The sequence below is a fragment of the Pseudonocardia sp. HH130630-07 genome, from assembly GCF_001698125.1.
Classification (GTDB): domain Bacteria; phylum Actinomycetota; class Actinomycetes; order Mycobacteriales; family Pseudonocardiaceae; genus Pseudonocardia.
Genome location: NZ_CP013854.1, coordinates 3,698,529 through 3,752,921, shown reverse-complemented (window position 1 = coordinate 3,752,921; position 54,393 = coordinate 3,698,529). Strand labels below are relative to the sequence as shown.

58 protein-coding genes and 3 pseudogenes (2 of these 61 running past the window's edge) are annotated in these 54,393 nt (G+C 74.6%); 19 read left to right on the top strand and 42 right to left on the bottom strand.

The window, feature by feature from the left end:
- Both AFB00_RS17850 and AFB00_RS17845 read left to right on the top strand, forming a co-directional pair.
- A protein-coding gene (locus AFB00_RS17850) for an isochorismatase family protein (protein ID WP_068798186.1) crosses the window boundary here: on the top strand, positions 1–175 show its final stretch. The gene continues 470 nt to the left of window position 1, outside the view; 175 of the gene's 645 nt are visible here — the last part of the coding sequence; its start codon lies off the left edge, out of view; the stop codon is at positions 173–175.
- Entirely contained in the window at positions 172–1,035 is an 864-nt protein-coding gene (locus AFB00_RS17845; RefSeq protein WP_068798185.1) for an alpha/beta fold hydrolase, read from the top strand. The genes AFB00_RS17850 and AFB00_RS17845 overlap by 4 nt, the downstream gene beginning before the upstream one ends.
- A gap of 22 nt (positions 1,036–1,057) precedes the next feature.
- Here the strand turns inward: AFB00_RS17845 and AFB00_RS17840 are convergent, their stop codons facing one another.
- Genes AFB00_RS17840 through AFB00_RS17825 form a run of 4 tightly spaced genes read right to left on the bottom strand, consistent with a single transcriptional unit; the run spans position 1,058 to position 5,387 of the window.
- Positions 1,058–2,131 carry an ABC transporter ATP-binding protein gene (locus AFB00_RS17840; RefSeq protein WP_068798184.1) on the bottom strand — a complete coding sequence of 358 codons (1,074 nt, stop codon included), beginning with the start codon at positions 2,129–2,131 and terminating at the stop codon, positions 1,058–1,060.
- Positions 2,132–2,158: 27 nt separating this feature from the next.
- Positions 2,159–3,064, bottom strand: coding sequence for a sugar phosphate isomerase/epimerase family protein (locus AFB00_RS17835; RefSeq protein ID WP_068798183.1), 906 nt, complete (start codon positions 3,062–3,064; stop codon positions 2,159–2,161).
- Positions 3,061–4,218 carry a dihydrodipicolinate synthase family protein gene (locus AFB00_RS17830; protein WP_156819846.1) on the bottom strand — a complete coding sequence of 386 codons (1,158 nt, stop codon included), beginning with the start codon at positions 4,216–4,218 and terminating at the stop codon, positions 3,061–3,063. The genes AFB00_RS17835 and AFB00_RS17830 overlap by 4 nt, the downstream gene beginning before the upstream one ends.
- 17 nt (positions 4,219–4,235) lie before the next feature.
- On the bottom strand, positions 4,236–5,387 hold the full coding sequence (locus AFB00_RS17825; RefSeq protein ID WP_068798181.1) for a Gfo/Idh/MocA family protein: 1,152 nt from the start codon (positions 5,385–5,387) through the stop codon (positions 4,236–4,238).
- Between the two features lie 243 nt (positions 5,388–5,630).
- Here AFB00_RS17825 and AFB00_RS17820 point away from each other — a divergent pair, with 243 nt between their 5' ends.
- Positions 5,631–6,092, top strand: coding sequence for a hypothetical protein (locus AFB00_RS17820; protein ID WP_156819613.1), 462 nt, complete (start codon positions 5,631–5,633; stop codon positions 6,090–6,092).
- 13 nt (positions 6,093–6,105) lie between these two features.
- Here AFB00_RS17820 and AFB00_RS17815 read toward each other — a convergent pair whose 3' ends face one another.
- The 5 genes from AFB00_RS17815 to AFB00_RS17795 form a co-directional block, all read right to left on the bottom strand.
- Positions 6,106–6,855 (bottom strand): maleate cis-trans isomerase family protein, encoded by a 750-nt coding sequence (locus AFB00_RS17815; RefSeq protein WP_068798179.1) that lies wholly within the window; start codon positions 6,853–6,855, stop codon positions 6,106–6,108.
- Positions 6,852–7,898: a leucyl aminopeptidase gene (locus tag AFB00_RS17810; protein ID WP_068798178.1), complete on the bottom strand. Its 1,047-nt coding sequence runs from the start codon at positions 7,896–7,898 to the stop codon at positions 6,852–6,854. Before AFB00_RS17810 ends, AFB00_RS17815 begins: the two co-directional genes overlap by 4 nt.
- An 87-nt stretch (positions 7,899–7,985) precedes the next feature.
- A complete protein-coding gene (aroQ, locus tag AFB00_RS17805) occupies positions 7,986–8,576 on the bottom strand; it encodes a gamma subclass chorismate mutase AroQ (RefSeq protein WP_083275611.1) in 591 nt (196 codons plus the stop codon).
- A gap of 432 nt (positions 8,577–9,008) precedes the next feature.
- A complete protein-coding gene (locus tag AFB00_RS34125; protein WP_197520011.1) occupies positions 9,009–9,149 on the bottom strand; it encodes a hypothetical protein in 141 nt (46 codons plus the stop codon).
- A gap of 93 nt (positions 9,150–9,242) precedes the next feature.
- The gene (locus AFB00_RS17795; RefSeq protein ID WP_083275610.1) at positions 9,243–10,430 is read right to left on the bottom strand and encodes an ROK family transcriptional regulator; all 1,188 of its coding nucleotides are present in this window, start codon (positions 10,428–10,430) and stop codon (positions 9,243–9,245) included.
- Between the two features lie 54 nt (positions 10,431–10,484).
- Here AFB00_RS17795 and AFB00_RS17790 point away from each other — a divergent pair, with 54 nt between their 5' ends.
- Both AFB00_RS17790 and AFB00_RS17785 read left to right on the top strand, forming a co-directional pair.
- A complete protein-coding gene (locus AFB00_RS17790; protein WP_068798176.1) occupies positions 10,485–11,708 on the top strand; it encodes an MFS transporter in 1,224 nt (407 codons plus the stop codon).
- Between the two features lie 108 nt (positions 11,709–11,816).
- Complete coding sequence (locus AFB00_RS17785; protein WP_068798175.1) at positions 11,817–13,352, top strand: AMP-binding protein; 1,536 nt, start codon at positions 11,817–11,819, stop codon at positions 13,350–13,352.
- Here AFB00_RS17785 and AFB00_RS17780 read toward each other — a convergent pair.
- Genes AFB00_RS17780 through AFB00_RS17760 form a run of 5 tightly spaced genes read right to left on the bottom strand, consistent with a single transcriptional unit; the run spans position 13,342 to position 18,017 of the window.
- Positions 13,342–13,755, bottom strand: a complete 414-nt coding sequence (locus AFB00_RS17780) for a hypothetical protein (protein WP_156819612.1) — start codon at positions 13,753–13,755, stop codon at positions 13,342–13,344. The two genes, AFB00_RS17785 and AFB00_RS17780, sit on opposite strands and share 11 nt — an antisense overlap.
- The gene (locus AFB00_RS17775) at positions 13,748–15,262 is read right to left on the bottom strand and encodes a multicopper oxidase family protein (protein WP_068798173.1); all 1,515 of its coding nucleotides are present in this window, start codon (positions 15,260–15,262) and stop codon (positions 13,748–13,750) included. Before AFB00_RS17775 ends, AFB00_RS17780 begins: the two co-directional genes overlap by 8 nt.
- Before the next feature lie 60 nt (positions 15,263–15,322).
- Positions 15,323–16,018: a response regulator gene (locus AFB00_RS17770; protein WP_156819611.1), complete on the bottom strand. Its 696-nt coding sequence runs from the start codon at positions 16,016–16,018 to the stop codon at positions 15,323–15,325.
- Positions 16,015–17,148: a sensor histidine kinase gene (locus AFB00_RS17765; RefSeq protein WP_068798172.1), complete on the bottom strand. Its 1,134-nt coding sequence runs from the start codon at positions 17,146–17,148 to the stop codon at positions 16,015–16,017. Before AFB00_RS17765 ends, AFB00_RS17770 begins: the two co-directional genes overlap by 4 nt.
- Positions 17,149–17,183: 35 nt before the next feature.
- Positions 17,184–18,017, bottom strand: coding sequence for a TrmH family RNA methyltransferase (locus AFB00_RS17760; protein WP_068798171.1), 834 nt, complete (start codon positions 18,015–18,017; stop codon positions 17,184–17,186).
- Positions 18,018–18,118: 101 nt separating this feature from the next.
- On the opposite strand from AFB00_RS17760, the gene AFB00_RS17755 reads away from it, so the two are divergent.
- On the top strand, positions 18,119–18,934 hold the full coding sequence (locus AFB00_RS17755) for a crotonase/enoyl-CoA hydratase family protein (RefSeq protein ID WP_068798170.1): 816 nt from the start codon (positions 18,119–18,121) through the stop codon (positions 18,932–18,934).
- Positions 18,935–18,976: 42 nt separating this feature from the next.
- Here AFB00_RS17755 and AFB00_RS17750 read toward each other — a convergent pair whose 3' ends face one another.
- Positions 18,977–19,447, bottom strand: a complete 471-nt coding sequence (locus AFB00_RS17750; RefSeq protein WP_068798169.1) for a hypothetical protein — start codon at positions 19,445–19,447, stop codon at positions 18,977–18,979.
- A 131-nt stretch (positions 19,448–19,578) separates the two neighbouring features.
- Positions 19,579–20,460 carry a SigB/SigF/SigG family RNA polymerase sigma factor gene (locus tag AFB00_RS17745; RefSeq protein ID WP_068798168.1) on the bottom strand — a complete coding sequence of 294 codons (882 nt, stop codon included), beginning with the start codon at positions 20,458–20,460 and terminating at the stop codon, positions 19,579–19,581.
- A gap of 120 nt (positions 20,461–20,580) precedes the next feature.
- Here AFB00_RS17745 and AFB00_RS17740 point away from each other — a divergent pair, with 120 nt between their 5' ends.
- Positions 20,581–21,000, top strand: coding sequence for an ATP-binding protein (locus AFB00_RS17740; protein WP_068798167.1), 420 nt, complete (start codon positions 20,581–20,583; stop codon positions 20,998–21,000).
- A gap of 1 nt (position 21,001) precedes the next feature.
- On the opposite strand, the gene AFB00_RS35510 is transcribed toward AFB00_RS17740, so the two are convergent.
- Positions 21,002–21,136, bottom strand: coding sequence for a hypothetical protein (locus AFB00_RS35510; protein ID WP_257785236.1), 135 nt, complete (start codon positions 21,134–21,136; stop codon positions 21,002–21,004).
- A 373-nt stretch (positions 21,137–21,509) separates the two neighbouring features.
- Here AFB00_RS35510 and AFB00_RS17730 point away from each other — a divergent pair, with 373 nt between their 5' ends.
- Entirely contained in the window at positions 21,510–22,400 is an 891-nt protein-coding gene (locus AFB00_RS17730; RefSeq protein WP_068798165.1) for an endonuclease/exonuclease/phosphatase family protein, read from the top strand.
- 12 nt (positions 22,401–22,412) lie between these two features.
- Here AFB00_RS17730 and AFB00_RS17725 read toward each other — a convergent pair whose 3' ends face one another.
- Both AFB00_RS17725 and AFB00_RS17720 read right to left on the bottom strand, forming a co-directional pair.
- Positions 22,413–23,540, bottom strand: coding sequence for a mandelate racemase/muconate lactonizing enzyme family protein (locus AFB00_RS17725; protein WP_068798164.1), 1,128 nt, complete (start codon positions 23,538–23,540; stop codon positions 22,413–22,415).
- Positions 23,534–24,349 carry a creatininase family protein gene (locus AFB00_RS17720; RefSeq protein ID WP_068798163.1) on the bottom strand — a complete coding sequence of 272 codons (816 nt, stop codon included), beginning with the start codon at positions 24,347–24,349 and terminating at the stop codon, positions 23,534–23,536. The genes AFB00_RS17725 and AFB00_RS17720 overlap by 7 nt, the downstream gene beginning before the upstream one ends.
- A gap of 146 nt (positions 24,350–24,495) precedes the next feature.
- On the opposite strand from AFB00_RS17720, the pseudogene AFB00_RS34955 reads away from it, so the two are divergent.
- A pseudogene (locus AFB00_RS34955) lies at positions 24,496–25,278 on the top strand (ROK family protein); the annotation flags it as partial.
- 376 nt (positions 25,279–25,654) lie between these two features.
- Here AFB00_RS34955 and AFB00_RS34950 read toward each other — a convergent pair.
- The 5 genes and pseudogenes from AFB00_RS34950 to AFB00_RS17690 all read right to left on the bottom strand — a co-directional run.
- Positions 25,655–26,158, bottom strand: a pseudogene (locus AFB00_RS34950) (ATP-binding cassette domain-containing protein); the annotation flags it as partial.
- Positions 26,155–26,997, bottom strand: coding sequence for an ATP-binding cassette domain-containing protein (locus AFB00_RS17705; protein WP_068798160.1), 843 nt, complete (start codon positions 26,995–26,997; stop codon positions 26,155–26,157). The pseudogene AFB00_RS34950 and the gene AFB00_RS17705, both read right to left, overlap by 4 nt.
- Positions 26,994–27,860, bottom strand: coding sequence for an ABC transporter permease (locus tag AFB00_RS17700; protein ID WP_068798159.1), 867 nt, complete (start codon positions 27,858–27,860; stop codon positions 26,994–26,996). The genes AFB00_RS17705 and AFB00_RS17700 overlap by 4 nt, the downstream gene beginning before the upstream one ends.
- On the bottom strand, positions 27,857–28,795 hold the full coding sequence (locus AFB00_RS17695; protein ID WP_068798158.1) for an ABC transporter permease: 939 nt from the start codon (positions 28,793–28,795) through the stop codon (positions 27,857–27,859). The genes AFB00_RS17700 and AFB00_RS17695 overlap by 4 nt, the downstream gene beginning before the upstream one ends.
- Positions 28,788–30,341 carry an ABC transporter substrate-binding protein gene (locus AFB00_RS17690; protein WP_197519576.1) on the bottom strand — a complete coding sequence of 518 codons (1,554 nt, stop codon included), beginning with the start codon at positions 30,339–30,341 and terminating at the stop codon, positions 28,788–28,790. Before AFB00_RS17690 ends, AFB00_RS17695 begins: the two co-directional genes overlap by 8 nt.
- Before the next feature lie 113 nt (positions 30,342–30,454).
- On the opposite strand from AFB00_RS17690, the gene AFB00_RS17685 reads away from it, so the two are divergent.
- Entirely contained in the window at positions 30,455–31,144 is a 690-nt protein-coding gene (locus AFB00_RS17685) for an IclR family transcriptional regulator (RefSeq protein ID WP_068798157.1), read from the top strand.
- Positions 31,141–32,220, top strand: coding sequence for a serine hydrolase domain-containing protein (locus AFB00_RS17680; protein WP_068798156.1), 1,080 nt, complete (start codon positions 31,141–31,143; stop codon positions 32,218–32,220). Before AFB00_RS17685 ends, AFB00_RS17680 begins: the two co-directional genes overlap by 4 nt.
- Before the next feature lie 19 nt (positions 32,221–32,239).
- Here the strand turns inward: AFB00_RS17680 and AFB00_RS17675 are convergent, their stop codons facing one another.
- The gene (locus AFB00_RS17675; protein ID WP_068798155.1) at positions 32,240–32,824 is read right to left on the bottom strand and encodes a hypothetical protein; all 585 of its coding nucleotides are present in this window, start codon (positions 32,822–32,824) and stop codon (positions 32,240–32,242) included.
- Positions 32,825–32,999: 175 nt separating this feature from the next.
- Here AFB00_RS17675 and AFB00_RS17670 point away from each other — a divergent pair, with 175 nt between their 5' ends.
- Together AFB00_RS17670 and AFB00_RS17665 are read left to right on the top strand one after the other, a co-directional pair.
- Positions 33,000–34,163, top strand: coding sequence for a sensor histidine kinase (locus AFB00_RS17670; RefSeq protein WP_068798154.1), 1,164 nt, complete (start codon positions 33,000–33,002; stop codon positions 34,161–34,163).
- On the top strand, positions 34,160–34,777 hold the full coding sequence (locus tag AFB00_RS17665; RefSeq protein ID WP_068798153.1) for a response regulator transcription factor: 618 nt from the start codon (positions 34,160–34,162) through the stop codon (positions 34,775–34,777). Before AFB00_RS17670 ends, AFB00_RS17665 begins: the two co-directional genes overlap by 4 nt.
- Before the next feature lie 9 nt (positions 34,778–34,786).
- Here AFB00_RS17665 and AFB00_RS17660 read toward each other — a convergent pair whose 3' ends face one another.
- The gene (locus AFB00_RS17660; RefSeq protein ID WP_231974456.1) at positions 34,787–35,392 is read right to left on the bottom strand and encodes a response regulator; all 606 of its coding nucleotides are present in this window, start codon (positions 35,390–35,392) and stop codon (positions 34,787–34,789) included.
- Positions 35,393–35,616: 224 nt separating this feature from the next.
- On the opposite strand from AFB00_RS17660, the gene AFB00_RS33370 reads away from it, so the two are divergent.
- On the top strand, positions 35,617–35,778 hold the full coding sequence (locus tag AFB00_RS33370) for a hypothetical protein (protein ID WP_156819609.1): 162 nt from the start codon (positions 35,617–35,619) through the stop codon (positions 35,776–35,778).
- Positions 35,779–36,221: 443 nt separating this feature from the next.
- Here AFB00_RS33370 and AFB00_RS17655 read toward each other — a convergent pair whose 3' ends face one another.
- The 13 genes from AFB00_RS17655 to AFB00_RS17595 form a co-directional block, all read right to left on the bottom strand.
- Positions 36,222–36,950 (bottom strand): DUF3159 domain-containing protein, encoded by a 729-nt coding sequence (locus AFB00_RS17655; protein WP_083275608.1) that lies wholly within the window; start codon positions 36,948–36,950, stop codon positions 36,222–36,224.
- Between the two features lie 98 nt (positions 36,951–37,048).
- Positions 37,049–37,948 carry a DMT family transporter gene (locus AFB00_RS17650; RefSeq protein ID WP_068798151.1) on the bottom strand — a complete coding sequence of 300 codons (900 nt, stop codon included), beginning with the start codon at positions 37,946–37,948 and terminating at the stop codon, positions 37,049–37,051.
- A complete protein-coding gene (locus AFB00_RS17645) occupies positions 37,941–38,771 on the bottom strand; it encodes a hypothetical protein (RefSeq protein WP_068798150.1) in 831 nt (276 codons plus the stop codon). Before AFB00_RS17645 ends, AFB00_RS17650 begins: the two co-directional genes overlap by 8 nt.
- 3 nt (positions 38,772–38,774) lie before the next feature.
- Positions 38,775–39,806: an aldo/keto reductase gene (locus tag AFB00_RS17640; protein ID WP_068798149.1), complete on the bottom strand. Its 1,032-nt coding sequence runs from the start codon at positions 39,804–39,806 to the stop codon at positions 38,775–38,777.
- On the bottom strand, positions 39,803–40,528 hold the full coding sequence (locus tag AFB00_RS17635; protein ID WP_068798148.1) for a thioesterase II family protein: 726 nt from the start codon (positions 40,526–40,528) through the stop codon (positions 39,803–39,805). Before AFB00_RS17635 ends, AFB00_RS17640 begins: the two co-directional genes overlap by 4 nt.
- Positions 40,525–41,946, bottom strand: coding sequence for a class I adenylate-forming enzyme family protein (locus AFB00_RS17630; protein ID WP_068798147.1), 1,422 nt, complete (start codon positions 41,944–41,946; stop codon positions 40,525–40,527). Before AFB00_RS17630 ends, AFB00_RS17635 begins: the two co-directional genes overlap by 4 nt.
- Positions 41,943–42,491 (bottom strand): beta-ketoacyl synthase N-terminal-like domain-containing protein, encoded by a 549-nt coding sequence (locus AFB00_RS17625; RefSeq protein ID WP_068798146.1) that lies wholly within the window; start codon positions 42,489–42,491, stop codon positions 41,943–41,945. The genes AFB00_RS17630 and AFB00_RS17625 overlap by 4 nt, the downstream gene beginning before the upstream one ends.
- A gap of 10 nt (positions 42,492–42,501) precedes the next feature.
- Positions 42,502–43,647 (bottom strand): beta-ketoacyl synthase N-terminal-like domain-containing protein, encoded by a 1,146-nt coding sequence (locus AFB00_RS17620; protein WP_068798145.1) that lies wholly within the window; start codon positions 43,645–43,647, stop codon positions 42,502–42,504.
- On the bottom strand, positions 43,644–43,907 hold the full coding sequence (locus tag AFB00_RS17615; protein WP_068798144.1) for an acyl carrier protein: 264 nt from the start codon (positions 43,905–43,907) through the stop codon (positions 43,644–43,646). Before AFB00_RS17615 ends, AFB00_RS17620 begins: the two co-directional genes overlap by 4 nt.
- A 32-nt stretch (positions 43,908–43,939) precedes the next feature.
- Positions 43,940–45,421: an AbgT family transporter gene (locus tag AFB00_RS17610; protein WP_083276072.1), complete on the bottom strand. Its 1,482-nt coding sequence runs from the start codon at positions 45,419–45,421 to the stop codon at positions 43,940–43,942.
- 95 nt (positions 45,422–45,516) lie between these two features.
- The gene (locus AFB00_RS17605) at positions 45,517–46,530 is read right to left on the bottom strand and encodes an alpha/beta hydrolase family esterase (RefSeq protein ID WP_068798143.1); all 1,014 of its coding nucleotides are present in this window, start codon (positions 46,528–46,530) and stop codon (positions 45,517–45,519) included.
- Between the two features lie 134 nt (positions 46,531–46,664).
- Positions 46,665–47,429 carry a creatininase family protein gene (locus tag AFB00_RS17600; RefSeq protein WP_068798142.1) on the bottom strand — a complete coding sequence of 255 codons (765 nt, stop codon included), beginning with the start codon at positions 47,427–47,429 and terminating at the stop codon, positions 46,665–46,667.
- Positions 47,426–48,088 carry a FadR/GntR family transcriptional regulator gene (locus AFB00_RS17595; RefSeq protein ID WP_068798141.1) on the bottom strand — a complete coding sequence of 221 codons (663 nt, stop codon included), beginning with the start codon at positions 48,086–48,088 and terminating at the stop codon, positions 47,426–47,428. Before AFB00_RS17595 ends, AFB00_RS17600 begins: the two co-directional genes overlap by 4 nt.
- Positions 48,089–48,284: 196 nt before the next feature.
- On the opposite strand from AFB00_RS17595, the gene AFB00_RS17590 reads away from it, so the two are divergent.
- Together AFB00_RS17590 and AFB00_RS17585 are read left to right on the top strand one after the other, a co-directional pair.
- Positions 48,285–49,448, top strand: a complete 1,164-nt coding sequence (locus tag AFB00_RS17590) for a sensor histidine kinase (protein WP_068798140.1) — start codon at positions 48,285–48,287, stop codon at positions 49,446–49,448.
- On the top strand, positions 49,445–49,816 hold the full coding sequence (locus AFB00_RS17585; RefSeq protein WP_231973967.1) for a response regulator: 372 nt from the start codon (positions 49,445–49,447) through the stop codon (positions 49,814–49,816). Before AFB00_RS17590 ends, AFB00_RS17585 begins: the two co-directional genes overlap by 4 nt.
- Here the strand turns inward: AFB00_RS17585 and AFB00_RS32065 are convergent.
- Positions 49,813–50,710, bottom strand: a pseudogene (locus tag AFB00_RS32065) (IS5 family transposase). The gene AFB00_RS17585 and the pseudogene AFB00_RS32065 sit on opposite strands and share 4 nt — an antisense overlap.
- 2 nt (positions 50,711–50,712) lie before the next feature.
- Here AFB00_RS32065 and AFB00_RS35825 point away from each other — a divergent pair.
- Positions 50,713–50,994, top strand: coding sequence for a response regulator transcription factor (locus AFB00_RS35825; RefSeq protein ID WP_335726580.1), 282 nt, complete (start codon positions 50,713–50,715; stop codon positions 50,992–50,994).
- Positions 50,995–51,077: 83 nt separating this feature from the next.
- Here AFB00_RS35825 and AFB00_RS17565 read toward each other — a convergent pair whose 3' ends face one another.
- Both AFB00_RS17565 and AFB00_RS17560 read right to left on the bottom strand, forming a co-directional pair.
- Positions 51,078–51,269: a hypothetical protein gene (locus AFB00_RS17565; RefSeq protein ID WP_156819607.1), complete on the bottom strand. Its 192-nt coding sequence runs from the start codon at positions 51,267–51,269 to the stop codon at positions 51,078–51,080.
- Between the two features lie 632 nt (positions 51,270–51,901).
- Positions 51,902–53,311 (bottom strand): IS1380 family transposase, encoded by a 1,410-nt coding sequence (locus AFB00_RS17560; protein WP_068798138.1) that lies wholly within the window; start codon positions 53,309–53,311, stop codon positions 51,902–51,904.
- Between the two features lie 319 nt (positions 53,312–53,630).
- Between AFB00_RS17560 and AFB00_RS17555 the strand changes: the two genes are divergently transcribed.
- Both AFB00_RS17555 and AFB00_RS17550 read left to right on the top strand, forming a co-directional pair.
- Positions 53,631–53,921, top strand: coding sequence for a transposase (locus AFB00_RS17555; protein WP_060710840.1), 291 nt, complete (start codon positions 53,631–53,633; stop codon positions 53,919–53,921).
- Positions 53,918–54,393 carry the 5' portion of an IS3 family transposase gene (locus AFB00_RS17550; protein WP_068796814.1) on the top strand. 433 nt of this gene lie beyond the right edge of the window, so only the first 476 of its 909 coding nucleotides appear in the window; the start codon lies at positions 53,918–53,920; the stop codon falls past the right edge of the window. Before AFB00_RS17555 ends, AFB00_RS17550 begins: the two co-directional genes overlap by 4 nt.

The following is a 54,393-nucleotide window of genomic DNA, read 5'->3' as shown; positions in this document are numbered from 1 at the left end:
CCGGGCGAGCGCGGTCGACGCCGTGCAGTCCGGGTTCGGGGTGCTCGTCGCGCGCGACTGTGTCGGCGACCGGGCCGCGGGGCCGCACGCGGCGAACCTGTTCGACATCGCGGCCAAGTACGGCGACGTGCTCGGCCGGGACGAGGCACTCGGCTACCTGGAGGAGATCGCATGACCGGCACCCGGGCCGTCCGCCAGGACGCGCTGGCCGACCTGGCCGACGTCCCCGCCGTCTCGCGGTGGGCACGCAACGGGGCGGTGCGCCTGCACGCGCTCGACTACGGCGGCGACGGGGTCCCGGTGCTGGTGCTGCCCGGGATCACCAGCCCGGCCGTCACCCTGGACCTCGTCGCCCGGGAGCTGACCGACCGGTTCCGGCCGGTGGTGCTCGACGTCCGCGGCCGCGGCCTGTCCGACAGCGGCGACGGGTGGACGCTCGCCGACTACGCCGCCGACGCCGTCGCCGTGCTGTCCGGTCTGGACCTGCGGGACCCGGTGCTGCTCGGGCACTCGATGGGCGCCCGGATCGCCGCGGCCACCGCGGTCGCGCTGGCCGGGCGGGGCGCGGCCCCGCGCGCGACCGTGCTCGTCGACCCGCCGCTGTCCGGGCCGGGCCGGGCCCCCTACCCCACCACGCTGGAGACGTTCCTGGACCAGCTGCACCAGGCGCAGCGCGGCACCGACGCCGACGAGGTCGCCCGGTCCTGGCCGCGGTGGCCGCGGCGCGAGCAGGAGCTGCGGGCGCGCTGGCTGTCGTCGTGCGACGAGACCGCGTTGCGTGCCACGCACGCCGGTTTCGAGTCCGAGGACTTCTTCGACGTCTGGCCGCACGTCCCCGGCCCGGTGACGCTGATGTACGGCGACCGCTCACCCGTCGTCCCGGCCGAGGGCGCCGCCGAGCTGGCCGCTGCCCACCCGGGGGCGACGACGGCGGCCGTCCGCGGCGCCGGGCACATGGTGTTCTGGGACGAACCGGCCGAGGCGGTACGCGTGCTGCGCACCGCCCTGGCTGGAACGGCGCCCGGCGCACCGTAACGGCGGCACGCCGGGCACCGGGTCACTCGAGCCGGTCGCCGCCGGCGTCGAACAGGTGGGCACGGGAGCCGTCGAGCTGCAGCCGGACGTTCTCGCCGATCGACGGGCTCGACGCCCCGTCGGTCTGCACGGTCAACCGGTGCTCCTCACCGGCGACGTCCACCGTGGCGTGGACGAACGCGGTCGCGCCCAGCTCCTCGACCAGCTCGACCCGGGCGGGCAGGCCCTCGGTGGAGAGGGTCACGCCCTCGGGGCGGAACCCGATGGTGACCTCGCCCTGGGCCGCGGCGGCACCGGTGACGGAGAGCGCGGTGCCCTCGTACCCGACCGGCAGCACGCCGTCCGCGGTCACCTTCGCGGGCAGGAAGTTCATCGCCGGCGAGCCGATGAACCCGGCGACGAAGGTGTTGCGCGGCCGCGCGTAGAGCTCCTTCGGCGGCGCGCACTGCTGCAGGACGCCGTCGCGCAGCACCGCGACCCGGTCCCCCATCGTCATGGCCTCGGTCTGGTCGTGGGTGACGTAGACCGTGGTCGTGGCCAGCCGCCGCTGCAGCGCCACGATGTTCGCCCGGGTCTGCACCCGCAGCTTCGCGTCGAGGTTGGACAGCGGCTCGTCCATCAGGAACACCGAGGGCTCCCGGACGATCGCCCGGCCCATCGCGACGCGCTGGCGCTGACCGCCGGAGAGCGCCTTCGGCTTGCGGTCCAGGTACTCGGTCAGGTCCAGCAGCTTCGCGGCGTCCTCCACCCGGGACCGCCGCTCGGCGGCCGGCAGCTTCTGCAGCCGCAGAGCGAACTCCATGTTCTGCGCGACCGTCATATGCGGGTAGAGCGCGTAGGACTGGAACACCATCGCGATGTCGCGGTCCTTCGGCTCGACGCCGGTGACGTCGCGGCCGCCGATGAAGATCGAGCCCTCGTCGGTGGGGTCGAGCCCGGCCAGCATCCGCAGCGCGGTGGACTTGCCGGAACCGGACGGCCCGACCAGGACCAGGAACTCCCCGTCGGCGATCTCGAGGTCGAGCCGGTCGACCGCGCGGACGGTGCGGTCACCGCCGAACACACGGGATGCCTGCTGGAAGGCGACTTCGGACATGGATACTCCTTGCTCTGCGGATGCGGGCTACAGGTGCGGTGCTACGAGTTCGGCGTACCGGCGGACGATCGTGGCCAGGGCGTCGGCGCCGTCCGCCGCCCAGAGGTCCTGGTTGAACACCTCGACCTCGACGTCACCGCGGTAGCCGCGGGCGGCGACCGCCGAGGTGAGTCCGGCGAGGTCGATGTGCCCGTCGCCGGGGATCCCGCGCGAGCACAGGGTGTCCGCGGGCAGCGGGGTGATCCAGTCGCCGACCTGGTAGGACGCGATCCGCCCGGCCGCCCTGGTGAGCTGGGCGTCCAGCGCCGGGTCCCACCAGACGTGGAAGGCGTCGACGACGACGGTGACCTCGTCGGCGGCGAACGGCTCGGCCATGTCCAGCGCCTGCCCGAGGGTGGACAGCACCCCGCGGTCGGCGCAGAAGATCGGGTGCATCGGTTCCAGCGCCAGGCTCACCCCGCGCTCCCGGGCGTACGGCACGAGCTCACCGAGCGCGTCGACCACCGCCCGGCGGGCACCGGGCAGGTCCCGCGACCCCTCCGGCAGCCCGCCGACGACCAGGACCAGCGTGTCGGTGCCCAGCGCGGCGGCCTCGTCGATCGCGGCCCGGTTGTCGTCCAGCGCCTGGCCGCGCGCGGCCGGGTCCGGGTCGGTGAGGAAGCCGCCGCGGCACAGCGAGGACACCCGCAGCCCGGCGTCGGCGACCATCCGGGCGGCCCGGTCCAGGCCGGTCTCGGCGACCGGCTCGCGCCACAGGCCGATCGCGGGCACGCCGGCCCGCACGCAGCCGTCCACGGCCTCGCGGACCGACCAGGACGGGATGCTGCGCTGGTTCAGCGACAGTCTGGCGAGCCGCGCGTCGCCCGGCTCCGGGGTCGGGATGCGGGCCGGCTCGCCGGACGGGACGTCGATCCCCGCGGTGGTGGTGCTCATCCGACGACCCCGTTCACCTGCAGGAACGTGGTCATCCGGTGGGCCGCGAGCCCCGGGTCGGGCAGCAGGCCCGCCGCGTCGGCGAGCCGGAACAGCTCGGCCAGGTGCACCGCCGAGCGGGCGCTCTGCAGCCCACCGACCATGCCGAAGCCGCTCTGGTGGCCGGCCAGCCAGGCCAGGAACGCGATCCCGGTCTTGTAGTGGAAGGTCGGCGCGGTGAACACGGTGCGCGAGAGCGCCAGCGTCGCCGCCATCTCCCGGTCGTACGTGGCGGTGTCGCCGGCCTCGAGCGCGGTGAGTGCCGCCGACGCGGCCGGGGCGACCGCGGCGAACGCGCCCAGCAGCGCGTCGGAGTGGTGCGTGCCGTCGCCCCGGATCAGCTCCGGGTAGTTGAAGTCGTCGCCGGTGTAGAGCCGGACGCCCGCGGGCAGCGCGGCCCGCAGGGTGCGCTCGTGGTCGGCGTCGAGCAGCGAGACCTTGACACCGTCGATCCGCCCGGCGTGCGCGTGGCACAGCTCGAGGAAGGTCCCGGTGGCGGTCGGGACGTCCCGCGAGCCCCAGTAGCCGGCGAGCTGCGGGTCGAACATCTCCCCCAGCCAGTGCAGGACGACCGGCTGCTCCGCGGCGGCCAGCACCCGGGCGTAGACGTCGAGGTAGTCCTGCGCGGTGCCCGCGGCCGCGGCGAGCTGGCGCGAGGCCATCACGATGACCTGGGCACCGGCGGCCTGGACCGTCTCGACCTGGTGCAGGTAGGCGTCGGTGACCTCGGCGAGGGTCACCGCACCCGGGGCGTGGTCGGTGCCGGCACCGGCGGCGATCCGCGCGCCGTGCTCGCGCGCCTGCTCGGCGCTGCGGCGGATCAGCTCCGCGGCGCAGGCCCAGTCCAGACCCATGTTGCGCTGGGCGGTGTCCATGGCCTCGGCGACGCCCATGCCGTGCGAGAACAGGTGCCGGCGGAACGCGAGCGTCGCGTCCCAGTCCAGCCGGGCCGGCTCGCCGGGCGAGTTGTCCGCCAGCGGGTCGGCCACCACGTGCGCCGCCGCGAAGACGGTCCGCACGGTGTGCGGTGCCGGGCGCGGGGTCCACGTCCGCGGCTCACCGAGGACGTGCGGCTCCAGCGTGCCGTCCGCGCGGGGCAGCAGCAGGCCCCGCAGCGCGGGCGCCGCCGCGCTCACCGGCCCGCCCCGGGCAGCTCGATCCGGCGGCCGGACGCGGAGGACTCCAGACCGGCCTCGGCCAGCTGCAGCCCGCGTACACCGGAGGACAGGTCGTGCGCGTGCGGACGGCCGGCCAGCACGTCGCGCAGGTACTCCTCCCACTGGGCGCGGAAACCGTTGCCGAACGTGTCGTTGTCCGGGACCGGGGACCAGCCGTCGCGGAAGCGCAGCTCGGTCGGCAGGTCCGGGTTCCACACCGGCATCGGGGTGGCCACCCGCGGCTGGACCCGGCAGTCGAACAGGCCGGCCACGGCGCTGCCGTGGGTGCCGTCGACCTGGAACTCGACGAGCTCGTCGCGGTGCACCCGCACCGCCCAGGACGAGTTCACCTGGGCGATCACGCCGCCGTCGAGCTCGAAGATGGCGTAGGCGGCGTCGTCCGCGGTGGCGGCGTAGCGGCTGCCCTGCTCGTCGACCCGCTCGGGGATGTGCGTGACGACCCGGGCGGAGACCGCGCGGACCGGGGCGAACAGGTTCTCCAGCACGTAGTTCCAGTGCGGGAACATGTCGATGGCGATGCCGCCGCCGTCCTCGGAGCGGTAGTTCCAGCTCGGCCGCTGCGCGGTCTGCCAGTCGCCCTCGAACACCCAGTAGCCGAACTCGCCGCGCACCGAGAGGATGCGGCCGAAGAAGCCGGACTCGACGAGCCGGGCCAGCTTGCGCAGGCCGGGCAGGTACAGCTTGTCGTGCACGACGCCGACGACGAGCCCGGTGCCCTCGGCGGCGGCGACCAGCTCGCGGGCCTCCTCGACGGTCTCGGCGGTCGGCTTCTCGACGTAGACGTGCTTGCCGGCGGCCAGCGCCTTGAGCACCGCGGGCTTGCGGCCGGCCGTGGTCTGGGCGTCGAAGTAGATGTCGTTCGCCGGGTCGGCCAGCGCGGCGTCGAGGTCGGTGGTCCACTCCCGGACGTCGTGCCGGGCGGCGAGATCGGCCAGCTTGGTCGCGTTGCGTCCGACGAGGACCGGCTCGACCTGGACCCGGCTGCCGTCGGCGAGCTCGATGCCCCCGGCCTCCCGGATCGCCAGGATCGAGCGCACGAGGTGCTGCCGGTAGCCCATCCGGCCGGTCACGCCGTTCATGACGACGCGCAGTGTGTCGCGAGACATTCACACTCCTGAGTTGGGAAAGCGCTATCCGGAGTGTCCATGCCCACCCTCGTGCGCGCAACCCTGCGTCGACAGAATCCGGCCGGTCGTTGCTCGATGTCGTAACGCACGCTATCGGCGTCGCCCGATCAGCGGTAGGGGTATCGCAGCGTATTTGGGAAAGCGCTTTCCACCAGCGCACGGCCCGAGTGCCCGGCGAACACGGTGGGCGACGCCCGGCCGGGGCCCTCTACTGTCGCGGGCGTGCGCATCCGAGACCGTCGCGGCGCGGCCGCCCTCACGATGATCGCCCTGCTCGTCGTGGGCGGGTGCGCGTCCGGGCCGGCGACCACCCGCAGCGTGCAGGGCGAGGGCGCGAGCGCCTCGGACCGGGTCGGCGCGCCCGGGCTGGAGGCGCTGCGCACCAAGATCGGTTTCTTCACCCGGGACCCCTGCGCCTCCGGCGACGCGGCGGAGGTGTTCGCCCGGTGCGGCCGGTTCACCACCGAGGTCCGCAACGCGATCGGTCAGGTCCGCCGGGACGCCCCGGACGCCACGCCGCAGGCCGACGCGACCGAGCAGGCGCTCGGCCGGTTCGCCGAGACCGGGTGCGAGGCGGCCCCCGGCACCGTCGGCGAGGGGGACCCGGCCGTCTGCGGGCCCGCGTTCGCCGCGGTGCAGGACGCCGTGCAGGGCATGGCGGACGCGGTCGGCCCGGCCCGCTGAGCCCGCACGGGCCTCAGCCGGCCAGCAGCGCCCCCGCACCGGGGACGACGGGTTCGAGGCCGAGCGCGGTGAGGATCCGGTGGGTCGTGGCGGTGGCCGCGGAGAGCACCGGGATGCCGATCTCGTCCTGCACCGGCTCGATCGCCGGCAGCGACGGCATCTGCACGCAGGCGCTGAGCACGAGCGCGTCGGCCCGGGTGAGGTCCAGCCTCCGGTGGTGCTCGCGCAGGCCGGCCGGATCCAGCCGGGCGACGGCGAGGTTGTCCGGCACCTGCAGCGACAGCGCGTCCACGACCTCGACGCCGGCGTCCTCCAGGTAGGCGGCGACCGCCTTCGTCAGCGGCTCCAGGTACGGCGTGATGATCGCGACCCGCCGCGCACCGAGTGCGGTGATCCCGGACAGCAGGGCTCCCGCGCTGGAGACCACCGGTGCCCCGCTGCCCTCCGCGCGCAGCGCCGCGGTGATGTCGTCCTCGGCCGTGCAGTGGTAGCCGGGCCCCTGCGCCATGATCGCGACCAGGCACGCGGTGGCGACGACGTCCGGGCGGGCGTCGGCCAGCTCGGCGGCCGCCCGCTGGGCCTGGGCGTTCATCGCGCGCAGCTGCTCCGGGGTCACGTGCTGCATCCGGGCCCGGGCGGCGTGGAAGACGAACCGGTCCTCGGGCCGGACCTCCTCGCGGGCGCGCAGCATCCGCGGCAGCTCGGTCTCCATCGTCAGGTTCGACGACGGGACGATCATCCCGACGTGGTGGTCCCGCGTCATCGGCGCGCCGCCGGCCGCATCTCGGGGACGGTCAGCTCACCGGCGTCGACGATCAGCTCGTCGTCGAGGTAGAGGGAGTTGCCACGCATCGGGATGTCGAAGTGGCAGGCGGTGTCGTTCGGGCCGCCCAGCTCGTTGTTCGGGCCGATGGAGAACATGACGTTGCCGTAGAAGCTGCGCAGCTCCATGCCCATGCCGCCGCCGAACTGGGTCAGTCCGTGCCAGTGGGCGCGCTCGTCGAGGCCCCAGCCGACGTGGCTCATGCCGTAGCCGCGCGGGTCGTCGAAGCTGCGGATGTAGCTGCTCAGCAGGTCGGCGTCCAGGCCGGACGTCCCGGCGCCGCCGCGGATGTCGCGGACGAAGCCCTCCTCGACGGTGATCTCCACCGGGGTCTGCACGTAGGTGTTGAACGGCAGCAGCACGTCGCCGGGGGCGAGGACGATCGTCCCGTCGACGCCGTCGTCGGCCCCGCCGGTGAACACGAACGCCGCCGGCCAGTGGTCCCAGCGCCCGGGGGTGTCGGTGTAGCCGTACTCGCTCAGCGTCGGGTACACACCGAGCCGGTAGGTGATGTCGGTGCCGTGCGGGCTGGTGATCCGCATGGTCGAGGCCTTGGCGAGCAGCTCCGCGCCGATCTCGACGCGCTCGCGCAGCTCGGTGGTCGGCATCAGCCGGGCCAGCAGCTCCGGCGGTTCGACCGCGGTGAGGATCCGGGTGCCGGCGCCCTGGATCGCGAACTGCTCGGGCGAGAACAGCAGGAACGTGCAGTCGACGACCATGTCGGCGGCCTTCAGCGCCTCGACCGCGAGCGGGATCCGGCCCAGCCCGGAGTCGCCCACCGCCCAGGCACCGCTCGCGTCGGCCGGTGCCGGGAGCCGCATGTGGTAGCCGGTCGCGCCGAGCCTCCCGATCGCCCAGAGGAAGGCGTCGGCGTACGCGGTGCGGTCCGCGCCCCGGGTCAGCACGACGACGGTCTCGCCGTCGTGCACGCCGGACAGGGTCAGTTGCTGCAGGCAGATCTCGTTGAACAGGTTCTGGTCCATCGCGGCGGCCTCCGTGTCTCGTCCAGTTAATCCGAGCACGTACTATCCGGGTACGCAAGACCACCGGGCGTCCGGGACCGCTCCGGGTCAGCCGCAGATCGACATGAGGGCCCGGCCCAGGGCCGCCCGGTGCACGTCGTCGAGGGGTTCCGCCGTCGCGACGGCGGCCTGCGCCAGCGCCGACGGGCAGTCGTCGTGGGTCCGGGCCGGGGTGGCCAGCTTCAGCGCGGCGATCAGCTCGTCGCCGACCCGGTCCAGCTCCGGCCGGACCGCGGCGAGATCAGCCGGGGCCGGACGGGTGTCCGGCCGGTCGGCCCACCGGCGGAGCAGCTCGTTCTGCACCTGGGTGCTCGCCGCGATCTGGTCGGCGAACACCCGGGCGGCCCACTCCGGGTCGACGCCGTCGCGGGCGGCGTCGGCACGGGCGTCGTCGAGGACGACCTTCTCCCGGGCCGGGTCGGTCACCGGTCCGCCGGACTCCGCCTTGGCCGCGGCGACCCGGTCGGACAGCACGGTCCGCTCGGCCGCGAGATCGACGACCCGGGCGAGCCCGTCCACCGGCGCGGCGCCGGCGGGTCCCTGGGTCAGCGGGGCGGGCAGGTCACCGCACCCGGCGAGGAGCACGACGAGCGCGCCGGACCCGACGATGGTGGCGGCACGACGTCGGAGGGCGATCACGGGACGAGCCTACGACGAACGCCGGATCGCCCCGGCGCCGCCCATTGAGCCTTTTTCAACCTGACCAGCGAGCTTCTGCGTCAGGAGATCGCGAAGGTTGCAGCGCAACTGCTCTGACCACAGCTGCACAGGTCACCGGCTCGCCAGCTCGGCGTCTGCACCCACACAACCAGGCCCCTGAGCTGCCGGAACGGCAGGTTGAAAAAGGCTCATTGTCGGACGAAAGCGGTGCGGCACAACGGCCACGCCCCGGCGCGCCGAAACGGACCCGGCGCGGGCGAGCGGTGAATGGCGCCGGAGAATGTGGTTGGTACCCATCCGGATCCGGTCGAAACACGAATCAGCCGGTTTCTCCGGACACGGGTGCGGCCCCGGGGTGACCCCGGGGCCGCAGCCGGGCGTCGTACCGGCGGACCGACGTCGTCCGCCTGGTCAGAACCAGGCTTTCCGGCCGCCCACCGGCCGGCCGACCGCCCCCAGGATGAACAGGATGACACCGATGATCACGAGCAGGCCGCCCAAGTAGTACAGGAGCTGAATGCTCGTGAAGTAGCCGACCAGCAGGAGGATCACTCCGAGGATGATCATTTTCCGTGCCCCTTCCGAGAATGTGAGGGAAAGGTACACTTTTCCGCCCCCGAATGCAGCGTGGAGATCATGCCGGTTTCAGCCGGCCCGGGCCGCCAGCCCCACCGCCGAGGTCGCGTGGTCGAGCGCGATCGCCGCGGCGCCGCGCAGCGCGCCGTCGGTGGCGTACCCGGCGTCCCGGACGGGCGGCGGATCGGCGCGGCGGAAGGCCATCAGCCCGGCCCCGTAGGCGTCGGCGAAGGCCCGCGGCGCCGCGGCCCGCACGCTCGGGCCGAGCCCGCCGAGCACGACGACCTCGGGATCGTGCGCGTTCACCAGGCCGGCCGTCCCCCGCGCGAGCGCAGCCGAGGCCGACGCGACCGCCGCCACCGCGGCCGGCTCCCCGGCGACCGCACGGGCCAGCACCTGCTCGGAGTAGTGCCGCGGGTCCTCGGGCGGCGGCTCGTCGAGCATCCGGGCCAGCGCCCACCCGTTGACGCCGTTGTGCCAGCACCCCCAGGCACCGCAGTCGCACTGGATCGACGGGTCACCGAACGGGAGGTGCCCGAACTCCCCGCCCGCGCCGCGGGCACCGGCCAGCGGACGGCCGTCGAGCAGCAGCGCCCCGCCGATCCCGCCCTCCAGGGTGAGGAACAGTGCCGTGCGCGCGCCCGCGGCGGCGCCGGACCGGACCTCGGCCACCCCGGCCAGGTTCGCGTCGTTGCCGACGAGCACCGGGAGGTCGAGCCCGGAGCCGATCCGCCGGACGTCGAGCGGGCTCCATCCCTGCCCACCGGCCTGCGCCAGGTGCTCGTCGACGACCGTGGCCGCGACCGCGACCCCGATCGCGACGACGGGCCCGCCGGACCCGGCGACCAGCTCGCCGACCACGGCGTCCAGCTCGGCGACCACCGCGTCCGCGGACCGCCGGGCGTGTCGGCCGGACCGGACCGCGACGGGGACGCCGTCCAGCCCGCAGAGGGCGGCCTCCCAGTCGACGACCTGCACGTCGACCGCCACGACCACCGGCCCGTCCGGGGCCGGCACCAGCCGGGTGGTGGGCCGGCCGCGGCCGCCGCAGGGCGCCCGTTCCTCGACGACCCAGCCGAGGTCGCGCAACCGCCCGGCGATCTCGGTGGCCGACCCGCTGGCCAGGCGGAGCCGCCGGGCCAGCTCGACCCTGGTCAGCCCGGGCTCGTCGCGGACCTCGCGCAGCGCCTCCGCGGTCGCCCGCCACCGGTCGGTCTCGGCCCGTCCGGGACGTGAGTCGGCCGACAACGCAGTCATCGGGTTTGACACCTCCAGGCCCGCTCTTCTTATCCTCGTATCGCGATGAAAAACATGTCTTTACGCGACACCCACTCTCCCACCTCCACCGGGTCCGGCCGCGGGCCCGGTCCGGCGCTGTTCGCACTGGCGCTCGGCGGGCTCGCGATCGGCACCACCGAGTTCGCCTCGATGGGGCTGCTGCCGGACTTCGCCGCCGACCTCGGCGCGACCGTCCCGCAGGCCGGTACCGCGATCAGCGCCTACGCGCTCGGCGTCGTCGTCGGGGCGCCGGTACTCGCCGTCCTCGGTGCCCGGTGGCCGCGCAAGCGCCTGGTGCTGGCACTGGCCGGTGCGCTGGCCGTCGCCAACCTCGCCTCGGCGTTCGCCCCGACGTTCGGCACGTTCGTCGCCACCCGGTTCCTCGCCGGGCTGCCGCACGGCGCCTACTTCGGCACGGCGTCGGTGCTGGCCGCGTCGCTGGTACCCCGGGAGCGACGCCCGCGGGCCATCGCGACCGTGATGAGCGGGCTGATGATCGCCAACATCGTCGGGGTCCCCGGCGCGACCTGGCTGGGCCAGGCACTGGGCTGGCCGGCGGCCTACCTCGCCACCGGCGTGATCGCCCTGGTCACGGCGGCGGCGGTGTGGCGGCTGGTGCCGGACGTGCGCGACGAGCGCCGCGGCTCGCTGCTCGGCGAGCTCTCGGCGCTGCGCCGCGGCCAGGTGTGGATCACGATGGCGGTCATCGCGACCGGCTTCGGCGGCTCGTTCGCCGTGTACAGCTACGTGACCCCGGTACTCACCGAGGTGTCCGGGCTCGCCGCGGCCGCGGTGCCGCTTGCGCTGGCGGTGTTCGGCCTCGGTATGACGCTGGGCAACCAGGTGGGCGGGCGATTGGCCGAGCGGGCGCCGGTGCGCACTATCGCCGTCGGGCTCGGTGCCGCCGCGGTGTCGATGGCGGTGTTCGCGGTGACCGCGTCGTCGCCGGTGCTCGCCCTGCTCGCGCTGTTCGCACTGGCCTTCACGACGACCGCGACGACCCCCGCGCTGGCCACCCGGCTGATGGACGCCGGCCGCGAGGGACCGACGCTCGGCGCGACCCTGCACCACGCCGCGTTCAACGTGGCGAACGCCCTCGGCGCCGCCCTGGGCGGTGCGGTGCTCGCCGCGGGCTGGGGCTGGACCTCGCCGGCCGCCGCGGCGACCGTCCTGCCGCTGCTGGGCCTGGTGGCGCTGGCCGCCGCGGTGCGCCTGGAGCGGGTCGAGCGGCGCCGGGACCTCGCACTGGCCGCCTGACCCGAGGAGCACGACGCGCGGTGTCGGTCATGTCACCGGCGGGAACGACCCTCCCGAGTTGATCGTTGCATGAAGCAACACAACCGTCGGACGGACACGGGAGGAACGATGGGGACCGGTGCACGCACCGACGTCGAGGAACTGCTGGCGGCGCTGGCGGCCGACCCCGGCCGCGAGGCGCTGGTGTTCGGCGAGCGGCGGCTGACGGCGGGCGGGATCGCCGACGCCGTCCACCGGCTCGCGCACACGCTGGACGACCGGGTGGGCCCCGGTGACGTCGTCGCGCTGCTGGCCGGGAACAGCCCCGAGGCGCTCGTGGCGCGCTACGCGGTCAACCTGCTGGGGGCCGGGATCACCCAGCCGCACGAGGGACTGTCGGCGGCGGCCCAGGCCCGGATCGTCGACGACGTCGATGCCGTCCTGGTCCTCGCCGACGCCGCGCAGGCGGAGCAGGCCGAGGCGGTGCTCACCCACGCCGCCCCGGTGCAGGTGCTGGGGCTCGGCACGCTGCCCGGGCGGACCGACGTGCTGGCCGCGGCGGAGCACGCGTCCACCGCGCCGATCACCGGCCGGGCCCGGCTCTCGGACGTCGAGCAGATCCGGCACACCGGTGGCACCACCGGGCACCCGAAGGGGATCACCTACACCTTCGGCCACCACGTCCGGGCGGCCGCGATGCGCCGGTCGATGGGCTCGTTCGGCACCGACACGGCCGGGGAGTCCGGGCCGCCGCGGATGCTCGTCGCCACGCCCGTCGCGCACGCCGGCGGCGCGCTCGGTGACCGGATGCTCGCCGGCGGCGGCACCGTGGTCCTGCTGGAGCGGTTCGACGCCGGGGCCTGGCTGGCCGCCGTCGAGCGCGAGCGGATCACCCACACCATGCTGCTCCCGCCGCTGCTCTACCGGGTCCTGGACCACCCCGGCCTGGACCGGACCGACCTGTCGTCGCTGCGGACGCTGTTCTACGGCGGCGCGCCGGCCAACCCGCGCCGGATCGCCGAGGCGCACCGGCGGATCGGGCCGGTGCTGCTGCAGTTCTACGGCCAGACCGAGGCGGGCGGCGTCAGCGTCCTCACCCCGGCCGACCACACCCGGCCGGAGCTCCTCGGCACGGTGGGCCGGGTCGTGCCGAGCACCGAGATCGCCATCACCGGCCCGGACGGCGCCCGGGCCGGCACCGGCGTCCGCGGCGAGCTGTGGGTGCGCACCGGCGCCGAGATGGACGGCTACTGGAAGCAGCCGGAGCTGACCGCGGAGACGATCGTCGACGGCTGGGTCCGTACCGGCGACGTCGCCTGGCTCGACGACGACGGCTACCTGCACCTGGTCGACCGGGTGAAGGACATGGTCATCGTCGTCGGCGGGCACGTGTACACCTCGGAGCTGGAGGACACGCTGATGGAGCACCCCGGCGTGCGCCAGGCCGCGGTCTTCGGCGTCCCGGACGGCGACGGCACCGAGGTCGTGCACGCGGCCGTGGTGGCGGGCAGCCCGGCACCGACGTGCGACGAGCTCGGCGGGCTGGTCGCCGACCGGGCCGGGGCGATGTACGTACCGCGCTCGATCAGCTTCGTCGCGGAGCTGCCGCTCACCGGGATCGGCAAGACCGACAAGAAGCGGCTGCGCGCCGAGCTCACCGCCTGAGCGACCCGGCGGCCGGTGCCACCTGGTCCGCGGCGGGCCGTGCGGGCAGTACCGCGCGCACGGCCACCGCGACCTGGGCGACCACGATCAGGACGCCGAGCGGCACGTGCACCGACAGCAGCCCGGCGTGCCCGACGGCGACCTGGGCGGTGTCGGCGACGACGAGCACGACGCTGACGGCCAGCGGCCACACCGGCATCCGGCCGGGCCACGCCGCCGGCACGGCCAGCACCGCCTGCACCATGGCGAGCAGGATCAGCGAGTCGCCGATCCCGCCGTGCACCTCCAGCGCCAGGTCGAGCGCGTCGAGCAGGGCACCGGCGGCGCCGACCTGGGCCAGCGCGAACCCGGCGTGCAGCACCGCCCAGACCCGGAACGGGACGGCGGCCGCAGACCTACGCATGCCCGCCACCGGACGGTGCGGGGATCGTCCGCGGCACGTCGGTGGTGCCCGGCGCCACCACGACGAACTGGCCCATCATCCCCTGGTCCTCGTGCCGGTTCAGGTGGCAGTGGAACATGTACGGCGCCGCCGGATCGGGATGGCGGCCGAACCGGAACAGCACCCTGGTCGTGGTCCGGGGCGGCACGTACACCGTGTCCTTCCAGCACCGCCGCTCCGGCGGGACCGGCCGGCCGGCGGCGGTGAGCACCTGGCCGCGGGCGTCGTGCAGGTGCAGGTTGTGCGGCCGGGAGTGCACGTTCGCGATCTCCCACACCTCCGTCGCACCGGCCGGGACGACCTCGTCGATCCGGGTCAGGTCCATCGCTCTCCCGTTCAGGACGTCGTTGCCGAGCTCGACCCGCCGCACGGTCGCGCCGGGTGGTGGCTCCGGCGCGGGCTCGTGCGGCAGCGTGTCCGGCAGCGGCGGCGCCGGTTCGAGCACGGCGGCCGGGCGGATCTGCAGCACGTCGAGGGTGTCGAGCGCGCCGATCGTGCGCTCGGTGCCGGACACCGCGCCCAGGTCCTGGGGCAGCGAGCGCAGGACGACGCGTCGTCCGGGCTCCAGGTCGAGCAGCACCTCGGCCCGCTCGCCCGGGGTGAGCAGCACGTCGGGCACCGGCTGCGGCGCCGGGAGCGACCCGGCGTCGGTGCCGACGAGCACCAGCGGGCGTCCGTCGGAGCGGGCGAACCGGTAGCAGCGCGCCGGGGAGGCGTTGAGCAGCCGGAGCCGGATCCGGGCCGTCGTCGCCGTCAGGTACGGCGCGACGGTGCCGTTGAACAGCAGGACGTCGCCGAGCAGCCCGTGGGCGTTGCGCCGGGTCTCGTCGAACGCGCCGTCACCGGTGACGACCCGGTCGGTGACCATCACCGGCACGTCGTCGACGCCGTAGCGGTGCGGCAGGGCGGTCGTGGGGCCGGACCCGTCGTCGAGGAGGAACAGCCCGGCGAGCCCGCGGTGCAGGTGCCGTCCGGTCAGCCCGTGCGGGTGCGGGTGGTACCAGAGCGTCGCCGCCGGCTGGTCGATCGTCCACTCCGGACTCCAGGTGGTGCCGGGGGCGATCGGCCGGTGCGGGCCGCCGTCGTGCACCGCGGGCAGCGCCATGCCGTGCCAGTGCGTCGTCGTCGGCTCCGGGAGCGCGTTGACGACGTGCACCCGCACCCGTTCGCCACGGGCGGCGCGCAGCGTCGGGCCACCGAACGCCCCGTCGTAGCCCCAGGTCGGGGTGGGTGTCCCGGGGAACAGGTCGCTCGTCCCCGGCGCGGCGGTGATCCGGAAGACGCGCACGCCGCCGTCCACGGTGGACCGGGCCTGCGGCGGGATCGCCAGCGGGCGGGGCACCGGTGCCGGGCGCGGCGCCGACTCCGGTGCGACCGTGCGGGTCTGCAGCAGCACGCCGCCGGCGGCGAGCCCGGCGCCGGCCAGCGTCGTGGCCAGGAAGCTCCGCCGGGTGACCGCTGCGCTCATGGCCACGAGCCTGGCCGGGGAACCGGTGCCGGCGCGTCGGCGCAGCGACGTCAACCGCGGTTACGCCTCTCGACGTAGGACCCCGAGACCGGCCTCGTGGGCGATGAGGACCAGCTGCACCCGGTCCCGGGCCGCCAGCTTGGTGAGCAGGCGCCCGACGTGGGTGCGCGCGGTCGCCGGGCTGATCACGAGCTGGGCGGCGATCTCGGGGTTGGTGTGCCCGCGCCCGACCAGGGCCAGCACCTCGCGCTCGCGCGGGGTGAGCACGGCGAGGCGGCCGGGCTCCGGCGGCGCGTCCGGCAGCGCCGGCCGTTGCCGGGCGAACTCCCCGATCAGCCGCCGGGTGACCGTCGGCGCCAGCAGCGCCTCCCCCGCGTGCACGAGGTCGATCGCGCGCAGCAGCACCGCGGGCTCGGTGTCCTTGAGCAGGAAGCCGCTCGCGCCCGACCGCAGCGCCCGGTACACGTACTCGTCGAGGTCGAAGGTGGTCAGGACGATCACCCGGGTCCCGCCGAGCTCCGGGTCGGCGGTGATCGCGGCGAGCGCGTCCAGGCCGTCGGTGCCGGGCATGCGGACGTCCATGAGCACCACGTCCGGCCGGGTGTCGCGGGCCTGCCGGACCGCCTCGGCGCCATCGCCCGCCTCGCCGGCGACCGCGTAGCCGTCCTCGGTCTCCAGCAGCACCCGCAGCCCGGCCCGGATCAACGGCTGGTCGTCGACGAGCAGCACCCGCACCTCGGCCGTCGCGGCGCTCACCGTTGCGCCCCGCCGCTCGCCGGGCCGGGTGCGTCGAGCGGGAGGACGGCGTGCAGGGCGAAGCCTCCGGGGTGCGGGGTGGCGGTCAGGGTGCCGCCGAGGGACTCGACGCGTTCGGTGAGGCCGCGCAGCCCCTGGCCCGGCGGGCGGGCGCGGCCGCCGCCGGGCTCCGGGCCGGGCGCGCCGTCGTCGTCGACCCGGATCCGCAGCCGCTCCGCGTCGCGGTCCAGCAGCACCTGCACCCGGGTGGCCCCGCAGGCGTGCCGGACGGTGTTCGTGACCGCCTCGCGGACGAGCGCGAACACGGTGCGGTCCGGCTCCGGCGGCAGCGGCCCGGGATCGCCGGAGACGGTCACCGTGACCCCCGCGGCCCGGCCGGCGCGGACGACCTCGTCGAGGCGGGCGAGACCGGGCCGCCCGGCCGGGCCGGGATCGGTCCCGAGCTCGCGCAGCAGCGCCAGCGTGCCGCGCAGCTCGCGCAGCGCGTCGGTCCCGGCGTCGCGGATCCGCTCCAGCGACGCGACCGCCTCCTCCGGGCGGTGGGCCGCCACGTGCGCACCGACCCCGGCCTGCACGACGATCATCGACAGGCTGTGCGAGACGACGTCGTGCACGTCGCGCGCGATCCGCAGCCGTTCCTGCTCCACCCGCCGGGCCAGCCGCTCCTCGGCGCGTCCGGCGGACGCCTCGGCGGCGCGGCGGACCGCCCCGACGGCGACGCCGAGCGCGACGGTGACCACGATCCACGAGTAGTGGTCGAGGTGCAGCTGCGGCGGCAGCCCGGTGATCAGCTGCTCGGTACCGGTCCAGGCCAGCACGACGAGCAGGCCGACCAGCACCGCCCGCCGCCAGCTCACCCGGCTCGCCACGGTGTAGACGGCGAGCGCGACCAGCAGGGCCGCCGGGCCGTCCGGATGGCCGAGCCAGTAGTAGAGGGCCGTCGGCACCATGACCGCGGCGAGCACCGGCACCGGGAACCGCGACCGCCAGCACAGCAGCAGCACCGCGGTCCCGATCAGGACCGGCCCCCACGGCAGGAACGGGCGCTCCGACGGGTCGGCGACCAGCGCACCGACGACCGCGGCGGCGCCCACGGCGAGCGCCACCGCGACGTCGCGCACGGTCGGCATCCCGCGAGGTTACGCAGGCCGGGGGCCCGCCCGCGTCAGCTCTGCGACGTAGCTGCGGCAGCTGCCCGCTGCCGGACCGCCTCGAACAGCACGACCGCGGCCGCGATCGAGGCGTTGAGCGAGTTGACCGTGCCGTGCATCGGGATCACCACGGTCCGGTCCCCGGAACCGGGTCCGCCGTCCAGCCAGGCGTCGGTCACGCCGGTCGCCTCGGTGCCGACGACGATCGCGGCGGGCCCGGTGAGGTCGGCGGCGGCGAGCTCGGTGCGCCCGGCCGGAGTGGTGACGAACGCCGGAATCGCCCGGCGCCGCAGCCAGTCCCGCACCTGCGCGGTGGTCGCCGACGCGACCGGGACCGCGAACACCGTGCCCTTCGACGCCCGCACCACGTTCGGGTTGGCGAAGTCGGTGCCCGCGCGGTCCGCCGTCGCGATGACGACGGCGTCGGCGCCGCACGCCTCGGCGGTGCGCAGCATCGCGCCGACGTTGCCCGGCTTCTCGATGCCCTCCGCGACCAGCACCAGCGGGCCGGGGCGCAGCTCCAGCTCCTCGAGCGGGCGGCCCGGGGCGGACGCGACGGCGAGCCAGCCGTCCGGGGACTCCCGGTAGGCGATCCGGGCGAACACCTCACGGCTCACCGAGAACCGGGTGGCCCCGGGCATCCGGTCCAGCAGCCCCGCCGGGTCCCGGTCGCCGACGAGGTCCGGGGCCCAGTAGACCTCGGTGGGTGCGACCCCGGCGTCCAGGGCGAGTGCCAGCTCGTCGCGGCCCTCGATCAGGGTCACCCCGGCGGCGTCGCGGTGGCGGCGGGTGCGCAGCCGGACCAGGTTCTTCACCCGGGGGTTGGCGGTGCTGGTCAGGTCGGGCACCGGGCGAGCGTAGACACCGGTCCGCCGAGCCCCGCCCAGACCTGGTTACTCCGCGGTAGCCTCGCGCCCGGACCGGGACGGACGCAGGAGGGACGCGACGGATGAGCGAGCCGACGAGCATCGTGGTCGAGGTGGTGGACGGGGTCGGCCGGTTGCGGCTGAACCGCCCCGGGGCGGCGAACGCGCTGGACGAGGCGATGTGGTTCGGCCTGCGCGACGCCGTCCGGGAGCTGGACGCCGATCCCGGCGTACGGGTGGTCGTGATCAGCGGGACCGGGCGGCACTTCTGCTCCGGGATCGACGTGGCGATGCTCGGCGGGCTGCGCGGGACGGCGGCCGACCCGTCGCCGGGACACGGCGCGGACCGGCTGCGCCGCACGATCCTGGACCTGCAGGAGTGCCTGACCGCGATCGAGCGCTGCCGCACCCCGGTGATCGCCGCCGTGCACGGGGTCTGCCTGGGTGCCGGGCTGGACCTCGCGGTGGCCTGCGACCTGCGCTACGCCAGCGCCGACGCGTCGTTCGTCCTGAAGGAGGTCGACATGGGGCTCGCGGCCGACGTCGGCGTGCTGCAGCGGCTGCCGCGGATCGTGGGCGAGGGCGTCACCCGCGAGCTGGCCTACACCTGCCGCCCGGTCTCCGGCGCGGAGGCGAAGGAGCTGCGCCTGGTCAACGGTGTGTACGCCGACGCGGCGGAGCTGGAGACCGGCGTCGCCGCGCTCGCCGCGGAGCTGGCGGCCAAGTCGCCGCTGGCGCTGCGCGGCACCAAGTACGCGATCACCTACGCCCGGGACCACACGGTCGCCGACTCACTGGACCAGATCGCCACCTGGAACGGCGGGCAGCTGGTGTCGGCCGACCTCGAGGAGGCGGTGGCGGCGTTCGGGGAGAAGCGGCCCGGGGTCTACCGGGACTGACCGCGGGCGGGTGCCCGGCCGGGGCCGGGCACCCGGGCCGGGTCAGGGCCGGACGGAGTTCGTGTGGTGCACCTCGACCGGCTTGTCGCTGCGCACCTTCTGCGTGACGGCGGCGGCGATCCGGGCGGCCTTCTTCTCGGCGGCCTTCTTCCGGGCGGCGCGCTCACCGGGAGCGGTCTCCGGCTTCCCGACGCCGGTGCCCGGCTTCTCCGCGACGAGCTTGCGCTTCGCCGCCTTGACCGCCTTCTTCTCGGCCTTCTCGGCCCGCTCGGCGGCGGCGACCTTCTCCAGCCGGGCGGCCTTGGCCTTCTTCGCGGCCTTCTTCTCGGCCTTCGCCGCGGCCTTCTGCGCCTCGCGCTCCTCGCCGGCCTGCTTCTTCGCCTTCTTCTCGGCCTTCGCGGCGGCGCGGACGGCCTGCTCGGCCTCCTTCTGCTCCGCCTTGCGCGCCTTGGCGACAGCAGCCTTGCCGGCCTTGTCGGCCTTGTCGGCCTTCTTCGTGTCCTTCTTGCCCATGTGATGTCCTCCCCTGCCCCGTGCGGCGGAGCACCCCGGCGCCGGGTCCGGGCTCCGTGGCCGACGGGGATCGCCCGGATGACCGGGACGTGTCGTACGTGAACAGGGCGGAGTTCCCGGGCGGACCGGCGTCAAACACGGAATGTGACGGTGCTCGCCCCGGACGGGGCACCGGCCGGGTCGTCGAGGGCCCCGGCGGCGAGCCGGGCCCGCAGCGTCGCGAGGCTGCGCGCCAGCAACCGGGACACGTGCATCTGGGAGAGCCCGACCTGGGCGGCGATCTGGGTCTGGGTCTGGTTGCCGAAGAACCGCAGCATGAGGATGGTGCGCTCGCGCTCCGGGAGCGACTGCAGGGCCGGGCGCAGCGACTCCCGGGCGTCCACCGCGTCCAGGTCGGTGTCGAGCGCCCCGACGATCGCACCGAGCGGGGTGTCGGCCGCCCCGGTGATCCGGTCGAGCGAGTCGGCCCGGTAGGAGTCCTGGGCCTGCAGGATGTCGATGACCTCCTCGCGGGCGATCCCCAGGTGCGCCGCGAGCTCGGAGACCCGGGGCGCCCGGCCCAGCCGGACGGCGAGCTCGTCCTGGGCGGCGGCCATCCGGGTCTGCATGTCCTTGAGCCGGCGCGGCACCCGTACCGACCAGGTGCGGTCCCGGAAGTGCCGGCGGATCTCCCCGGTGATGGTGGGGACCGCGTAGGCGAGGAACGCCGTCCCCTGCCCGGGGTCGAATCGGTCCAGCGCGTTCAGCAGCCCGATCGCGCCCACCTGCTCCAGGTCCTCGACCGGCTCGCCGCGGTGCCGGTACCGGGCGGCGACGTGCCGGACGACCGGGCGGAACCCGTCGGCGAGCAGGGCGCGCAGGGCGGCCCGCTCCGGGGCGTCCGGGCCCAGGGCGGCGTACGCGCGCAGCGGGGCGTCGAGGTGCGCGTACTCCGGGTCGCGGCCGGTGACCGGCTGCTCCGACGGTTCCGGTGCGCCCACCGGGGCGCCGGGCCCGTGCGGATCGATCGTCATCGGAAGACGACGGTAGGACCGCCCCCGTCGCGCCGCACGTCGAACGTCGTCGTTCCCCCGGCGGGTATCGCCCGGCCCACACCATGAGTCATCGGGCCCCGGACGGGGTACGTCCCCACCATGAGCAGCAGCCTGCACGTCGAGCTGCCCGCCGATCCCGGTGCGGCCGGTCGCTCGCGTCGCGAGGCGGGCCGCTGGCTCGCCTCGCTCTGCGGGGTGGACCGCCCCTGCGAGACCGTGCAGGATCTCGTCCTCGCCGTGAACGAGGCCGTGTCCAACAGCATCGAGCACGCCTACCCGGGAGCCGGAGCCGCCGGCACCGTCATCCTGCGCGGGGACACCGACGGCCCGCGGGTCCGGCTGGAGGTCTCCGACCGCGGCTCGTGGCGGGAGCCCCCGGCGGACAACGGCTACCGCGGGCGCGGCCTGGGCATGATCGAGGCCGTGACCGAGGACGTGCGGGTCGAGCGGGGCCCGGAGGGCACCACGGTGACCTTCCACGGCCGGCTGGCCCGGTGCCCCGGCATCTGCGCGCCCTGACTCAGTCGCCGGGCTCCTCCGTGCCGGGGTCGCGCGTGACCCCGGCTCCGGGCCCGTAGCGGCCGTCGCACCGGGCGGCCTCGCTCGCCGGGTGCGGCCAGCGCGGATCGGCGTGGCGCGTGCTGCTCTCACTCATGCCCTCCAGGGTGGCCCGGCCACGTTCCGGGCAGGAGGCGCGCACGAGTCGCCCCGGTGACGTCCGGCGCGCGATCCGGTGACACCGGCCCGTGCCATGCGGTTGCACCGGCCCGTGCCATGCGGTTGCACCGGCCCGTGCCATGCGGTTGCACGGACAAGTGTCTCTTGTGGAATGCGTGACGCTCGACACACCCGTCGGAGGTACGCGTCGCCGCTGGTGGACGGCGGGCGGCGAGTGGCGTCCACCCCGGGACGACGGCTGCCGGTCACCGCGATGTCATCGCACGCCACGGTCTGTACGTCCGTACACAGTTACCGTACGTCGGTACTTTTTCCCGGCCCTGCCACGACAGTGTGAAGAGACGAGGACCATGAGCCCCGCACGACTCGCTCCGGCCCGGGCGGCCGTCCTGCTCGCAGCCGTGTCCGCCCTGTTCGCCGCGACGCTGGCCACCGTGCCGCCCGCGCACGCGGCGACCACGGTGAAGGCCCTCTCCCTGAACGTGTGGGTCCAGGGCACGAAGGCCCAGAAGCCCGACCCGGCGGCGCGGGTCGCCGCCACGATCACCACCCAGGGTGCGGACGTCGTCGCGCTCCAGGAGACAAACACCGCGTTCTCCGACGCCGTCGCGGCCGAGCTCGGCGGCTGGAGCGCCGTCACCCAGGGCGACGTCTCGGTGCTGAGCCGGGAGGCACCGGAGGACACCGCGACGTTCACCGACGGGGCGACGGCGGCGAGCGCCAAGGTCGGCGGGGTCTGGTACTACTCCGTGCACCTGTCCTACGACCCGTACGCCCCCTACGAGCTCTGCGACGGCCGGAGCCCCGAGCAGGTCGACGCGTCGATGACCAAGCAGACCGACCAGGCGAAGGCGCTGGTCGGCTGGGCGAGGTCGGACGCGCCGCAGGTGATCCTCGGCGACTTCAACAGCCCGTCCGGCCTCGACTGGGTCGAGGCGACGAAGGACCAGCACTGCGGCGTCGTCTACGACCACCCCACGATGCGGGTCTTCGCCGACGCCGGCTGGACCGACACCTACCGGGTCGCGCACCCCGACCCGGCCGCCGATCCCGGCATCACCTGGAGCACCGATCCGCAGTACACCGAGCAGCGCGACCGCGACCGGATCGACTACGTCCTGACCCTCGACGGCGCCGGGCAGCAGCTGAGCACGACCGCCAGCGAGGTCGTCGGGGACTGGGCCGACCCGGACTGGATCAGCGACCACTACGGCGTCCTCACCACCCTCGGCACGGGCTGACCGACCGGCGGCTCAGCCGGTCAGGTCCCCCTCGCGGGCGTTGACCGCGCTGTAGTGGGCCAGCTTGTCCTCGTCGACGGTGACGCCCAGCCCCGGGCCGGTCGGGACGCTCAGCCGCCCGCCGGTGAGCGGGATGGGGTCGACGATGTCGTCGTCGTGCAGGTAGTACATGGAGTCGATGGCCCGGTTCAGCACCGGGGTGCTGGCGACGACCGCGAGGTGCGCGGCGGTGGCGATCCCGAGCTCGCCACCGCTGTGCAGGTTCATCCCGAGGCCGAACGTCTCGCAGTGCGCGGCCAGCGCCTTGGTCGCGCTGATCCCGCCCCACTTGTAGACGTCACCGTGCACGACGTCGACGGCGCGGGAGCGCATCGCCGGGGCGAAGTCCTCGAACGCGACCACGCACATGTTGGTGCACAGCGGGATCCGCACCTTCTCCCGCACCTGGGCCATGCCGTCGATCCCCCAGCAGGGGTCCTCCAGGTACTCCAGGTCCAGCTCCTCCATCCGCATCCCGACCCGGATCGAGTCGGGCACGCTCCACGCCGCGTTCGGGTCGACCCGCAGCTCGGCGGCCGGCAGCCGCTCGCGCAGCGCGGCCATGATCGCGGCGTCCCCCCACGGGTCGGTCGTGCCCTTGAGCTTGACCGCGGTGAACCCACCGGTCCCGACGACGGCCGCGGCGTGCTCGGCCAGCGCGGCGGGCAGGTCCGCCGGGGCCACACCGGGGGCGTCGGCCCGGGTGACGAGCGCCGTGATCGGCACCGAGTCCCGCACCGGGCCCCCGAGCAGGTCGGTCACCGACTGCCCGGTGATCCGCCCGATCAGGTCCCAGCAGGCGACGTCCAGCCCGGCCAGCGCGGCGTGGCCGAGGTAGCCGTGGATGAACGGGACCATCCGGTGCCTGCGGTGGAACGCCTCCAGCGCGAACGGGCTCGTCCCGACCAGCGACGGCGCCAGCTGCCGGACGAGCGCGGCCACCGGGGCGCCCCACATCGTCTCGCCCCAGCCCTCGGCGCCGTCGTCGGTGCGGATCCGGACGACGGTCCGGGTCTCCCCGACCTTGGTCTCGAACGAGCTGGTGAACGGGTTGGTCAGGGGCAGGTTGACGACCCAGACGTCGATCGACGCGATCAGCATTCGTGCAGTCCTTCTCCGGTGGTGGTGGTCCTGCGGGTGGCCCGGTCGAACGCGGTGAGCGCGGCGGCGAGCCCGGCGCCGCGGCGGCGCAGCAGTGCGGCACCGGCGTCGGCACGGGCGTCGCCGGCGTCGTCGGTGGTGCCGCCGACCCGGGCCCACTCGCCGTGCCGCTCGGTGGTCATCCCGGGGTGCGGCGGGTCGTCGAACAGCGCGGGTGGCGCCGGAGCGGCGAACGGGCGGTCGGCGCCGACGAGATCGGGCCGGACGGCGAGCATCAGCGACGTCTCGAACCAGCCCGCGTGCCCCGGCGTGCGTTCCGGTCGTTCGGCCTCCGCGTCGGCCGCGCCGGTGTCGGCGACGACCGACCAGTAGGACAGCGCGGCGGCGGCGGTCCCCTGGTGGCCGAGGGTGTGCGCCTTGACGGCGAGCCGGGCCAGCTCGTCGTTGCCGCCGTGCCCGTTGACGAGCACCGCGCGGGCGAAGCCGGTCACCGCCAGCGAGTCGAGCACGTCGGCGAGCACCGCGGACAGCGTCTCCGGCCGCAGCGAGACGGCCCCGGCGAACAGGTGGTGCGGGCTGTGCCCGACGGCGAGGGTGGGGAGCCGGACCCACTCGGTCCCCGGCCCGTGCAGGTCCGGGTCGGCCAGCGCGGCGTCGAGCACCGCGTCGGCGAGCAGCGCGTCGGTGCCCATCGGGAGATGGTCGCCGTGCTGCTCGACCGCGCCGATCGGGAGCAGCGCCACCGCCCCGGCGGCGGCGAGCTCCCGGGTTCGGCCCCGGGTCAGCTCGGTCAGCTGTCGTACAGTCATCCGCGACTCCTCTCTGCGAAGGTCCGGTGGTTCAGGTGGTGGCACCGCGGGCCCGGCACCTGGCGGCGCTGCCCGCGGCACCGGCCACGCCGCCCGGGGACACCGGTCGTCCCGGCACGGCGCCGGTGCTGGGTGCGATCGAGCTGATGCCCGGCGGGGTGCGGGCGGCGCTGGTCGACGGGACCGGCCGGGTCGTGCGGGAGCGGTCGGCGGTGTTCGGCTCCCCGCGCACGGCGAGCACCCGCGAGCTGACCTCGGTCGTCGTCGGGACGGCCCGGCGCTGCTTCGACGGCGCCGCGGTGCGCGGGGTCGGGATCGCCAGCGTCGGCCTGGTGGAGGACGGCAGCGGCGTGATCCGGGACGTGCACGACCTGCCCGGGTTCCGCGGCTGCCCGATCGCCGCGCTGCTCACCGACGCACTCGGGGTGCCGGTGTTCGCCGACCACCACGCCCGGCTGCAGGTGCTCGGCGACCGCTGGTTCGGTCTCGGCGCCGGGCGCAGCGCCTTCGCCTCGGTGTCCACGGGGGACACCCTCGGCGTCGGGCTGCTGCACGAGGGACACGTGATCGCGCCGCAGGGCGGGCGCAGCGGCGCGCACATCACGGTGCGCGCCGGTGGCGAGCTCTGCAGCTGCGGGAACCGCGGCTGCTGGAAGACGGTGGCGACCACCGGCTGGCTGCGCACCCGCGCCGGGCAGCTCGGTCTCGGCCCGGTCGACGGCATCGCGGACCTGGCCGCGACCGGCGACCCGCGGGCCGTGGAGCTGGCCCGCGAGTACGCGGCGAACCTGGCCCTGGGCCTGTCGACCATCCAGCACCTGGTCGCGCCCGGCCTCTACATCCTGCACGGCGACGCCGCGGGCGGCGGCCCGGAGTTCCTGGAGCACATCGAGTCGGCCCTGCGGGCGGTGAGCGCGTGGTCCGAGCAGGCCGAGCCGCCCCGGGTGGTGGTCGCGACCACCGCGGCCGACGACGTCGCGCTGCTCGGCGGCGGCGGGCCACCACCGGGTCCGGTTCGAGGACGGCGTCGAGCAGCCGCCGGGTGTAGGGCGCGCGCGGCGCGGCGAACAGCTCGGCCGCCGGTGCCGCCTCCACGACCGCCCCGGCGCGCAGCACGAGCACCCGGTCGGCGACCCGGCGCACCACCGCGAGGTTGTGCGACACGAAGAGATAGCCGACCGCGTGCTCGGCCTGCAGCCGGGCCAGCAGGTCCAGGACCTGGGACTGGACCGAGACGTCCAGCGCGCTGGTCGGCTCGTCCAGCACGATCAGCCCGGGCCGCAGGGCCAGCGCCCGCGCGATCGAGATGCGCTGGCGCTGCCCGCCGGAGAACTCGTGCGGGTAGCGCTGCGCCATCTCCGGTTCCAGCCCGACCCCGGCCAGCAGCTCGGCGACCCGCTCGGCGCGGGCGTCGCGGCCCCGGCGTCCGCGCAGCTCGGGCAGGTGCGTGACCAGCGGCTCGGCGACGACGTCGAGGACCCGCATCCGCGGGTTCATGCTGGAGTACGGGTCCTGGAACACGACCTGCACCGAACGCCGGAGGGCGGCCCGGCCCGCCCGGTCCAGCCCGGCGACGTCCCGCCCGCCGATCTCGACGGTCCCCGCGGTCGGTTCGAGCAGGCCGAGCAGCAGCCGGGTCAGGGTGGTCTTGCCGGAGCCGGACTCACCGACCACGGCCAGGGTCTCCCCCGGGTGCACCTCCAGGTCGACGTCGTCGACGGCGACGAACGGGGTCGTGCCGCGCCGCGGGTACTCCTTGCGCAGGCCCCGGGCCCGGACCAGCGGGGCGGTGGCCGTGGGGGTGCTCATGCGGTGTCCTCCCGCGGGGTGTCGGCCGGGTGCAGCCGGGGCGTGGCGGCGAGCAGCTGCCGGGTGTAGGGGTGCGCCGGCGCGCCGAACACGTCGTCGACGGTGCCGTGCTCGACCACCTGCCCGTGCCGCATGACGACGACCCGGTCGGCCACCCCGGCGACGACACCGAGGTCGTGGGTGATCAGCAGGATCGCCATGTCGCGCTCGGCGCGGAGCCGGTCGAGGACGTCGAGGATCTGGGCCTGCACGGTCACGTCGAGCGCCGTCGTCGGTTCGTCGGCGATCAGCAGCCGGGGCTGCGCGACCAGCGCCATCGCGATCATCACGCGCTGGCGCAGCCCGCCGGAGAGCTGGTGCGGGTACTGGTCGATGCGCTGTTCCGGGTCGCCGATCCCGGCCGCGGCCAGTGCGGCGAGCACCTCGGCCCGGTGCGACCCGGGCCGCCCGCCGCGGTGCAGCAGGCAGACCTCCTCGATCTGGCGGCCGACCCGGGTGACCGGGTTGAGGCAGGTCATCGGGTCCTGGAAGATCATCGCGATCTCGCCGCCGCGTACCGTGCGCAGCTCCGGCTCGGACAGCGTCAGCAGGTCCCGGCCCCCGAACCCGATCCGGCCGGCCGGGTAGCGCGCCGGCGGCACCGGGTTGAGTCCGAGCACCGACAGCGCGGTGGCGCTCTTGCCGCTGCCGGACTCGCCCACCACGGCGAGCACCTCGCCGCGGTGCACCTGCAGGTCCACCCCGCGCACCGCGTGCACGGTGCGCTGCCCCAGCGCGAAGTCGACGTGCAGGTCCCGCACGTCCAGGACGGGCTCGCGGTCGGTCACGGCGTCGGTCATCGGCGGTACACCTTCGGGTCGGTGGCGCCGCGCAGCGCGTCGCCGGTGACGTTCACGGCCAGCGCGGTGCACAGCAGCGCCAGCCCCGGGAACACCGCGATCCACCACGCGGTACCCAGGTAGAGCTGGCCCTCGCTGAGCATCAAGCCCCAGGTCGGCACCGATGCGGGGACGCCGAGGCCGAGGAAGCTCAGCGCGGACTCGGCGAGGATCGCGGCGGCGACGTTGAGCGTGGCGACGGTGGCCAGCGGTGCCATCACGTTCGGCAGCAGGTGCCGCCGCATGATCGTCACCGGGCCGACGCCGATCGCCCTGGCGCCCAGCACGAACTCCCGCTCGCGCAGCGACAGCACCGACGACCGGACGACGCGGGCGTAGGACACCCAGTTCGTCACGCCGAGCACGGCGATCACGATCCAGAGCCCGTTGCCGACGAAGGCGACCACGGCCAGCGCGACGAGCACGCCGGGGAAGGCGAGCTGGACGTCGGCCAGACCCATCAGGATCCGGTCGGTCCGGCCGCCACGGGCACCGGCGACCAGCCCGACGACCGCCCCGGCGACGCCGGAGACCAGTGCCGCGGCGATCCCGACCAGCAGCGAGACCCTGGCCCCGTGGATCAGCCTGCTCAGCACGTCGCGGCCGAGCGCGTCCGTGCCGAGCGGGTGCCCGCCGCCCGGTCCCGGGGGCTGCAGCCGGACCAGCAGGTCCTGGGCGTTCGGGTCCCACGGCGCGATGACGTCGGCCAGCGCCGCGGCCAGCACGACCAGCCCGAGGACGACGAGTGCGGGCACCGCGAGCCGGGTGCCGCACATCCTGCGCAGCAGCGACGGGCGGGCCGGGACGTCCGGTACGACGCTCATGCGCGCAGCCTCACTCTCGGGTCGAGCACGGAGTAGGAGAGGTCGACCAGCAGGTTCACCAGCACGAACACCACCGCGAAGAACAGGACCGTGCCCTGCACGAGCGGGAAGTCCCGGTTGGTGATCGCCTCGACGGCGAGCCGGCCGATCCCGGGCCAGCTGAAGACCTGTTCGGTGAGGATCGCGCCGCCGAGCAGCGAGCCCAGCTCCAGGCCGATCACCGTGACCACCGGGAGCGCCGCGTTGCGCAGCGCGTGCCCGACGACGACCCGGGTCGGCCCGGCCCCCTTGGCCCGTGCGGTGCGCACGAAGTCCGCGGACAGCACGTCGACCAGCGAGGTGCGCAGCAGCCGCGCGATCACGGCCAGCGAGTAGATCGACAGCGTCACCGCGGGCAGCACGAGGTTCGCCGCGCTGCCGTACCCGGCGGCCGGGAGGATCCGCAGCGACACCGCGAACAGCAGGATCAGCACGATGCCCGTCCAGAACGCGGGCACCGACTGCCCCACCAGCACCGCGACGCCGATCGCGCTGTCGGTGCGGGTGCCGCGCCGGACCGCGGAGACGATCCCGGCCGGTACCGCGACGACGAGCGCGAGCAGCAGCGCCGACACCGCGAGCAGGGCGGTCGCCGGGAGCCGGTCGGCGATCAGCGACGTCACCGGCTGGTCGTAGAAGATCGACGTCCCGAGGTCGCCCCGGAGCAGCCCGCCCAGGTAGGACAGGTACTGCTGCCAGAGCGGGCGGTCCAGGCCCAGTCCGGCGGCGAGCCCGGCCGCCTGCTCCGGGCTCGCGTCCGGCGGCAGCAGCAGGGCCAGCGGGTCACCGGAGATCCGGACCAGGCCGAACGCCACGGTCGCCACCACGAACAGGACCAGCACGGCCGAGCCGAGCTTGCCCAGGATCGTGCGGGCCAGCGGGCCGATCTCACCCATCGCGCACCTCCGCGGTCGCCATCGCCAGCACGCCGACGACGTTCGGGGTCCACGACACCCGCTCGTTGGTGATCAGGACGGCGTCGAGCTGGTGCAGGAAGACGAACGGCGCCTCGTCGGACAGCAGCTCCTGCAGCTCGGCGAACGCCGCGGTCCGGGCGGCCGGGTCGATCGACAGCTCCTCGCGGTCGATGAGCGCGTCCGCCCGCGGGTCGGTCCAGCGGCTCTGCCGCCGGTCGCTGCGGACGTTGGACTGCACCGGGCTCTGCCCGTCGAGCGTCCAGCCGGTGGTGGCCGCCAGGTACACCGGGCCGAGCGCACCGCGGTTGTCGCTGGTCAGCCGGGAGGAGTAGGTGCTCGGGTCGAGCAGCTCGACCTCGGCGCGCACCCCGGCCCTGGCCAGCAGCCCGGCGACGGCCTGGGCGACCATCGCGTCCGCGCTCGACGCCGTCAGCGTCGTCGAGAAGCCGTCCGGGTGCCCGGCCTCGGCGAGCAGCGCGCGGGCCCGCTCCAGGTCCCGGGAGTAGGGCGCGACGGCCGGGTCGAACCCGAAGGACTCGCGCGGGATCATCGTCGGGACCTCGCGGGCCTTCCCGTCGAGCACGGCGTCGATCAGCAGCGGCACGTCGACCGCGTGGTTGAGCGCGCGACGCACCCGCACGTCCGACAGCACCGGGTCGGTGGTGTCCAGCGACAGGTAGGACATCCGGATGCCGGGACTGTTGGCGACGGCGATGCCCCGGTAACCCTGCAGCTGCAGGGCCGCGTCCGGGTTGAGACCGGTCACCATGTCGACCGCGTCGCTCTGCAGCGCGGCGAGCGCCGACGCCGGGTTGGAGATGGTCTGCAGCTCCAACCGCTCCACCCCGGGCGGGCCGGCCCAGTGGTCGGGCACCGCCGTGAGCCGCAGCGCGACCGAGCGCTGCCACTCGGTGAAGCGGAACGGCCCGGTGCCGACCGGGGCCGCGGCGAACCCCTCCTCCCCCACCTCCCGCAGGTAGCCAGGGGGGACGACGACCCCGCCGAACAACGACAGCTTCGCCGGCAGCACCGGGTCCGGCCGGTCGGTCACGATGTCGACGGTGTGGTCGTCGACGATCTCGACCCCGGTCACGTAGCGCAGCTCGACGATCGGCGACGCCGTCGCCGGGTCGAGCAGCCGCTCGATGCTGAACGCCACCGCGCGGGCGTCGAACACCTCGCCGTTGTGGAACCGGACGCCGCGACGCAGCGTGAACCGCCACCGGGTGTCGGTGACCGCCGTCCACGAGGTCGCCAGCCGCGGCCCGAGCCGGTTGTCGGCGGTCCGCTCGGTGAGGCAGTCGAACACGTTGATCAGGGCGTTCATCGAGACGATGTCGGCCACCTTGTGCGGGTCCATGGAGCGCGGGTCCGAGGCCTGCGAGACCCGCAGCAGGCGGGTGGGCGGCCGGTCGGCGGCCGGCGCGCAGGCCGTGAGCGCCGGGCCGAGCGCGAGCAGCGGCACGGCGGCCGCGATGCCACGGAGCAGCGCGCGCCGGCTCGGCCCCGATGACGGGTCGGTCACGGCACCTCCTCTGGTCGACGGGACGTGTGTCGCTGCCCAATACAGCAGTTCCGACTGACGATTGCACCGTTCCGCTGCAGGAAACGGGTCGTCCGCCGGGTAGTATCCGGCCCATGAACGACGACCGTGGTGCCCGCTCGGCCGCGACCAAGGTGCTGGACGTCCTCACCGCGCTCGCGCACGCTCCCGGGCCGCACCGCATCGTCGACCTGGCCGCCGCTACCGGGCTGGCGAAGGCCACCGTGCACCGGATGCTGCGCAACCTGGTGGAGTCCGGGTTCGTCGTCACCGCCCCGGGTGGCTGCTACACGATCGGGCCCCGGTTCCTCGGGATCGCCGCCGCCGCGCTCGCCGAGGACCCGCGGCGCCCGGTGATCCGGCAGGGGCTGGAACGCCTGCGGGCGGCGAGCGGGCTGTCCGCGCACTTCGTGCAGCGGTTCGCCGACCAGGTGGTCACCGTCGACTCGCTGGAGTCGACCGATCCGTACGGCCTGCCGGCCCGGCCCGGCCACACGGCGCCGGTCGGCGACACCGCGTTCGGGAGCGCCGTGCTGGCCACCGGGCCCGGGGACCCGCCACCGGTGACGGTGCGCGACGACACCGACGGTGTCCGCTCGATCGCCGCACCGGTGCTCGACGGCACCGGCGGGGTGATCGGCGCGATCGGGGTGTCCGGCACCGCGTTCACCCTCGCCGACGCCGCCGTCGAGCGGCTCGGGCCGCTGGTCGCCGAGACGGCCGCGACGACGTCGTCGGTGCTGCGGGCGCGCTCCACCGCCGGACCGCAGCGGCGGCACGCGTGAGGGCGCCCGGCGGAGCCCTGACCGATCTCCTGGCCGGCGCCCGCGCGGACGGGGTGTTCTCGGCCGCGGCCTGGGCCGTCGGCGACGCCGACGGGCACCGGGTCCGGGGCACGCTCGGCACCCGGGCCTGGCCGGACCTCCCCGAGGTCACCGGGGCCGGCGACGGGATCGATGCGGCCCCGCTGGACGGGACCGAGCTGTTCGACCTGGCCTCGGTGACCAAACCGCTGGTCGCGCTGGCCGCGGCCGTGCTGGTGGAGCGTGGTGCGCTGGCCGACGACGACACCGTCGCCCGGCTGCTCCCCGCGCACCGCGGAACCCCCGCGGCGGACGCGACCCTGGCGCAGCTCCTGCTGCACACCTCCGGGCTGCCCGGCCGGGTCCCGCTCTGGCGCGAGCACGGCACCCGGGAGGCGCTGCTGCGGGCCGTCGCGGAGCTGCCGCTCGCGCACCGCCCCGGCACGCAGGTCGACTACAGCTCGCAGGGGTTCATCCTGATCGGCCTGATGCTCGAGGCGGCGACCGGCGCACCGCTGGACGAGCTGGTCACCGACCTGGTCGCCGGGCCGGCCGGGGCCCGGGGCCTCACCTTCGCCCCCGGCCCCGGGGTGCCGGTCGTCGCGACCGAGCGGTGCGCGTGGCGGGGGCGGGTGGTGCAGGGCCAGGTGCACGACGAGAACGCCGTGGTCCTGGGCCGCCCGGCCGGGCACGCCGGGTTGTTCGGCACCCTCGACGACGTCGCGGCCGTCGGCCGGGCCCTGGTCCGCACCCTCGACGACCGCGTCCTGATGTCCCCCGCCGCGCTGGCCGCGATGATCCGGACCGACAGCCCGTCACCGGCGCGCAGCCGCGGCTGGCAGAACAACGACCCGGCGGAGCCGGTCGCCGGCGGCCGGGTCGGCCCGCGCACGTTCGGCCACACCGGGTTCACCGGCACCTCGCTGTTCGTCGACCCGGACACGCGCCGGTGGTACGTGCTGCTCACCAACCGGGTGCACGTGAGCCGGGAGGGCACCGGCGTCGTCGCCGTACGGGCCCGGTTCCACGACCTGGCACACGACACCGCCGGGGGCTGATCCGGGCCGCCGGTCGCGCTCAGGCGAACGTCGCCACCAGGACGAGCACGGCGAGCACGGCGTCCAGCACGGCGCAGAACTCCGACAGCGACCGGGACACCGTGCGCATCGTGACGTGGTGCCAGACGTCCCAGCCGGCGTGCGCGAGCAGACCGGTCGCGACGAGCACCCCGGCCCACACCGGCGCGACCACGGTGGCGGCCCCCGCGATCGCGACGACGACCAGCAGCATCGCGGCCTGCCGGGCCACCCCGGCCGAGCGGCCGGCGACGGGCCGGGCGACCGCTCCGGCGACGCCGACGGCACCACCCGCGACCAGCAGCGCCACCACCGGATCCAGGCCCGGCACGAACCGGGCACCGACGAGGATGCCCATGCCGGCCACCAGCAGCGGCCACGACGCTCCCGGCCGGCCCAGCGCTGCCGCTCCCAGGTAGACGAACGCGGCGACGGCCAGCGCGGGGAGCGCGTCCGGACCGGGCCCCGCCACCGCGACAGCCAGCGCGGCGCCCAGCAGTGCGGGCCACCGGTGCGTGGACCGCAGGACCCGGCCGAGGTGGGCCGGTGTGGTGTGCCGGAGGTGGTGGTCGTGGACGGTGGCCATGGCGCGCTCCTCGGATCCCGGTGCTCTGTGCGGTACCCGGGGAGCGTGCGGTGCCGGGGCGCGGCCGGAGACCGGCGATCCGCACGGTCGCACCGTGCACGGTGCACGCCCCCGTCGTGCAGGATCGGGGCCAGGATGGTGCCCGTCCACCAGCACGGTCCCGGAGGCGACGGCGATGACCAGCACGTTCGACCCCGGCGGCCCGGACCGGTGGACCCGCCCGGTCGCGCTGGTCACGGTGGTGTCCGCGGCGCTGATGACCACGGCCGCGGCCGGTGTCGGGCTGCTGCGCGAGCCGGACCCGGTCCGGGTGGTCACCGGCACGGTGACGTTGCTGGTCCTGCTGGTGGCGCTGGGTGTCGGGCTCTGCCGCAGCGAGCCGGGATCCGGGGCGCGGCCCGGCGCACCGGTCGCCGTCGGGGTGCTCGCCGTGGCGGCGGTCGCCTCGGTGCCGCTGCTGGCACCGGCCGGGGCGGCACAGGGGTGGATGACCTGGGCCTGGGTCGCCGCGGGGCTCGCCGGGTCCGCGCCGCTGCTGCTGGGGTGGCGGGCGGGGCTCACGGCCGCGGCCGTCGTGACCGGGGTGTCGGTGGCGGTCGGGCAGTGGGTCGCGGCGGCCGCCGTGCCCTACGCGGTCCTGACCGTGCTCGCCGCGGCGGTGCTGCTGCTCGTGCACCTGCTGCCGTTGCGGTTGTGGCAGCTGGTCGTCGCGGCCCAGACCGGCCGGGACGCCGCGGTGCGGCTGGCCGCGGCCGAGGAACGGCTGCGGCTGGCGGCCGACGTCCACGACGTCCTGGGGCACCACCTCACGGTGATCGGTCTGCAGGCCGAGCTCGCCGCGCGCACCGCGCACACCGATCCCGGTGCGGCGGCGGAGCACGCCGAGCAGGCACGCGGGCTGGCCGCGCACGCGCTCGGCGAGATGCGCCGGGTCGTGCACGGCCGGCGCACCGCGGACCTCGCCGCCGAGCTGACCGCGGTCGCCGGGGTGCTGCGGGCCTCGGGGGTGCGGACCACGCTGTCCGGCGAGCCGGCCACCGGGCTGCCCGCCGAGACCGGCACGGCACTGGCGGCGACGCTGCGCGAGGCGGCGACGAACGTCCTGCGACACAGCAGGGCCCGCTGGTGCACCATCTCCGTCGTGGACGGCGACGACGGCACCGAGCTGCGGATCAGCAACGACGGTGCCGCCGCGCCGCTCGGAACGTCCCCTGGCCCGGACCGGTACAGCTCGGGCCTGCACGGGCTCGCCGCCCGCCTCGGCGCGCTCGGCGGGCGGCTCGACACCGGCCTCGACGGCGACGTCTTCGTGCTGCGCGCCTCGGTCCCCGCGCCGTGACCGGCCCGATCCGGGTCCTGCTCGCCGACGACGAGGAGCTGATCCGCGCCGGGATCGCGGCGTTGCTGGAGCTGGAGCCGGACATCGCCGTCGTCGCGCAGGCCGGGGACGGGCCGTCCGCCGTCGACGCGGTCCGCGCCCACCGGCCGGACGTCGCGGTCGTCGACCTGCAGATGCCGGGGATCGACGGCCTCGCCGTCGCCCGGGAGATCGCGACGGTGTCGCCCGGCTGCGCCGTCGTCATCCTGACCGGGCACGGCCGCCCGGCGCACCTGCAGCGGGCGCTCGCCGCCGGTGCGCGCGGCTTCGTGCCCAAGGGCGCTCCGGGGTCGGTGCTGGCCGACGTCGTGCGCCGGGTCCGGGCGGGGCACCGCTACGTCGACCCGGCGCTCGCCGCGGACGCGCTCGCCGCCCCGCCGTGCCCGCTCTCGCCCCGCGAGCTGGAGGTCCTTCGCACCGCCGGGCCGGACACACCGGTCGCGACGGTCGCGCGCCGCCTGCACCTGTCCGCCGGGACCGTCCGCAACCACCTGGCGGCGATCGTCACCAAGCTGGACGCGACCTCGCGCCAGGACGCCCACCGGATCGCCGCGGACCACGGCTGGACCGACTGACGCCGGCCCTCACTCGGGGATGTCGAGCCCGGCGTCGTGCACCAGGAGGGCCACCTGCACGCGGTTGTTGAGGTCGAGCTTGGTGAGGATCGCCGAGACGTGCGTCTTCACCGTGGCGATGCCGAGATGGTGGCGGGTGGCGATCTCGGCGTTGGACCGCCCGGCCCCCAGCTCGAGCGCGATCGTGCGCTCCCGGTCGGCGAGCAGCCCGAGCCGACGCCGGGCGGCCTCCCGGGCCGTGTCCTGCTCGGAACCGGCGACCCGGTCCATGAGCCGCCGCGTGACCTCCGGCGACAGCACCGGCCGGCCCTGCGCCGCGTGCCGGATCGCGACGACCAGCTCGTCCGGCGGGGTGTCCTTCAGCAGGAACCCGGCCGCACCGGCGCGCAGCGCCCGCAGGACGTGCGCGTCGGCGTCGAAGGTGGTGAGCACGACGACCTGCGGCGCACCCGGACGGCTCCGCAGCTTCTCGGTCGCGGTGAGCCCGTCGGTCCCGGGCATCCGGATGTCCATGAGAACGACGTCCGGGGAGTGCCGTTCGGCCAGCTCCAGCGCCTCCGCGCCGTCGCCGCCCTCGGCGACCACGGTGAGGTCGGGCGCCCCGCGCAGCATCATGGTCAGTCCGAAGCGGACGACCGGGTCGTCGTCCACGACCAGCACGGTGATGGTGGATCCGGTTTCGGCGGCGGTCACGGGTGCACGGTAGCGGCCCGCCGACCGGCACGCCGGGCCGCGGGCCGACGGAGAAGACGGGCTTGACCATGCCCCGACGGCACGGTTTTCACTGGAGCGGCCGGTACGTGGGGTGCCGGCCGACCCCGGAGAAGTGAGGTGTCCTCGTGGCACGGAGTACGCGTGAGATCGTCGAGAACGCCGTACGGGGCATCGACACCGATCTGGCCGCGACCGTCGAGCGCCTGCAGCGGGTCCGCGAGGAGATCCACCGCGTCCTGCACGAGTCCGGCGCCGAGACCCCGGCCGGGGCGCACCGCACCGACTGAACCGCCACGAGCGCCCGCGCGCACTCCACGTGCCACCCCGCGCACGACCCCCGCGCGCGCTCGTCGCGTGACCCGGCGCAGCTCTGCGGCTCGATGGTGCTCCCTCGTCCAGAATCGCTGACCGGGTAAGCGAATTTCGATGACGCGGACCGTCCCGGCGCCGGACTCCTCATCGGGAGCGGTCCTCGGCCCACGGCGCGGGCACCTTCTGTCGTGCCGAATCGCTTACCCGGTCAGTCGTTCTCGGGAGAAGTCCTCGTCCCGGGGCGGCGCCCACCACCACTCCGCCCGGTCCCGCGACCAGTGTTCATCAGCCACATCGCTTACCTGCTCAGCGATTCCGCGCGAACGTCCCTCCCGGATCCTCGACCGGCGGCATCCCCGGACAGGACAACGGCGCCCGCCCTCCGGGAACGGAGGACGGGCGCCGCGGAAGAAGGGGATCAGGACCGGGGCAGCAGCCGCTTGCTCGTCCGGCGGAACGCCCACACCACGACCAGCGCACCCACGATCGTCAGCGGGGTACCCATCGCCACCCGCGCGATCGCCAGACCACCGGTGGTGTCGATCGCGTACAGCCAGTACTGCACCACGAACCGGGCGCCGAACACCGCGGCCGCGGCCAGCGTCGCGATGTCGTGGGCCCGCAGGCTCGGCCGGTCGGCACGCCAGTCATGGGTGTTGCCGTGCACCGCGTTCCAGATCAGCCCGGTCACCGGCCGGCGGGCCAGCACCGACACCGCCGTGACCACGAACCCGGCCAGCGCCGCCCAGATCCCGATCGCGAAGAAGTCCTTCGCCGACCCGGTCCAGGCCACCAGACCGACCGCCACGCCGACCCCGATCAGGCCGCCGACCGCCGAGGAGAACCGCTCCCCGCGGACCAGCCGGAACACCGTCAGCAGCAGCGCCGCGCCGATCGCGATCGAGGCGGTCACCGGCAGCGGCAGGAACGCGTTCGCGGCGGCGAACACGACGACCGCGACCGTGGAGTAGACGAACCCCATCGGGCCGCCCATCTGGTCGAGCATCGACGCCGCCGACGCCGAGGTCGCGGGCTTCGCCGCAGGACCGGCGGGGCCGGTGGGGCGGGGCGCCGCGCCGACGACCGGCAGCTGCTCGGTGGGTGCGTCGTCCCGGTACTGGGCGGGGTGGGTGCTCGTCGCGTTCATCTCGTCCTCCCGTGTCGTCGCTGCGTGGTGGGCCTCGCTGCGTGAGAACCAGGAGAAGCCGTGCCGCCACGGCACACTCAAGGCCGGAGTGGCCCGCGTCACACCCGGACGGTGCGCGGGGACGCCGGCCGGAGCAGCGCGGCGCCGGCGAGGATCACCGCGGCGCCCAGGGGCTGGTTCCAGGACAGCCGCTCGCCGAGCAGCGCGACCCCGGCCACCGTCGCGACCACCGGGACGACGTAGGTGACGGTCGACGCGACCGTCGCCCCGGCGTCGCGCACCAGGCCGTACTGCAGGGCGAACGCCAGCCCGGTGCCCACGACCCCCAGTGCGACGACCGCGAGCACCGGGCCGATCGGGAACGCCGTCGGCAGCGGCGTCAGCAGCGGGGCGAGCACGGCCAGCTGGACCGCGCCGAGGAGCAGCTGGATCCCGGCCAGGGACAGGTCCGGGTGCCCGGACCCGGTCAGGAACCGCCGGACGAACGCCCACCCGGCACCCATGCTCGCCGCGGCACCGACGGCCATCGCCATCCCCGCGGTGTCCCCGCTGCCCACCCGCCACACGCCGAACACGACGAGCACCCCGCAGAAGCCGACGCCCAGGCCCAGCACCCGGCGCGGTGAGGGGCGTTCCGCGGGCAGCGCGACGAGCGCGACCAGCAGGGTGAACAGCGGCGTGCTCGCGTTGCAGATGCTGACCAGGGCCGACGGGATCCGCTCCCCGGCGTAGGCGAACAGGGTGAAGGGGACCGTGTTGAGCAGCAGCGCCGCCACCGCCAGCCGCAGCCACAGTCCGGCGCCGGTGGGGATCCGCGACCCGGTCACCAGCACGACGGCGAGCACCGCGATCGCCCCGAAGGCGACCCGGCCGAACGACACGACCGGGGCGGCGAACCCTGCCAGGCCGAGCTTCACGAACCCGAAGGTCAGCCCCCAGACGAGGGCGAGCAACCCGAACCGGCCGATCCAGCCGCGGGCCGGGACCGGGTCAGGCATCGAGCAGGACGGACACCCGGCAGGTCTCGGTGCTGCCGTGCCCGAGGACCACGGTCGCCCCGACGTCGGACCGCTCGACGACCGCGGTCACCGTGCGCCCCACGCCGGTGTAGGCGTAGAACTCCGCGTCCATGCTGCGGATGCCGGTCCCGCCGGGTGCGGCCAACCGCCCGGCCACGGCGACGAGGACCGTGCCGGGCACGTGGTCGGCGCGGTGACCGGACACGAGCAGCGTCCCCGGATCGAGCTCGACGTCCCAGCTGGCGGGTCCGGTGGGGACGACCCGGCACGGGTCGCTCCCGGCGTCCGGCGCCGAGCCGGTGCCCGGGGCGGGACCGGTGTCCGGCGCCGGGTTCCGCCCTCGCACGAACCGCAGGACGGCCGGCGAGAGCACGTTCAGCCGGGCCCCTCCGGTACCGATCGTCCGCCCGCCCCGGAGCAGGACGAGGTCGTAGCCGATGCCGGTGACCTGGCCGCGGCGGCGTTCGACCTCGACCCGGGTGGTCACCGCCGTGACCGGCTCCCCGGCCGCGTCCCCGGCCGGTCCGCCGGGTGCCACGGTGGCGTCGAAGCGGAGCCAGGCGGGCGCGACCTGGTGGGTGAACGGCACCCCCTCGCCCAGGTGCACGAGCGCGAGCCCGGTCTGCCGGACGTACTGCGCGAACAGCACCGGATCGCCCGCGCACCGGTCGGAGACCCGGTGCACGGGATCGGTGCCGGAGAGCGCGAAGCCCACCCTGGCGTCCGTTCCGTCGGAGCCGAACGACCGCAGCAGGACGCCGGTGGCCGGGTCGAGCAGGTCGGCGGGGATCGTCCCGGGCACGGCTCAGGCCCTCCGGCGCAGGGACGGGTCGTCCAGCTCCGGCGCGCGCCAGCCGCCGTCGGCCGGGTTCGGGGTCGTCCCCGGCGGGACGATCGCGTCGATCCGGTCGAGCACGTCCGCGGACAGCTGCAGGTCGGCGGCCCCGAGCTGGCCGGTGAGGTGCTCGAGGGTGCGCGGGCCGATGATCGCCGAGGTGACGGCCCGGTGGCTCAGCACGAACCCGAGCGCCAGGTGCACCAGCGAGAGTCCGGCCTCGTCGGCCAGCTCGGCGAGCCGGGTGACGATGTCGAGCTTGCGCCGGTTCTCCGGACGGGCCATGTCGTAACGGGCGGCCCAGCGGGCGGCGCGCCCCGAGGTCTCCGGCTCGGCACCGGCCCGGTAGCGGCCGGACAGCCAGCCCCCGGCCAGCGGGCTCCAGACCGCGACGCCCATGTCGTACTGCGCGCAGACCGGCAGCACGTCGGCCTCGATCTCGCGGGCCAGCAACGAGTACGGCGGCTGCTCCAGCACGAACCGGGAGCGGCCGGGCTGCTGCGCGGCCCACTGCGCCTCGACGATCCGGTGCGCCGGGAACGTCGACGAGCCGATGTAGCGCACCTTGCCCGCCCGGACCAGGTCCGTCAGCGCGTCCAGGGTCTCCTCGATGTCGGTGTGCGGATCGGACCGGTGGACCTGGTAGACGTCGATCCGGTCGGTCCGGAGCCGGCGCAGGCTGTCCTCGACGGCCGTGACGATCCAGCGGCGGGAGTTGCCGCGCGCGTTCGGGTCGACGCCCATCGGGGAGTGGACCTTCGTCGCGAGCACGACCCGGTCCCGGCGGCCCGGGCGGGCCAGCGCGTCGCCGAGGATCCGCTCGGTCTCCCCGCGGGAGTAGGAGTCGGCGGTGTCGACGAAGTTGATCCCGGAGTCCAGCGCCCGGTCGATGATCCGGGTCGAGGCCGCGGCGTCGTTGGCCCCCCACGCACCCAGCATCAGCGTGCCGAGGCAGAGCGGGCTGACCCGGACGCCGGTCCGCCCGAGGTGGCGGTACCTCATGCCGGGACCCCGCGCAGCCGGACAAGGAGCTCGCGCACCGCGGCCGCGTGCTCGTAGAGGAAGTAGTGCCCACCGGCGAGGGTGGCGACGGTGCACCCGCCGCGGGTGTAGGCCGACCAGCCGCCGAGCAGGGCCCCGTCGGTCATCGTGTCGTCGCGGCCGCCGAGGACCAGGACCGGCGGGGTGACCCGGCGGTCGGTCCAGCCGGCGTCGTAGCGGTGCACCATGCGCTGGTCGGCGCGGATCATCGGGAGGAAGTCGCCGGCCATCGCCCGGCTCAGGCCCGGCGGCACGCCGCCGACCGCCTGCAGTTCGGCGAACAGCTCGTCGTCGGGCAGCGGGGCGACCCGCAGCCCCCACTCGGTCTGCAGGTGCGGCGGGTTCCGCCCGGACACCAGCAGCAGCTCGGCGGGCCGGGCGCCGTCGGCCTCGAGCCGGCGGGCCATCTCGAACGCGACCAACGCACCCATGCAGTGCCCGAGCAGCACGTACCCGCCCGGACGGTCGAGGTCCCCGGCGATCTCCCCGGCCAGGACGGCCGCCGCGTCCTGCACCGTCTCGGCGAAGGGTTCGCGGGCCCGCCTGCCGCGGCCCGGCAGCTCCAGCGGGACCACCTCGGCCACGTCGGTGCCGAACGCGGCGGCCCACCGCCGGAACGCGCCCGCCGTGCCGCCCGCGTGCGGGACGCAGTACAGCCTCGGGACGTCGGTGGTGCTCGTCATTTCCGGAACCCCTCGGTGTCGGCGCGGCGGACGGAGACCCTGCGGGGCCGCTCGACGCGGGTGAGCAGCGGCGCCAGACCGGTCGTGACCTGGGCCGGGCCGGGTGCGTCCGGCCCCGCGACGTCGACGACGAGATCGACGACGACGTCGCCGCCCTCCTCGGCCGGCACGGCCTCGGCCCGGACGACGCCGGGCAGCGACTGGGCGGCGTGGCGCAGGGTGCGCAGCGAGACCTTCTCCCCGCCGACGACGACGAACTCCGAGCGCCGCCCGTCGAAGTAGAGGTAGCCGGCGTCGTCGCGGTGGAACAGGTCCCCGGTCGCGACGACGCCCGGAGCGGCCAGCGGGTCCCGCCCGACCGGACCGGCCGTGCGCAGCAACGCGGTGTCGGTGTGCACGACCAGCTCGCCGGTTCCGGTGCACCGCTGCGGGCCGCCGGGTCCAGCGGCGGCCCGCAGCTCGGTGCGCACGTCCCCGACCGGGACGCCGACCGAACCCCAGCGCGCCGCCGGTTCGGCGTGCGCGGCGAGGGTGGTGACCCGCGGGCCGGCCTCGGTCAGCCCGTAGGTGGCGTAGACGCGGCGGCCCGGGTCCATCCGGACCAGCCCGGCGACGTGCACGGCCGCGAGCTGGTCGCCGCCGACCGTCACCGACCGGAGCCCGGCCGGGAGCGGTTCCCCGTCGTCGAGCAGCCGGCGCACGATCGTCGGGGTCACCGAGGACTGGGTGACGTCGTGCTTCTGCAGCACGGTGCGGTACGGCGCGGGCGCGAACGGCGGCCCGTCGAGGACGAGCCGGGCGCCGGTGTGCAGCGCCGCGAGTGCCTGGGCGACGATCGCGTACGAGTAGTACAGCGGCAGCGACACGAGCACGGTGTCGGTGCGGTCCAGCCCGACCGAGTCGCAGTGCCAGGCGGCGTTGCGCGCGAGCGACTCGTACCGGTGCACGCACGCGGTCGACCGGCCGGAGGTCCCCGACGTCAGCAGCAGCACCTCCCCCGGCTCGCAGGCCGGGACCGGGCGTTCCGGGCCGTCGAGGCGGACCAGCCGCTCGGTGCCGACCGCGGTGTGGCGCCGCGCGCCGAACCGGGCCGGGTCCGGCCGCGCCGCCACCAGCGCCTCGACGCCCAGCTCGACGGCGAGGTCGCGGATCCGGGCCGACGGCGTCGACGGCGGCACCGCGACCGGCACCAGCCCGAGCAGGACCGCGGCGAACCAGTGCGCGAGCAGCGGGCGGCCGTTGGACAGCGCGATCGCGACCGGGGTGCCGGGCCGCAGCCCGACCCCGGCCAGGTCGGCGACGACGGCGGCGAGCCCGGGGAACTCCTCGGCCGACGGGGCCAGGTCGACGGCGTCGGCGAGCAGCCGGTCGACCGCGTCGAAGGTGCAGGGGGCGGGTACCGCGGCCGTCGTGCTCATCGGACGGTCACCGGGGCCCCGCCCGCGACGTCCGCCCAGTCCAGCGGCGTCGTGCCGGCGACCGCGTCGCGGGCGAGCACCGCGCACCGGGCCTCGTGCACGCCGTCGCGCACGGTGTGCGTGGCGAGCACGACGTGGCGCGCCTGCCCCGTGTCCAGCCACCGCTGCGCCACCGCGACGGCCGCCGGTCCCGCCGGCGACGGCGGCATCGCCAGCATCATGGTGGGTCCGCGCAGCCCCCACCGCAGGCAGGCGAGCCCGGCCAGCGACCCGGGGTTCGCCCCGGCGAAACGCAGCGGCGAGACCCGCCCGCGCCGCCCGGAGCGGGCGAGCGCGCGCATCGTGTCCAGCGTGCCGTGGTCGCTCACGGCGAGATGGCCGACCTCGTCGGTGTGGTGCAGCACGTCGTCCGGGCATCCGGCCAGCGCCTGCCCGGTGACCTCGCACAGCAGCCAGGCCACCGGGTCCGCGTAGAGCGACGGAGCGTTGCGGGCGTGCGTACCGGGATCGTCCGTGGTGCGGGCCGACAGTCCGAACGAGTGCATCGACGACCTTTCAGACGGAGAGGGCGAGCGCGGTGTTGAAGCCGCCGAAACCGAGCGTCAGGGACAGCCCGGCGGAGCCGGTGCCCGTGCCGTTCACCGAGCGGGCCGCGACCGGGACCAGGCCCCGCACGTCGGGGAGCGGCTCGCGCAGGCCACGGACCGGTGGCACCCGGCCCGAGGCCAGTGCCAGCACGACCGAGATCGCCTCGATCACCCCGCAGGCACCGAGCGAGTGCCCCAGCGCCCCCTTGGTGCCGAACACCGGCGGCGGGTCCGCCACGCCGCCGAACAGCGCGCCGAGCGACGCCGCCTCGACCTGGTCGTTCAGTGCGGTACCGGTGCCGTGCGCGGACACCACCGACACCGCGGCCGGGGTCAGCCCGGCGTCGTCGAGACACCGTTCGACGGCCCGGTGGACGCTGCGGCCGCTGGGGTCCGGGGCGGTCATGCCGGAGGCGTCGTTGGCCGATCCGGTCCCGCGCAGCACCGCGTACCGGCGCGCCGCACGGTCCCTGGCCGATCCCGCGGACTCCAGGACGACGACCCCCGCCCCCTCACCCAGCAGCATCCCGGACCGCCCGGTGTCGAAGGCGCGCAACGCGTCCCGCGACATGGTGCCGAGCCCGGAGTGGCCGAGCCGCTTGACGTCGGTCACGACGTCGGCGCCCACGCAGACCACGACCGGGTACCGGCCGCTGCGGACCAGCGCGGCACCGACGACGAGCGCGTCGGACCCGGCCGAGCAGGCCGTGGCGACCGACACCGGTTCGTGCGGATGACCGACGGCGGCGGTGACGGCACCGGCCCACCCGGACAGCGACGTCGTGTCGCCGCTGTCCAGGTGGTCGCCGTAGCTCGTCGCCAGGACGAACGCGGCCCGCGGGTCGGCCCCGTCGAGGCCGGCGTCGCCGAGCGCCCGCCGCACCGCCGGCACGGCGATCCGGTGCAGCCGCTCCCCCGGCGGGAGCGCCGGGTCGACCTCGGTGACGAGCGCGGCCGCGTCGTTGCGGACCTCGACGGACAGCTCGCTCCGGACGAACCCGTGCTCGCCGCGGAGCAGCCGCCGCCAGACGTCGTCGAGATCGCTCCCGAGCGGCGTCGTCCAGGCCATGCCGGTGACGACGACCTCGTCACCGGCGCCGCGGTCCGCGGTCATCCGCCGCTGCCGACCGCCGCCGTGCGCCGCTCGACGAGACCCGCGAGACTCCGGATGGTCGCGAAGTTCTCCGGGGTGAAGTCGTCGTCGCCGATCTCGATCCCGAAGACCTCCTCGCACTGGGCCCGCAGCTCGACGAAGCCGAGCGAGTCGAGCCCGAAGACGTCGCGCATGCTGTCGTCCAGGCCCATGTCGGCCGGTGCGACCTCGACGAACACCGCGGAGACCAGGGTGTCCTTGATGGTGTCGACGGTGGTCATGTCCCCTCCAGAACGGGTCGTGGAACGTGCGGTCAGCGGACGGGTGCGCCCGGGCCGAGCGGGATGCCCAGTGCCCACCAGGCGAAGAACAGCGCCGTCCACACCGTGGTCATGGCGATCGCCAGCGGCAGCGTGTAGGACGCGAGCGTCCCGATCCCGGCGTCCTTGCGGTAGCGCTGCAGGAAGCCCAGCGCCATCACGAAGTACGGGCTCATCGGGGTGATCGCGGTCGAGCCGGAGTCGGCGATCCGGAACAACGCCTGGGTGGTCTCCGGCGGCACGTCCACCAGCATCAGCATCGGGATGATCACCGGTGCCGCGATGGCCCACATCGCCGAGCCGCTGGTGATCATCACGTTCACCACGCTGAGCAGCAGCAGGACCATCAGGAAGATCACCGGGATCGGCACGCCGGTGGTCCGCAGGGCGTCCGCGGACAGCACCGAGATCACGTCCCCGATGTGCGACCACTCGAAGTAGGCCAGGAACTGGGCGATCGCGAAGAACAGCGCCAGCACCGGGGCCATCTGCTTGATGCCCTCGGTCATCAGCTTCGGCACGTCGGACGCCTTGGTGATCGTCCCGACCCGCAGGCCGTAGACGATGCCCATCATCCCGAACAGGAACGCGATCACCGCGCCGATGCCCTCGATGAACGGCGACTCGACGATGCTGCCGCCCTCTCCGCGCAGCGGCGAGGACTCCGGCAGGATGATCGCGGTCAGCACGACCGCAGCCGCCAGCAGCACCAGCCCGGCCCGGATCAGCCCGGACCGCTCGGCGGCGCTCACGTGCAGGCCGGCGACGTCGTCGTCCGGGGCGTCCGGGTCGACGTCCAGGTCGGGGCGCTTGCTGAGCACCAGCCGCGTCATCAGCGTGATGATCGTCGCGAGGACGATCGAGGACACGATGTTGAAGAACCAGTTGCTCACCGGCGACACGACGTACTCGGGATCGACGATCTGCGCGGCGGCGGTGGCGATGCCGGCGAAGATCGCGTCGTTCGGCGTCGGGATCGGGCTCGCGTCGTAGCCGGACGCGATCGCCGTGTAGGCGACGACGATGCCGAGGATCGGCGAGCGGCCGACGGCGCGGAACGCGAGCCCGCCCAGCGGCACCAGGATGATGTAGGCCGCCGCCGACGCGACGTGCGCGACGGTGCCGGCGAACGCGACCGCGAACACGACCAGCGACGCCGGGACGCGGGCCACGCCGGCCCGCATCGCCGCGGCGAGCAGACCGGTGCGCTCGGCGACCGCCACACCCATGATCACGGTGACGATCGTGGCCATCGGCGGGAACGACGCGAAGTTGTCGATCATGCTCTCGAGGGCGTTCGCCAGCCCGTCACCGGAGAGCAGGTTCCGGACCGTGACCGTCTCCCCCTCCGGGTTGACGACGGTGACGCCGGCCGCGGCCATGATCGCGCTGATCACGCCGAGGATCGCCGAGAGCACCCAGAACAGCCAGAACGGGTGCGGCAGGGCGTTGCCGACGCGCTCGACGACGCCCATCGCCCGGATCAGCCAGGGCAGCTTGGTGTCGTCGGCCCCGCCGCCACGGCCGGGCTCGGGTGCCTCCGGGGTGCGGGTCCCGCCCGCCTGCTCGCTCACGCCGGGCCGCCCAGCGTCCGGTGGGACAGGAACTCCCACATCACGTCGGTGGCCCGGATCGTCTGGGTGGCGTAGCCGCCGCCGGAGTAGGCGCGGTTGCCGGGCCAGGTGTGGCCGCCGTTGTCCACGACGACGTGCTCGACGTCGGCGCCGTCCGCACAGTTCGACCAGTTCGACACGGTGATGTCCGGCTCGATCCGCTTCGTGGCGGGCTCGGGGGCGCACTGGTTGCGCGCGACCCAGCCGTTCACCCAGTCCATGATCGGCGGGGTCGGCTTCTCGGCGCCGCCGCCGGCGTAGGGGACGGTGGTGTCCGCCGTGCCGTGGAACTCGATCACCGGGACCGGGCGGCCGGGCGCACACTCCGGCTCACCGGTGCGGTAGAACGCCGCCGCGACCGGCGCGATCGCCGCGATCCGGTCCGACATCCGGCAGGCCAGGATCTCGGTGAAGCCGCCGCCGTTGGACTTGCCGGTGGCGTAGACCCGGTTGGTGTCCGCGCAGGTCGCGGCCTCCACCTGGTCGAGGACGGTCGCGGTGTAGGCGACGTCGTCGACGCCGGCCTCGGAGTAGGGCGCGCCCTGCCAGCTCTGGGCCTTCGTCTTCGCCGACTCCGCGCCCTCCAGGTAGACGACGATCGCCGGGAGCTTCGACAGGCCGGTGTAGTTCTCGACCTCGGCGCCGTTGCTGGTGCGGCCGTGGAAGGCCAGGACCACCGGCAGCGGGCGGGCCGGGTCGTAGTCCTCCGGGACGAAGAGCTGGTAGCGCCGCTTGGTCTCCGGCTCGTTCGGTTCCGTCTGCGGGACCTCGTACTGCGCGCTGATGCCGGGCAGGTGCGGGGCGTCCGTGCCGCACCCCGCCGACGGAGCGGCCGGGCCGGGGCCGCCGCCCGGCGGGGCCGGGGGCGGCGTGGCGAGCGCCGTACCGGTACCTGCGGCGGCCAGCGCCACGGCCACGGCCGTGGTCGCGAGCGCGCCGGACAGGCGCCGCGATCGTGTCGTTCCGAACATTGCTGATTCCCTTCGGACGGCGTCATCGACGGCCGGTGAACGTCCCTGCCGGAGGTGTTCGGGCAGGTGAGGGCTACGGAGGCCGGAGAGGCCACCGCTCGTGCGGAACCGCTATCGTGCTGAAGGAGGCGGGATCAGGCCTTGATCCACGCCTGAATGAACTCGGTGATGTTCTGGACGATCGCCTCGACGATCGCCGCGCCGTACTCGGCGTCGGCCCGGGTCGGGTCGCCGAGGACCCCGTTGTCGGTCAGCTGGTCGTAGCGCAGCGTGAGCTTCGGGCCGCCGGTCCGGCGGGCGACCGCGCCGCGGGCGTCGAGCTGGGTCAGCTCGGTGGTGCCGGGCGTGAGCCGCTCGGTGTGCACCAGGTCGGGTGCGACCGCGAGCATCTGCGCCGTCTCGGCCTCGCCGCTGTGCCCGGTGACCTCGCACCGCGGCACACCGGAGAGCGCACCACCGGCGAGCGGGGTGAGCGGGCTCCAGGCGAACTGCAGGTCGGGGTGGGTGACGAGCAGGTCCTGGGCCACGGTGCCGAGCGTGGCGTCGTTACCGCCGTGCCCGGTCACCACCAGGATCTTGCGCCAGCCGTGCCGGTAGAGGCTCTCGACGTAGTCCCGCAGCACCGCGGCGAAGGTCGCCGTGCTCAGGCTGACCGTGCCGGCGAACTCCAGGTGGTGCGGCGAGACGCCGACCGGCAGCGACGGGCCGACGACCGCGCCGCCGTCCAGCCGGGCGACGACCTGCTCGGTGACCGCCTCGGCCCGGATCAGGTCGGTCGCCATCGGCATCCCCGGACCGTGCTGCTCGAAGGCCCCGGCCGGGAGGACCACCACCGGGCTGTCCACGACGGCCGCGGCGGCCTCGACGGTCGTCATCTCGGCGAGTTTCAGGGTGGTCATGCGCGCACCGCCTCGGCGATCGATTCCAGGTGACTGCGGGTGAGCTGTTCGGCGCGGACGGGGTCGCCGTCCCGGATCGCCTCGACCAGCTCGACGTGCTCGGCGTGGTCGCGGGCACGGTCGTCGTAGCGGTGCCGGATCTGGATCTGGTCCGACGCCCGTACGTGCAGCAGGGCCTCGACGGTCTCCCGCAGCAGGGTGTTGCCGGTGGCCGCGGCCAGCGCGACGTGGAAGTGCACCGCCGGCCGGAGCTCGCCCCGGGGCGGGTGCAGCGCGTTGGTGACGCTGTCGGTGAGCATCCGGAGCCCGGCCGCGTCCCGGGTGCGGGCGGCGGCCGCGGCGATCGACGGCTCCACGACGAGCCGGGCCTCGACCAGTTCGAGCACGCTGCCCGGAGTGCTGGACGGGCGGTGCGGGTTCGCCAGCAACCGCCGGTCCACACCGGCACCGACGTAGGTGCCGGAGCCGTGCCGGAACTCCACCGCGCCGGTGGCCTCCAGCCGGCGCAACGCCTCGCGCAGGGTCGGGGTGGTGACCTCGAACCGCTTCGCGAGTTCCCGGGACGACGCCAGCTGGTCACCCGGGGCCAGACCCTCGTCCCGGATGATCTGCAGGATGTCGTCGGCCAGTCGCTCGGACAGCGTCGTCCCGGTGCTCATAAGGTGACTAAATCACTTAGCGAGTCGTCCGGTCAAGCGCAGACCCCCTGGGCGTGCGCACGGGCCGACGTCGGCCCGCGGCCGGGGCGCCCTCACCTCCGCCACCGATCCCACAGCGGCAGGCGGCCCGGCGCGGTCCCGCTGCCGCTACCGCTCGGGTAGCGCCCGCACCACCCCGACCCGGCAGGATGACGGCATGAGCGACCGCCCGCCGACCGGTGCCCGCCGGTTCGAGACCTTCGTGCGCCGGACGACCTACAGCGCCGTCGCACTGCCGGTCGCCACCCTGCTGGGCAGCGTGCTGGTCGCCCGGGGGGACGTCGGGGCGGCCCCGCTCGCGACGGTGGCGGCGTTCGTGCTCGCCGTCGCGGTGACGGTCGGGAACATCGTCGTGCTCCGGTGGAGCATCGACACCGTCGTCGGCCGGGCCCGCCGGATCCCGGCCGGTGTGCCGGTCGCCTGGCTCCTCGTCGGGGCGGCGTTCGTGGTGGTGGCACTGCAGGCCGACCTGCCGGCGATGGAGCTGACGGCGCTGGCCGCGGTCGCCTCGGCGGCGGCCAGCGTCGTCCCGGCACTGGGCGCGCGCATCACGCTGCTGCTCAACGGCGCGGTGCTCGTACTGACGATCGCGGTACTCGGGCTCGCGAACGTCTCGGCGCTGGTGTCCGGCTCGGTCGTGATCAGCAGCGTGCTGTGGGCCACCTGGTCGAGCGCCTGGATGCTCCGCCTGCTGCTGCAGCTCCAGGCCGCACACGAGGACCGCGCCGCACTGGCGCTGGCCGAGGAGCGGCTCCGCATCTCGCGCGACCTGCACGACGTGTTCGGCCGGACGCTCGCGGCGATCGCCGTCAAGAGCTCGCTGGCCGCCGAGCTGGTGGACCGCGGCCGGACCGACCGGGCCCGGTCGGAGCTCGCCGAGATCGGGCGCATCGCCGAGGAGGCGGGCACCGGGGTCCGCCGCGTCGTGCGGGGCGAGGTACACGCCACCTGGGACGACGAGCTGTCCGGCGCCCGGTCGCTGCTCGCCTCCGCGGGCATCGAGTGCACCGTGACCGGGGACCCGGTCCCCGCCGGATCCGCCGACGCCCTCGCCTGGGTCGTCCGCGAGGGCGTGACGAACCTGCTGCGGCACGCGTCGGCCGGCCGGGTCACGATCGCCACCGCCTGCCACGACGGCGAGGTCACGCTCACCATCACCAACGACGGCGTGTCCGACGGCCGGATCGCCGGTTCCGGCACCGGCGTCGACTCGCTCGCCGAGCGGATCGGGGCGCTCGGCGGCCGCGTCACCGCGCATCGCGACGGGGACCGGTTCCTGCTCCACGCCGCCGTCCCGGCCCCGCTGGGAGCACCGGCATGATCCGCATCCTGGTCGCCGACGACGAGAACCTCATCCGCGACGCGATCGCCGGCCTGCTGGACCTGGAGGACGACTTCGAGGTCGCCGGGCGGGCCGCGACCGGGGACGAGGCGCTGGCCACGGCCCTGCACGTGCGTCCCGACGTGGCCCTGCTCGACCTGCAGCTGCCCGGCCCCGACGGCATCGAGGTCGCCCGGCGGCTGGCCACCGATCTGCCGGGCTGCCGCTGCGTCATCGTGACCTCGCACGCCCGGCCCGGGTACCTGAAGTCGGCCCTGGCCGCCGGGGTGCGCGGCTTCCTGCCGAAGACGGTCTCCTCCCGCACCCTCGCCGAGGTCGTCCGCACCGTCGCGGACGGCGGCCGCTAGGGTGTGTCTCCCAATGCGCGGAGCCAGGTGACGATCGCCTTCAGGACGGCGCCGCCGCGGAAGGTCAGGGCGAGCTTGTCGTAACGGGTGGCCAGCCCGCGCCACTGCTTGACGTGGCAGAACCCGCACTCGACGACGTTGCGGTTTCGGTAGTCGACCGGATCGAATGCGGGCGGTCGGCCGCCGCGTGAGCCCCGTCGTTTGCGGTGTCCCTGCTGGTCAGAGGGCTCCGGAATGACAGCGATGATCCGGCGCTCGCGCAGGTGCCGGCGGATCGCGCGTGAGGAGTAGGCCTTGTCCGCGCGCACGCGTTCGGGCCGGGTCCGGGGTCGTCCCGGGCCCGGTCGGGCGATGCTCAGGTGCGCCATCAGGTGCGGAAACATTGGCGAGTCGCCGCCCTGGCCGGGGCCGAGGAGGACCACCAGCGGGCGGCCGTGCCCGTCAACGAGCTGGTGGATCTTCGTCGACAGCCCTCCGCGGGACCGTCCCAGCGCGTGATCTGCTGGTTCGGCGAGCAGATTCGTGTAGTTCGATCCGGCCCCCTGTGTCGCGCTTGAGGGTCGCGGCGTGCTGGTGGGCACGGATGATCGTGGAGTCCACGCTGACCGCCCACCCGAGCACCTCGGCGGCGTCGGCCTCGATCAGAAGAGCAGCCAGGATGTGGTCCCAGGTGCCGTCGCCGCTGTAGCGGCGGTGCCGCTTCCACAACGTCTGCCACGGCCCGAACTCGGCTGGGACGTCGCGCCAGGGAAGCCCGCACCGATACCGGTAGATGATCCCCTCGAGCACCCGGCGGTCATCGCGGAACGGGCGCCCGCGACGACCCTCGGAGGAGGGCAACAGCGGCGCCAGACGGGCCCACTGGGCATCAGTCAGGACAGCGGTACGCGGCACCGATCAAGCATCGCGCACCCCGCTCCGCCTATCTGGGAGACACGCCCTACGTCGACCCGGAACTGGCCGCGGAGGCCATCAGCGCCGGTGACTCGCCACTGAGCCCCCGTGAGTCCGACGTCCTCGCCCTGGCCCGCGACGGCGCCCCGGCCGACGAGATCGCCCGTCGTGTGTCGCTCTCCACCGGGACCGTGCGCAACTATCTCGCCGCCACCATCGCCAAGCTCGGGACGACGAACCGCCACGAGGCGGCCCGCCTGGCCGCGGAGCGCGGCTGGATCTGACACGGCCGGTCAGGGGCCGGCCACACGCTTCACAGACGATCAGAACCGATCGGGCAGAAGTGGAGTGACGAGCACCTGCACACTCATCGACTCCGAGAGCGTTCACGGATCGCCACGAAGAGCGTGACGCCCAGTGCGGCCAGCCCGATGAACAATCCCCGCACCGTCCGCCACTCCGGCTGGTAGACGAGGTAGGCGGCAGCCAGCAGAAGCATGCCGAGCACGGTCACGCCGGCGAGAACCGTCCATGATGTCGGCTTCGTCTGGTCCGCCACGGTCTCATCGTAGTGCCGCGGAGTACACATCTCTGCACACGTCGGTCGATTCCGCCGGACGAATGACATGACGGCCGTCCAGCGGTAAATATCAGACCGAACACAAATTGGGCGGCACCGACCATTGTCGATACCGCCCAATTGCCACAAAGTGGAGCTGAGGGGATTCGAACCCCTGACCCCTTGACTGCCAGGGTCGATCGACGACAACCCTGACCAGCCAATACACACGTTCTCCCAGGTCACGTGGCGCAGTACAGCGCCGTTCGATGCCACCAACTTCAGCCCCGTTCACGATCGCTGCTCCACGATTGCTTCAGTCGATCAGTAAATGATCTTCACCTGATGGCGGTCGATCGGGCACCCCGATTCATTGCTGCGCCTCCGCCGGCGAAGGCAGCCACTCGCGGTGACTGCGCCAGCTCTCCGTCGCCGGGGCTACCGCCCAGCTCTGGCTCACTAGCCCGGATCTTTCGTCGGGCAGTCCCGGCTTGATCGACACCGGTGCTCGTCGGTGTGGTGGCGCTGATTCTGCCTGGCGGGTGTGACAGTTCAGCCGAGGTCGCTCGGGTGGGCGCCGGTTTCCACTGGTCCGGTCGGGGTCCTGGGTCGTCGTGACGGCGGGGTCGGGCTCAGCCGGGGACGGCGAGTGCGCGCAGCCGGGCGAGGCCTTCGCAGAGCAGCCTGGCCCAGGGTGCGTGGGCGGGCAGGTGCAGGACGGTTCGGCGGGCGTGCCGGGCTCGCTGTGCGGGCTGGGAGAACAGCCGCAGCCGGAGTCGTTTCGGTTCCCAGCGCCGCGCCGGGTGGTCGGTGTAGGCGAGCATCTGCGCCCAGGCGGTGACCTCGCAGGCGAGCGCGACAACGGCCTGCCAGATCCGGTTCTGGTCGAGCTCGTGCAAGGGCAGGTTGGTCAGCCCGGTGTCCTTCGCCGCCCGGATGCGGTCCTCGGCGCGGGCCCGGCGGCGGTGTCGTAGCTCGAGGTCGGCGAGTTGGCGGCCCGCTCCACCGGGGTGTGTGTTGGTGGCGAATGCGGTGTAGCGCAACCCGTCCGGGTCGGTGATCCGTAGCTGCGCGCCGGGGTGCGGGCGCTCGCGGCGGACGATCACCCGCATCCCTTTCGGCCAGGAGGTCAAGTTCATCAGGCCGGTCGCCTCGATGACCCAGGCTCCGGGACGGGGCTCGCGGTCGGCATCGAGCGCGGTCTGCCAGTCCGTGGCCGGGAGCGCGGCGAGCTGGTCGACCAGAGCCTGGGACAGCCCGAAGCCGACTGAATAGGACAGACGCTGCCCGGCCAGCCAGTCGAGGAGCTCATGCGAGGCACCTGCGCCGTCGACCCGGATCAGAACTTTGCGGCCGGGACGGTTGCCCGGGCGGTGGTCGGGGAGCTGGCGCAGCGCCGCCCGGATGACGGTGACGTGGTCGGTGGCGGTGTTCGACCCGGCGTTCCCGGGGCGTAGCAGCGCCGCGAGAGGCTCACCGGTCCCGGCCGCGCCGTGGTCGCAGAACGCCCACAACGGATGGTGCCCGAAGCCCTTCTTGAACGTCGGTGCGGCGCCCTGCTTGTCCGAGTGGGCGGTGATCAGGGTGGCATCCACGTCGATGACCAGCGGGTTCGCCGCGTCCGTCTGGTGGTCGGGAGCGGCGGAACCGGCCAGCGCCCACACCTTCGCCCGAGCCGTGGCGCGGGCGGCATCGATCGCCGCCAACACCGCGGTCGAGTCGGCGGCGAGGCGATCTACCGTGCGGGAGACCGTCGGGTCTGAGGCCACCGGACCGAACAGAGCGGGCTCCGCACGCAACAGCGCGATGTCGGACAGGCAGTCCCCGCCGGCGGCCAGCGTCAACGCGAGATCGAGCAGGACCTTCGCCGGGTCGTGCACCGCCAACCGCGGCCGCCACGGTTCCAACGCCTGCGACAGAGCGTGGTCGAGCCCGACCTTGCCGATGGTCTCGGTCAGCAGCCTCGTCCCGGCATGCGACACCACCGCTGTCGCGGCCGTGTCGATGTCCGGGCACGAGTAGAACCCGATAGCCTTCTTCACCTGGAGGGTGCTCCTGATTCGCGCGGATACGGGACCTCAGCAATCCCCATCCTTGCTGGTCAGTGGCACCCTCCAGCCTTCTGACACGCCCCGCTCGGCGAACCGCGATGAAAGCCCCGGGCTAGTGCCGCGTCCGGGAACGTTGGGGACGTAATCGTGTCGGCTTGATCCGTCCCGGTCTGGCGCAGGAGGCTGTGCGCCGGAGGTGATGGCCGTGGCGCGACAGCCGGAGGTGTTCGTCCGGGGACTGACCCCGGACGAGGCCCAGCGATTTGCGGTTCCCCCATGATCGGGGAGGCATCAGCTATAAGGGGTAGCGATGCCAGAGGTACGGAAGCGCTACGACCGGGAGTTCCGTGACGGAGCGGTCCGGGTCGTGGAGGAGACGGGCAAGCCGATCGCCCAGGTCGCCCGTGACCTGGGGGTCAACGAGGGCACGCTGGGCAACTGGGTGGCCCGTGCACGAGAGGCCCGCGAGGACACCGAGGGCCTGTCTCGCGGCGGCGTCGAGGAGCTCAAGCGGCTGCGCGCGGAGAACGCCGAGCTGCGGATGGAGCGTGATGTCCTCAAGCGATCCGTGGTCCTGTGGGTCAAGGAGGCGACGAAGTGAGCGTGGCCCGTTTCATCGCCGACCAGAGGACCTTCCACCGGGTGCCGCACACGCTGGCCTGCGCCCTGTTGGGGGTGTCGATCTCCTGGCTGTACAAGTGGCTCGACCGCGCCGCGCGTTCCGACGGTGGTGCCACCGCGACCGAGAAGCGCCGCTGCGCGTTGGACGCCGCCGTGGCCGTGGCGTTCGACGACGCCCAGCGGCTACACGGCTCACCCCGTCTGCACGCCGACCTGTGTGAGGCCGGATGGCGGGTGTCGGAGAAGACCGTGGCGGACTCGATGCGCCGCCAGGGCCTGGTCGCCCGCCGGATCAAGCGGCACAACGGGCTGACCCGCCAGGACCGCACGGCGCCGAAGTTCCCGGACCTGCTTCGTCGGGGTTTCACTGCGGCCGAGCCGAACCGCAGATGGGTCGGGGACATGACCGAGATCCCCACCGCGGCCGGGAAGTTGTATCTGGCCACGGTGAT

Coding starts and splice junctions, on each gene's coding strand:
- AFB00_RS17815 (WP_068798179.1), bottom strand. CDS start 6,855: ATGACGCGGGACCACCACGTCGGGATGATCGTCCCGTCGTCGAACCTG.
- AFB00_RS17810 (WP_068798178.1), bottom strand. CDS start 7,898: ATGGACCAGAACCTGTTCAACGAGATCTGCCTGCAGCAACTGACCCTG.
- AFB00_RS17555 (WP_060710840.1), top strand. CDS start 53,631: ATGCCAGAGGTACGGAAGCGCTACGACCGGGAGTTCCGTGACGGAGCG.
- AFB00_RS17655 (WP_083275608.1), bottom strand. CDS start 36,950: ATGAACGCGACGAGCACCCACCCCGCCCAGTACCGGGACGACGCACCC.
- AFB00_RS17705 (WP_068798160.1), bottom strand. CDS start 26,997: ATGACCGACGCCGTGACCGACCGCGAGCCCGTCCTGGACGTGCGGGAC.
- AFB00_RS17695 (WP_068798158.1), bottom strand. CDS start 28,795: ATGGGTGAGATCGGCCCGCTGGCCCGCACGATCCTGGGCAAGCTCGGC.
- AFB00_RS17730 (WP_068798165.1), top strand. CDS start 21,510: ATGAGCCCCGCACGACTCGCTCCGGCCCGGGCGGCCGTCCTGCTCGCA.
- AFB00_RS17635 (WP_068798148.1), bottom strand. CDS start 40,528: ATGACGAGCACCACCGACGTCCCGAGGCTGTACTGCGTCCCGCACGCG.
- AFB00_RS17845 (WP_068798185.1), top strand. CDS start 172: ATGACCGGCACCCGGGCCGTCCGCCAGGACGCGCTGGCCGACCTGGCC.
- AFB00_RS17750 (WP_068798169.1), bottom strand. CDS start 19,447: ATGGGCAAGAAGGACACGAAGAAGGCCGACAAGGCCGACAAGGCCGGC.
- AFB00_RS17625 (WP_068798146.1), bottom strand. CDS start 42,491: ATGCACTCGTTCGGACTGTCGGCCCGCACCACGGACGATCCCGGTACG.
- AFB00_RS17790 (WP_068798176.1), top strand. CDS start 10,485: ATGTCTTTACGCGACACCCACTCTCCCACCTCCACCGGGTCCGGCCGC.
- AFB00_RS17600 (WP_068798142.1), bottom strand. CDS start 47,429: ATGACCACCCTGAAACTCGCCGAGATGACGACCGTCGAGGCCGCCGCG.
- AFB00_RS17660 (WP_231974456.1), bottom strand. CDS start 35,392: ATGATGCTGCGCGGGGCGCCCGACCTCACCGTGGTCGCCGAGGGCGGC.
- AFB00_RS17745 (WP_068798168.1), bottom strand. CDS start 20,460: ATGACGATCGATCCGCACGGGCCCGGCGCCCCGGTGGGCGCACCGGAA.
- AFB00_RS17725 (WP_068798164.1), bottom strand. CDS start 23,540: ATGCTGATCGCGTCGATCGACGTCTGGGTCGTCAACCTGCCCCTGACC.
- AFB00_RS17615 (WP_068798144.1), bottom strand. CDS start 43,907: ATGACCACCGTCGACACCATCAAGGACACCCTGGTCTCCGCGGTGTTC.
- AFB00_RS17780 (WP_156819612.1), bottom strand. CDS start 13,755: ATGCGTAGGTCTGCGGCCGCCGTCCCGTTCCGGGTCTGGGCGGTGCTG.
- AFB00_RS17640 (WP_068798149.1), bottom strand. CDS start 39,806: ATGAGGTACCGCCACCTCGGGCGGACCGGCGTCCGGGTCAGCCCGCTC.
- AFB00_RS17775 (WP_068798173.1), bottom strand. CDS start 15,262: ATGAGCGCAGCGGTCACCCGGCGGAGCTTCCTGGCCACGACGCTGGCC.
- AFB00_RS17840 (WP_068798184.1), bottom strand. CDS start 2,131: ATGTCCGAAGTCGCCTTCCAGCAGGCATCCCGTGTGTTCGGCGGTGAC.
- AFB00_RS17670 (WP_068798154.1), top strand. CDS start 33,000: ATGACCAGCACGTTCGACCCCGGCGGCCCGGACCGGTGGACCCGCCCG.
- AFB00_RS17825 (WP_068798181.1), bottom strand. CDS start 5,387: ATGTCTCGCGACACACTGCGCGTCGTCATGAACGGCGTGACCGGCCGG.
- AFB00_RS35510 (WP_257785236.1), bottom strand. CDS start 21,136: ATGAGTGAGAGCAGCACGCGCCACGCCGATCCGCGCTGGCCGCACCCG.
- AFB00_RS17755 (WP_068798170.1), top strand. CDS start 18,119: ATGAGCGAGCCGACGAGCATCGTGGTCGAGGTGGTGGACGGGGTCGGC.
- AFB00_RS17630 (WP_068798147.1), bottom strand. CDS start 41,946: ATGAGCACGACGGCCGCGGTACCCGCCCCCTGCACCTTCGACGCGGTC.
- AFB00_RS17740 (WP_068798167.1), top strand. CDS start 20,581: ATGAGCAGCAGCCTGCACGTCGAGCTGCCCGCCGATCCCGGTGCGGCC.
- AFB00_RS17585 (WP_231973967.1), top strand. CDS start 49,445: ATGATCCGCATCCTGGTCGCCGACGACGAGAACCTCATCCGCGACGCG.
- AFB00_RS17610 (WP_083276072.1), bottom strand. CDS start 45,421: ATGGGCGTCGTCGAGCGCGTCGGCAACGCCCTGCCGCACCCGTTCTGG.
- AFB00_RS17835 (WP_068798183.1), bottom strand. CDS start 3,064: ATGAGCACCACCACCGCGGGGATCGACGTCCCGTCCGGCGAGCCGGCC.
- AFB00_RS17590 (WP_068798140.1), top strand. CDS start 48,285: ATGAGCGACCGCCCGCCGACCGGTGCCCGCCGGTTCGAGACCTTCGTG.
- AFB00_RS17595 (WP_068798141.1), bottom strand. CDS start 48,088: ATGAGCACCGGGACGACGCTGTCCGAGCGACTGGCCGACGACATCCTG.
- AFB00_RS17720 (WP_068798163.1), bottom strand. CDS start 24,349: ATGACTGTACGACAGCTGACCGAGCTGACCCGGGGCCGAACCCGGGAG.
- AFB00_RS17650 (WP_068798151.1), bottom strand. CDS start 37,948: ATGCCTGACCCGGTCCCGGCCCGCGGCTGGATCGGCCGGTTCGGGTTG.
- AFB00_RS17785 (WP_068798175.1), top strand. CDS start 11,817: ATGGGGACCGGTGCACGCACCGACGTCGAGGAACTGCTGGCGGCGCTG.
- AFB00_RS17765 (WP_068798172.1), bottom strand. CDS start 17,148: ATGCCGACCGTGCGCGACGTCGCGGTGGCGCTCGCCGTGGGCGCCGCC.
- AFB00_RS17685 (WP_068798157.1), top strand. CDS start 30,455: ATGAACGACGACCGTGGTGCCCGCTCGGCCGCGACCAAGGTGCTGGAC.
- AFB00_RS17675 (WP_068798155.1), bottom strand. CDS start 32,824: ATGGCCACCGTCCACGACCACCACCTCCGGCACACCACACCGGCCCAC.
- AFB00_RS17795 (WP_083275610.1), bottom strand. CDS start 10,430: ATGACTGCGTTGTCGGCCGACTCACGTCCCGGACGGGCCGAGACCGAC.
- AFB00_RS17605 (WP_068798143.1), bottom strand. CDS start 46,530: ATGTTCGGAACGACACGATCGCGGCGCCTGTCCGGCGCGCTCGCGACC.
- AFB00_RS17700 (WP_068798159.1), bottom strand. CDS start 27,860: ATGAGCGTCGTACCGGACGTCCCGGCCCGCCCGTCGCTGCTGCGCAGG.
- AFB00_RS17620 (WP_068798145.1), bottom strand. CDS start 43,647: ATGACCGCGGACCGCGGCGCCGGTGACGAGGTCGTCGTCACCGGCATG.